Genomic DNA, 57,065 nt, shown 5'->3' on the forward strand with positions numbered 1-57,065 from the left:
CCTGGACGTCCCCGACCCCGCCGACCTGGAGGCCGACTTCCTGGCGATGACGCGGGCCGCGATGGGCAAGGAGGTCGCCGACGTCGCGCTGCGGGCCGGGTCCTTGACGAGCCCGCGCAGCGCCTTCGGCAGCGGTGGCTCCCCCAGGAGCAGCTCGAGCCGGTCGAAGCGGTCGCGCAGGGCGGGGTCCAGGGCGTCGAGCGCGGACGCCAGCGGGCGGTGCCCGGTGGCCGTCCAGAGCGCGACGAGGTCGGTGGCGCCGCCGTCGAGCGCGCGGCGGACCGCCCCGGCCAGCTGGGCTGCACCGAGGCGGCGCAGCCGGGCGGGCGCGGCCTCCGGCGCGGTCCCGGCCACGGCGGCGAGCGCGGCGGACGCCCCGGGCGGGACGGCGCGGAACGCCCGCCGGGCGAGCGGAGCGAGCGCCGGGCCGGCCTCCTCGACCAGGCGGGGCGCGGCGCGGCGGCGCGCGGCACGGACCGGCGGCGGCTCCTCCGGTGCCGGGTCGGGCTCGGCGCGGACGGTGCCGGGGATCGCGGCGACCCACTCCTCGAACGCCCGCTCCAGCTCCGCGGGAGGGTCGTCGTTGAACCGCGCCCTGATCTCGACGACCCGCCAGCCGCGCGGCGCGGGCTTCAGCGCCGCCAGTTCGGCGTTGGCGGCGAGCAGGCCGTCCCCGCCGTAGAGGCCGAGCAGCACGCTGCGGCCCGTCCTGGCCTCATCGGCGTATTCGGCGATGCAGTTGCCCATGTAGGCCGCCCACTCGGCGAGGTCGCGGGCGCTGCGCGCCACCCTGACGCGCACGCCCGCGCCGGGGACGGTGCTCCCGTCCAGCGCGGCGAGCGGCGGCGGGACGGCGAAGTCGCCGGTGAGGGCCGTGGCGATCGCGGTGGCCGACATGAGGCCCTCGGTGAACTCCGTCCAGCCGCGCGGCGCCCGGGGCGGGACGCCGCCGAGCGCGACCAGCTGCGCGGCGCCGGAGACGGCGAGGGCCACCGAGTCCAGGCCGGGCCGCAGCGGGTCGTCCTCCGGGGGCGGCGGATCGTGGTCGTACCAGGGCGCGCCGGTGCCCGGGGTGGGCCGCGCCCGCTCGTGCCCGTGCAGCTGGGCGAGCGCGTCGATCAGGTCGGCGTACCAGAGCAGGTCGCCGACCCTCTCCACGGCGGCCGGGTCGGCGGCGGCGCCGCCGGCGGGGTCCGCGGCGGAGCCGAGCCGCTCGCGCAGCGGGGCGGCGCCGTGCAGCAGCGGGGCCGTGAAGTTCAGCAGCGGGGCCGTCCAGGGCTGGATGCCGGACCATTCGGCGGGTGGGCGGGCCGCGCCGTACCCGGCGTCCTGGCGCCAGCGCGCCAGCCCGGAGCCCGCCCATACGCGCACCACACCCTCCGGAACCAGTGGCGCGTCGGGGTCGATGCCGCACACGTCGTCCAGCAGCGCCCGCGCGTCCTCGACGACCAGGAGCGCGTAGTCGCGGGCGTGGGACAGCCGGGGCCGGACGTAGGCGCTGAACTTCGCGTCCCGGGGCCCGTCCTTGCCGACCCTGCGCGCGAGGTCGCGCACGTGGGCGGCGGGGCGCGCCGGCAGGCCGGTGAGGCCCGGGACCCGCCGCGCCGAATGCGCCGCGACCGCGTCGTCGACCCGGCCGGCGGCGGCGCGCAGCAGCGGCAGCGAGCGGTCGAGCCCGGCGCCCAGACCGTGGTCGGCGACGGCGACCGCGGTCCGCAGCAGGGCGGTGGCGCCGAGCGCGTCCTGGAGCAGCCGGTCGAGGCGGTCGCGCCAGTACGGCTCGGTCGGCACCCACCGCGCCGCGTCGGCGAGGGACGGTTCGAAGGCGAGGTCGTCGTGCGCGACCCGCAGCCAGAACAGCACCCGCTGGTCCTCGTGGTGGCGGCGGCGCTCGCGCAGGTCGGCCAGGCGGTCGCGGCGGGCCTGCGTCGCCAGCCTCCGCTCGCGGACGCCGCGCGCGCCCCGGTGCTCCAGCACCCGCTCCCACAGGTCCAGGACGAGGGGGAGCCTGCGCGGGCCCGGCACGTCCGCGAACACCTGCCGGAAGTACCGCGCGAGCGCCGAGGGCGGGCCGTCGGGGGTGAGCCCGGCCTCCTCGGGCGCCTCCAGGGCGAGGACCCGTTCGAGCTGCTCGGGGCCGAGGACGTCGCTGGCCGCCGACGCCAGGTGCAGCGCCGCCCAGCGCCCCTCCTCCACGGCCCGCGCGGCGGCGGCGCCGACCGGCTTCGTCACCGCCGGGCCGAACATCGCCACCAGCAGCCCGGCGCGCGGCCCCAGGCGGTGCGCCTCGCCCATGCCGACGGCGCGCAGCGCCGCGATGACGGCGTCGCGCTGGTCGCCGTGCGCGCCGTCCAGCCGCGCGGAGCGGAACCCGGCGCCGAGGTCGACGCCCGCGCCCGCCGCGGCGATGCCGCCGTCCGCGACGAGGCGGGCCAGCTCGCGGACGGCGCCGGCGGCGGCCGCGTCCGGCGCGTCCTCGGGGCCGAGCGCGACGGCGGCGCCCGGCGGCGCGTCCGCCTGCGCCAGCAGCCGCACCGGGCCGGAGGGCCCGGCGACCCAGGCATGCCGGCCCGACGCCACCACACCGCCGGTGAGCCGGATCTTCACCCGACCCATGATCCCGGCCGGGGGCGCCCCGGTCGACCGGGTTTCAGCGCGGGCCCGCGGCGATCCCGTAGCCGTCGGCGACGAGCCGCTCGGCCATCCGCACGTAGGCGGCCGGGTCCTCCGGGGCGCTGGTGCCGAGGCCGTCCACGTACCGGTTGTACATGCAGAACGCGGCGGCGATGAGCACGGTGTCGTGGATCTCGACGTCGGTGGCGCCGGCGTCCCGCGCGGCCGCGACATGCTCCGCGCCGACCTCGTTGCCGCCGCGCTGGACGGCGGCGGCGATGCCGAGCAGGGCGCGCAGCTTGGCGGAGACCGGCGCCGCCTCGGGGTCGGCGTGGACCTGCTGGACGAGCGTCATCCCGCCGGGCAGCTGTACCGCGGCGCACGCGCCGTGCGACGACGCGCAGAACCGGCAGCCGTTCAGCTCGGACACGTAGGCGGCGATCAGCTCCCGCTCGCCGGGCGGGAGCGGGCTCGGGCCGCGCAGCAGGGCCTCCGCGAGCGCGGTCAGCGGTCCCGCGGTCTCCGGCCGGAACCGGAGCAGGGACGGCAGCCCCGGGACGTTCTCGTCCAGTTCGATATGCGCCAAGGACTGCCTCCGGGAAATGGTGTCGGACAATTCCCCTGATCTTCGTACGAAGTTCGTCAGGCGGCCAGTTTTCTCGCCACTCCACAAAAGGTCATGGTCTCCTGCGGCTCGCCCCACGGATTGGGCTCGGGGCGCCACCGGGAGCACGACACGACGCCCGGCTCCACCAGCTCCAGGCCGTCGAACAGCGCCTCGATCTCCGCGGCGGTCCGGGCCCTGAGCGGGTGCGGGGTGCCGCTCTCGTTCCACGCCTTGACGGCGGTGTGCGTGACGTCCACGTCCAGGCAGGCGTGCGACAGCGCCACGAAGCTGCCCGGGGCGAGCGCGCCGACGAGCCGGTCCAGGATGGCGCGGGCCTCCTCGTCGTCGGTGATGAGGTGCAGCAGGGCGAGCATCATCAGCCCGACCGGCCGGTCGAAGTCGAGCGTCGCGGCGGCCTGCGCGAGGATGCGGCCGGGGTCGCGGACGTCGGCGTCGATGTAGTCGGTCGCGCCCTCCGGCGAGCTGGTGAGCAGGGCCCGCGCGTGGGCGAGCACGAGCGGGTCGTTGTCGACGTAGACGATGCGCGACTCCGGCGCGACGCGCTGCGCGATCTCGTGCGTGTTGTCGGCGGTCGGGAGCCCGGTGCCGATGTCGAGGAACTGCCGGACGCCCTCCCCGCCCGCCAGGTGGCGGACGCAGCGGCCGAGGAACAGCCGGTCGGTGCGGGCGGCGGCGACGATGCCGGGGACCTGCCGGGCGACCATCTCGCCGGCCATCCGGTCCACCTCGTAGTGGTCCTTGCCGCCGAGCCAGTAGTCCCAGACCCGCGCCGACACCGGACGGTCCGCGCGGATCCCGTCGTCCGCGCCCTCCCTGCCAGCGGCGCCCATGCGCTCTCACCTCCGGTCGCCGGGACGCGTCCGCCCCGGGAGGACCGACGGTACACGGCGGCGGCGGTGGCGACGGGTGACGTCGGTCACTGCCGTCCGCAGGCGCGGCGCACGGCGGCGGCCACGGCGCCGGGGTCGCCGTCCGGCAGGACCGCGGCGAGGTGCCCGTCCGGGCGGACGACGTGGACCGTGTCCGGGCCCGCCCCCAGGGCCGCCCGGAGCACCCCTTCGGTGTCGATGTCGTCCAGTGCGTAGCTGTCGCAGGGGATGCCGCCGGGCGGCTCCACAACGGCAGGGCCCAGGATCACGAACCGCGTGCCGAAGAGGCGGCGCAGGCGGGTGCGCTCGCCGCCGACGGTGCACGGGCCGTCCGGGCAGAGCACCCCCGGCACCGGCGGGCGGACCGCGCCGGGCTCGCGCGGGAAGCCGTCCACCGGGCCGGACGGGGTGGTGAGCGGCGAGTCCAGGTACCAGTACGGCTCGGCGAGCCGGCCGGAGTCGATGATCGCGCGCGGGTCCGGATGGCTCCGGGCCCGCTCCAGCGACTCCAGGCGGTGCGCCCGCTGCGCCGGCGTCTGCGGGACGAGGAACTCCATCGTCCGCGTGGTGACGCGCAGGTTCTCCAGCGCGGCGGCGCGGCGTTCGAGGTCGTAGCTGCGCAGCAGCTCCGGCGGCGCCCAGCCGTGCCGGACGAACGCGAGCTTCCAGGCGAGGTTCTCCGCGTCCTGGACGCCGGAGTTCAGCCCGCGGGCCCCGAACGGCGCGTACAGGTGGGCGGCGTCGCCCGCCAGGAACGCGCGGCCGGACCCGAACGCCTCGGCGCACCGCTCGTGGAACCGGTACACGGTGGCCCACACGATCTCGTAGGGCACGTCCCCGGTGATCTTCCGGATCCGGGCGTCGAGCGCCCCCGACGCTCGCTCGGCGGCCAGGTCGTGGTCGGCGGGCACCTGCCAGTCGATGCGCCACGTCCCGTCCGGGCACTGGTGGACGAGGACCTGCCGCCCCGGGTTCCACTCGGGGTCGAAGAAGAACCGCCGCTCGTTCGGGAACGGCAGCTCGGCCCGGATGTCGCAGATGAGGAACTTGTCGGCGAAGGTGCGGCCGGGGAAGCCGATGCCGAGCAGCTCCCGGACCGCGCCGTGCCCGCCGTCCGCGCCGACCAGGTGCGTGCCGCGCACGGTGGCGGCGCCCGCGCCGGTCTCGGCGTCGGCCTCGACGCCGCCCCCGTCCTGGCGCACCGCGCGGACCCGGTGCCCGTACCGGACCTCGACCAGCGGCTCCGCGGCGGCGAGGTCGCGCAGGTACGCCTCCACCTCGGCCTGCGAGATGTTGATCCACGGCGGGACCTCGCCGCTCCCGGCGCCGGGGAAGGCGACGGCGAACAGCTCGTCGCCGCGGTGGTAGGTGCGGCCGGTCGTCCAGGTCACGCCGCGGGCGATCATCCGCTCGGCGCAGCCGGCCCGGTCGAGGACGTCCAGGACGTCCCGCTGGAAGCAGATGGCCCGCGACCCGGCCGGGTCGCGGTGCGCGGCGGCCTCCAGCACCACGCTCGGCACCCCGTGCCGGGCCAGCAGCAGCGCCGCGACCAGGCCGACCGGCCCGGCGCCGGCGACCACGACCGGTTCCGCGGTGGAGCCCACGCCCGCCATGGTGCGCCGCCCCCTCCCCCGCCGTAAAGGCCCGGTCAGGCCGTCGGGCTTCCGGTCGACCGCGCGCGCTCGGCGGCCTCGACGATCGTCCGGTCGGCGACCTGCCGGTCCTGCCAGCCGCGCACGTCGGCGCTCTTGCCCGGCTCCAGGCTCTTGTAGATGTCGAAGAAGTGCGCGATCTCATCGAGGATGTGCTCGTGCACGTCGCGCAGGTCGCGGATGGCCTCGTAGCGGACGTCCCGCGATGGGACGGTGAGGACCTTGGCGTCGGGCCCCTTCTCGTCGTGCATCCAGAACACGCCGACGCTGCGGACGGTGATCTGGCAGCCGGGGAACGTGGGCTCCTCCAGCAGCACCATCGCGTCCAGCGGGTCGCCGTCCTCCGCGCAGGTGTCCGGGATGTAGCCGTAGTCGTGCGGGTACCGGGTCGCGGTGAACAGCATCCGGTCGAGGCGGATGCGGCCCAGCCGGTGGTCCATCTCGTACTTGTTGCGCGATCCCCCGGGGATCTCGACGACCATTTCGATCTCCATGCGTACCTCCCCCGTCACATCCCTACCCCATCGGGGCGCCGGCGGGACAATCCGCGACCGTAGAGTCGGGCCATGGACGCGCTGCGATTCACCTACCGGCCGCTGCCCGTGCGGGTCGTCTTCGGCGCGGGCGCGCTCGCCGGCCTGCCCGCCGAGGCTGCCGCGCTCGGGCTGTCCCGGGTGCTGGTCCTCGCGACGCCGGGGCGGCGCGCGGACGCCGAGCGCGCCGCGGCGGCGCTCGGGGACCGGCTCGCCGGCGTGCACGCCGGGGCGGTGATGCACGTCCCGGCGGACGCGGCGGCGGAGGCGTGCCGGGCCGCCGCGGCGGCGGGCGCGGACGGGCTGGTCGCGTTCGGCGGCGGGTCGGCGGTCGGCCTGGCCAAGGCGGTCGCGAAGGAGACGGGGCTGCCGATCGTGGCCGTCCCGACGACGTACGCCGGGTCGGAGATGACGCCGGTGTGGGGCATGACGGAGGACGGCGTCAAACGCACCGGGCGCGACGAGCGCGTGCTGGCCCGGACGGTCCTCTACGACCCGTCCCTGACGCTGGGCCTGCCGCCGGCGGTGTCGGCGGCGTCGGGGATGAACGCGATGGCGCACGCCGTCGAGGCGCTGTACGCCCCTGACGCGTCGCCGGTGGTGTCGCTGATGGCGGAGGAGGCCGTCCGGGTGCTTGCGGAGGCGCTGCCGGAGGTCGTGCGGTCGCCCGGCGACCTGCCCGCGCGCACCCGCGCCCTGTACGGGGCGTGGCTGTGCGGCACCTGCCTCAGCGCGACGACGATGGGCCTGCACCACAAGCTGTGCCACATCCTCGGCGGGTCGCTGAACCTGCCGCACGCCGAGACCCACACCGTCCTGCTGCCGCACGCCCTCGCCTACAACGCCCCGGCGGCGCCGGACGCCGTCCGGGCGCTGCGCCGGGCGCTCGGAGGCGGCGATCCGGCCCGCGCGCTGTGGGAGCTGTCCGGTTCGCTGGGCCTGCCGCGTTCGCTCAAGGACCTCGGCGCCGACCCCGCCCACCTGGACGATGTGGTCGCGCGGGCCGCCGCCGGGGGCTTCGCGAACCCGCGTCCGGTGGAGGAGGAGGGCCTGCGGGTCCTGCTCGGTGACGCGTGGGAGGGCCGCCCGCCGAGCGCCTAGTGCGCGGCCGCGTTCCAGTCGGCGCCGGCGCCGATGGCGACCTCCAGCCCGACCGTGAGCGGGTAGGCGGTCGTCATGCGGTCGCGGACGAGCGCCTCGACCGCGTCCCGCTCCCCCGGCGCCACCTCCAGGACGATCTCGTCGTGCACCTGGAGCAGCAGCCGGCTGCGCAGCCCGGCCGCGGTGAGCGCCTCGTCCACCCGCAGCATCGCGATCTTGACGATGTCGGCGGCCGAGCCCTGGACCGGCGCGTTCAGCGCCATCCGCTCGGCGGTCTCGCGGCGCTGCCGGTTGTCGCTGGTCAGGTGCGGCAGGTAGCGGCGACGGCCGAGGACGGTCCGGGTGTAGCCGGTGGCGCGGGCCTCGGCGACGACGTGGTCGAGGTAGTCGCGGACGCCGCCGAGCCGCGCGAAGTAGGCGTCCATCAGGGGGCGCGCCTCCGCCTGCGGGATGCCGAGCTGCTTGGCCAGCCCGAACGCCGACAGGCCGTACGCCAGCCCGTACGACATCGCCTTGATCTTGCGGCGCATGTCGGGGGTGACGTCCGCGGCGGCGACCTGGAAGACCTGCGCCGCCATCGTGGCGTGGAGGTCCTCGCCGGACGCGAACGCGGCCAGCAGCGTCGGGTCCTTCGACAGGTGCGCCATGACGCGCAGTTCGAGCTGGCCGTAGTCGGCGGTCAGCAGCGACTCGTAGCCGGGCCCGGGGAGGAACGCGCGCCGGATGCGCCGCCCCTCCTCGGTGCGGACGGGGATGACCTGGAGGTTCGGCTCGGTCGAGGTGAGCCGGCCGGTGGCGGCGACGGTCTGCTGGAAGGTGGTGTGGATCCGGCCGTCCGCGCCGATCTCCCGGATCAGCCCGGCGACGGTCGTGCGCAGCCGCGCCTGGTCGCGGTGGCGCAGCAGCACCTCCGGCAGCCCGTTGCCGGTCTGCGTCGCGAGCCAGGTCAGCGCGTCCACGTCGGTGGAGTAGCCGGATTTGATCTTCTTGGTGCGGGGCAGGTCCAGCTCGCCGAACAGCACCTCCTGGAGCTGCTTGGTCGAGCCGGGGTTGAAGCGCCGCCCGGCGATCTCGGCCGCGTCGTCGGCGGCGCGCTCCATGCCTTCGGCGAAGTGGTGCTCCAGCTCGTCCAAGAGGGCGGCGTCAACGTGGATCCCGGCGCGTTCGGCGCGGGCGAGCAGGTCCGACAGCGGCAGCTCGACGTCGCGGAGGACCGCGTCCATGCCGGTGGAGGCGAGGTCGGCGGCGAACTTGTCGGCCAGGTCGAGGACGGCGCGCGCGCTGAGCATCAGCCCGGCGGCCCCTTCGGCGGGCGGGCGGCGGCCGAGGTGGCGGCCCGCGAGGTCGGCGATCCCGTAGGCGGCCAGGCCGGGGAGCAGCAGGTAGGCGGCCATCGCCGTGTCGATGGCGACCCCGTCCAGGCGCCAGCCGCGCTCGCCGAACACGCGCAGCAGCGCCTTTACGTCGTGCAGCGCCTTGGGACGGGACGGGTCGTCGAGCCAGTCCGCGAACGCGCGCTCGTCGGCCTCGGTGAGCGCGGACGGCTCGAACGAGGCCGCGTGGTCGTCGCCGGACGCCAGCGCGATCCGCGCGATGTCGCCGGCGCCGCGCGCCCACGTCCAGTCGGCGGCCAGCCCCATCAGGCCGGTGCCATGGGCGTGCAGCCAGCCGGCCAGCTCGTCCGGGCCCAGCTCGCGGCCCTTCACCGGCTCGGGACGCGCCGCCTCCGTGGGACGTCCCCCGCCCGGGTCGGCGGCGAACAGGCGCTGCCGGAGGCTGGCGTTGCGGAACTCCAGCTCGTCCAGCAGCGCGGTGAACGCGGCCAGGTCGTAGGGGCGGCGCCGCAGGTCGGCGGGCCCGACCGGCAGGTCCACGTCGCGGACGAGCTCGGTGAGCCGCCGGTTCAGCCGCACCGTGTCGAGCGCGCCGCGCAGCCTCTCCCCCGCCTTGCCCTTCACCTCGCCGGCCCGCTCCAGCAGCGCGTCGAGGGTGCCGAACTCGCGGACCCACTTCGCGGCCGTCTTCTCCCCGATGCCGGGGATGCTCGGCAGGTTGTCGGACGGGTCGCCGCGCAGCGCCGCGAAGTCGGGGTACTGCGCCGGGGTCAGCCCGTACTTCTCCCGCACCGCCTCCGGCGTGTACCGGACCATCTCGGCGGCCGTCCGGTAGAAGTACAGGACGGTGACGTCGTCGCCGACGAGCTGGAGCGCGTCGCGGTCGCCGGTGACGATCAGCACGGCCATGCCGTCGGCCACCGCCGCCGCGGTGAGCGTCGCGATCACGTCGTCGGCCTCGTAGCCGGGCGCCCGCAGCACCGGAACGCTCATCGCGCCGAGCAGCCGGTCCAGGACGGGCAGCTGGGCGCCGAACTCCTCCGGCGACCGGGTCCGGGTCGCCTTGTACTCCGGGAACGCCTCGGCGCGGAACGTCCGCCGCCCCACGTCGAACGCGACGGCCGCGTGCGTCGGGCGCTCGTCCCGCAGCACGTTCGCCAGCATGTTCGCGAACCCGTACACGACGTTGGTGGGCTGCCCGGACGTGGTGGTGAAGTTCTCCACCGGCAGCGCGTAGAACGCCCGGTAGGCCAGCGAGTGGCCGTCCAGGAGCAGCAGGAGCGGCCGGTCGGTCATGTTCACATCCTGGCACCGGGGAAGGGGGCATGAAACGGCCGCGGCGAGTGTTGGGGGCGACATGGACAAGATCGAACTGGGCCGGCTCGGGATCTGGCGGCCGTGGAGCATGCTGGATCCGGAGCTGGCCAAGGACGTCGAGGACCTCGGCTACGGCGCCATCTGGATCGGCGGGTCGCCGCGCGGCGACCTGAAGATCGCCGAGCGGCTGCTGGCCGGCACCGACCGGATCGTGATCGCGACCGGCATCGTGAACATGTGGGCCACGCCGGCCGCGGAGGTCGCCGCGTCCTACCACCGGCTGAACGAGGCGCACGGCGGCCGGTTCCTCCTCGGCGTCGGCATCGGCCACCCGGAGGCGACGCAGGAGTACCGCAGCCCGTACGAGACGATCGTCCGCTACCTGGACGACCTGGACGCCGCGGGCGTCCCGGCCGGCGGGCGGGTGCTGGCCGCGCTGGGGCCGAAGGTGCTGCGGCTGGCGGCGGAGCGCACGGCGGGCGCGCACCCGTACTTCACGACGCCCGAGCACACCCAGCAGGCCCGCGAGACGCTCGGCGCCGGGCCGCTGCTCGTCCCCGAGCAGAAGGTCGTGCTCGACACCGACGCCGCGCGCGCCCGCGCGACGGCGCGGGAGGCCGCGAGGATGTATCTGGGGCTGCGCAACTACGTCGGCAACTTCAAGCGGCTCGGCTTCAGCGACGCCGACGTGGCCGGCGGCGGCAGCGACGCGCTCATCGACGCGCTGGTCGCGCAGGGCGACGCGGCGGCGCTGGCCGCGCGGGTGCGGGGGCACCTGGACGCGGGCGCCGACCAGGTGGCGGTGCAGGTCCTGGGCGACGACGACCCGCGCCCGGCGCTGCGCGAGATCGCCGAGGCGCTCGGCTGAGGGAGTGGACGGAAGAGGGGCGCGCCCGCTGCCGGGCGCGCCCCTCACCGAGACTCGGCTACCGGGTCACCGGGTCGCGTAGGTGCCGATCTCGTCCGGCACGGTGCGCTTGGCGGCCTGGGCAGGAGCGCGCCTGGCCAGCTCGTTGCCGTTGACCGTCAGCGTGCTGTGCGCGAACAGCTGCGTCACCGCGGCCGTGGCGTCGATCATCTGGTCGAAGCCCTTGAGGTTCACGTTGTCGTAGCGGTCGCAGGCCGCGTGGTAGCAGGGGTCGTAGGCCACCCCGGCGGTACCGCCGTAGACCGCCGCCTGCGCGGGCGTCTTGATGCCCTCGGCGCCGGTGAAGACGCCGCCGGCGGGGATGCCCGCGGTGATGAACGCGTTGTAGTCCGACCGCCCGTTGAACGGCGTCGGGTCGGTGGCGAGGCCCCGGCTCGCGAAGTAGTCGGTGAACGCCTTCTCGATCGCGCCGGACCCCGCAGGCGGCTCGACGTTGTTCTCGCCCGCGCTGTCGTCGCCGTCGTACACGAAGTTCACGTAGTTGGGCGAGGCGAGCATGTCGAAGTCGAGCATCAGCGCGATCTTGTCGCGCTCGGCCTGCGGGAGGGTGTCAACGTAGTACTGCGAGCCGAGCAGGCCCTCCTCCTCGGCGCCCCAGAACGCGAACCGCACCTTGTTGCGGACCTTGGAGCCGAGCTTGTTGATCTGCTTGGCCATCTCCAGCAGCGTCGCGGTGCCGGAGCCGTCGTCGTTGATGCCGGGGCCGTCGGTGACGCTGTCGTTGTGGGCGCCGACGACCACGATGTTGCCGGGCCTGCCGCGCTCGGTGTCGGCGATGACGTTGGCGGTCTCGCGCTTCTCGTTGAGCGTCTGCGTCTTCACCCGCAGCGTCACGCCGCCGTTGTTCGCCTGCTCCACGAGCGCCTTGCCGACCGCGTTGGTCGGGCCGACCACCGGGATGCCGTACGGCTTGGTCAGCGTGCCCCCGACGGGTCCGGGCTGGTCGGGGAGCTGGTAGATGACCACGGCGGACGCGCCCGCCGCGATGGCGTTGTCGGCCTTGACGGAGAAGAAGCAGCCGCCGCGCTGGATCAGCGCGATGGCGCCCGCCGGGAAGCCCGCGAAGTCGTCGGCCTCGCAGCCGCTGCCGAGCCCGGTGGCCCCGCTGTCGACGGGTGCGGCGGGGGCGGTGACGTCGCCGGACCCGGAGTACTGGAGGGTCGCGTAGTCGGTGTCCGGCGCGAACGTCTTCTGCTCGGGGGCGGTCTCGGCGAAGACCGGCTCGGCCGTCTGCTGCCAGAAATCGAAGGTGAACTTCTGCACGACCGGGCTGTAGCCGGCCCGCTTGAGCTGGTCGGCGAGGTACTTGATGGTGACCGTGTTGCCGGGCAGCCCGGCGGCCCGGTTGCCGCCGTTGGCGTCCGCGATCTTCTGCAGGTTCAGCTGGTGGTGGCGGACGTTCTTCAGCGTGACCAGCCGGGCCAGTTTCGCGTCGGCCGGTCCGGCCGCCGCGGCGGTCGGCACCGCGGCCAGGGTGGCGGCTGCGAGCGACAGCCCGGTGAGGGTTGCGAGCGCGGCTCTGCGCATACCAGGTCTCCGTTTGTGGGGGGACGAAGCAACCCGAAGCCTGACACGCGTCAATTCCCGCAACAAGACACGACTCTGCATCAAAACGGCCAATATTGGCCTCATTCTCCCCTCGTTTTACAAGATCGACTTTCGGTGCGCCATCACGGTCCGTCCCGACCGCCTGCACGGCTCGTGTCGATCATCACCGGGAGAACCGGAACGCATTCCGCGAGGTCAGCCCGAAATGGCGCCAATCAGAACGCGCTGACCTGCGAAGACACCGGAAAGCCCGGCGCCGTGGGGGCATCGGCGCGCACCACCCGCCGATTCGCTCCGGCGACCCGAACCGCATTCCACTGGACGCGAGTTCCAGCAGGTGAGGGCACTGGCCCCGGACAAATCGGCGTGAGTATGCTTCGTCACCCTTGAAGGTGGCCGCCGACGATCAGGAGTGGGCCGTTGTCGAGTCCCGAACAGGAGCCCAGATCCCACGGGCGCCCGCGCACGCGCCCGATCGGGCGGCGGATCGTCCTGCTCCTCGCCATCCCGCTGGTCTCGCTCGTGGCCCTGTGGACGTACTCGGCGATCCCGGCGCTGAACGACGCGCTCCTGCGCAACCAGTACGCCGACAACCACGACCGGGTCGGCCAGCCCGCGAACCTCGCCATGCAGGCGGTGCAGGAGGAGCGCGGCGCGGCCGTCGCCGCGCTGGTGGCGCCGTCCGCGGCGAACGAGCGGAAGTTCCACGACGCCGTCGCCAAGACCCAGCGCGCGGTGGCCCTGTTCCGCAGGCTCGGGCTCTCGCCCCAGGCCACCGAGCACATGGCCGAGGGCGGGATCCAGCGCACCCGGGACGTGGGCAACCAGTTCGACCAGCTCGCCAGCATCCGGTCGCAGATCACCGCGCGGAACGTCACGGCGCTGGAGGCCATCAACGCCTACAGCGACGCCTTCGACAAGACCGTCCGGCTGCTCACCACGCTGGTCACCATCGACGACGTCGACGTCTACCAGCAGACCAACGGCGTCCTCTACATGTACTGGGCGCGCGACTTCATGCTGCGCGAGGACCTGCTGCTGACGGGGCTCGGCGGCGGCCGGCTGAAGGCCGGCGGCCGGGCCGCCTTCTCCGAGTGGGCGGGCGCCCGCGCCGAGCTGATCGAGCTCGGGCATGCCGGGCTCAGCGGCTCGGTCGCCAAGACCATGAGCGGCCTCGTGAACTCCCCCGCCTACGCCGACTTCGTCGCGCTGGAGACCGCGATCGTGCGGCAGGGCCGGGCCCCGGCCCCGCAGCGGTGGCAGGCCGCCGTCCAGGCCGCCGGGCAGCTGTGGCTCGGCACCACCTACAAGGCCGGCCAGCAGCTCCAGCACGACGAGGTCGAGCCCGCCGGCGACCGGATCATGCTGCGGGTCTACCTCGCGGGCGGCGTCGGGCTGCTCGCCGTGATCGCGTCCATCGTGCTGTCGCTGCTGTTCGCCCGCCGGCACGCCGGCGAGCTGCGGCGGCTGCAGCGGTCGGCGCAGGAGCTGGCCAACGAGCGGCTGCCCCGCGTCGTGGCGCGGCTGCGGCGCGGCGAGCGGGTGGACCTGGACGCCGAGACGCCCCGCCCCGCCTCCGGGAAGACCCGCGAGGTCGCGCTGGTCAGCGAGGCGTTCGAGACCGTCCAGCGGCAGGCGATCAGCACCGCGATCGGCGAGGCGGAGCTGCGCGCCAGCATCAACCGGGTCTTCGTGAACCTGTCGTGGCGCAGCCAGTCGCTGCTGCACCGGCAGCTGCGGCTGCTGGACCAGATGGAGCGGCGCGCGTCCAGCCCCGAGGAGCTGGACGACCTGTTCCGCCTCGACCACCTCACCACCCGCATGCGGCGGCACGCCGAGGGCCTGGTCATCCTGTCCGGGTCGCCCACCGTGCGCGCCTGGGACCACCCCGTCGCCGCCGAGGACGTGGTGCGCGCCGCGATCGCCGAGGTCGAGGACTACACCCGCATCGAGGTGACCGGCGCGACGTCGGCCGCGGTCAGCGGGGACGTGGTCGCCGACGTCATCCACCTGCTCGCCGAGCTGATCGAGAACGCCACCGCCTACTCCCCGCCGACCACCGAGGTCACCGTCAAGGTCGAGACCGTCGCCAACGGGCTCGCGGTGGAGGTGGTCGACCGCGGCATCGGCCTCGCCCCGGAGGAGCTGGACTCGCTCAACCGGCGCCTCGCCAGCGCCGTCGAGTTCGACCTGGTCGACACCGAGCGGCTCGGCCTGTTCGTCGTCGCGCGGCTCGCCGCCCGGCACGACATCAAGGTCTCGCTGCAGCCCTCGGCGTACGGGGGCACGACCGCGATCGTCCTCGTCCCGCACGCCCTGGTGGTCCTGGACGAGCAGTGGCAGCCGATCGGCGAGGGCACCGCCGCGGCGCAGCCGGTCGGCGCGGGCGCGCCGCGGCTCGGCCGCCCGGTCCGCCGCGCGCTGCCCGGCCCGGCGAGCCCGCCGGCGCGCACCGGGCCGCCGGACGGCCCGCCCGCCCCGGTCGCCTTCAACACACCGGTCTCCTTCGAGACGCCGCCGGCCTTCGCACCGCCCGCCGCCGACGCGCGGGTCTCCTACGACGCGCAGGTCTCCTCCGACGGGGCCGCCGATTCGCCGGTGTCCTTCGACCCGCCCGGGCGGGCCAATGGCCGGACCCGGCCGCTGGACGAGGATCCGGAACCGGCCGCGGTCGAGGACAGCGAGGTCACCGGGCGGCTCCCGCGCCGCGTCCGGCAGCGCAACCTCGCTCCTCAGCTGCGCAAACGCCCGCTGAACGGGCGGCCGAAGGAGGCCGCCCCGGCGGACGAGGACTTCGAGGAGCCGAGTCCGGAGCTCAGCCGCGATCTGATGGCCTCGCTACAGTCGGGATGGCTGCGCGGCAGGATCGCCGACGACGAACCGGGCGATCTCGAACCACGCGATGAATGGGGGGAAGCATGACTCGGCAGGGCCACGCCACCGGCGAGCTCGACTGGCTGCTGGAGGATCTGGTGCAACGGGTCGGCGAGGTCCGCCAGGCCGTGCTGCTGTCCCGCGACGGGCTGGTCATGGGCGCCTCGGGCGACGTCACCCGCAAGGACGCCGAGTTCCTCGCGGCGCTGTCGTCGGGCTTCCACAGCCTCGCCAACGGCGCCCGCGAGCACTTCCAGGCCAAGCAGGTGCGGCAGACGGTGGTAGAGCTCGACGACCGGCTGTTCTTCGTCATGCCGGCCGGGAACGGCAGCTGCCTCGCGGTGCTCAGCGACGCGGGCGGCAACGCCGGGCTCGTCGCCTACGAGACCACCATGCTGATCAAGCGGGTGCGGCGGGCGCTGTCGGCGTCGCCGCGCGCCGAGGCCGAGGACGCGTCGGTACGGCCGGGTGCGTCGGGCTGAGCGACCGTGGAGACGCCGAGAGAGCGCTGGATCGGCCGGGACGCCGGCCCGGTCGTCCGGCCGTACGCGGTGACCCGCGGGCGCACCCGCCCGCGCGGGCTCGTCGTCGACCTGGTGACGATCCTGGTCGCGACCGGCCGCACCCCGGGCGACCGGGTGTGGCTGTCCCGCGAGCAGCGGCGGCTGCTGGAGCTGTGCCGGCGGCCGTCGACGCCGGCCGACCTGGCCTCGGAGACCGACCTTCCGTTCCGGGTCGTGCAGATCCTGCTGGAGGACCTGCACCAGTACGGCCTGATCGAGGAGGTCCCGCAGGCGGCGGAACCGTCCGAACGCCCCGACCCCCGCATCCTGATGAGAGTCCTCGATGAACTTCGCCGCCTCTGACCCGTCCGCGACGCCGTACGCGCCGGCCGACGACGTCCCCATGCACACGCTGAAGGTGCTGGTGGCCGGGGGCTTCGGCGTCGGCAAGACGACGCTGGTCGGCGCGGTGAGCGAGATCCGCCCGCTGCGCACCGAGGAGACCCTCACCGACGCCTCGATCGGGGTGGACGACCTCGGCGGCGTCGAGGGCAAGACCACCACGACCGTCGCGATGGACTTCGGCCGGCTGACGTTCTCCGGCGGCGTCCGGCTGTACCTGTTCGGGACGCCCGGCCAGGAGCGGTTCTGGTTCATGTGGGACCAGATCGCCTACGGCGCCGTCGGCGCGATCGTCCTGGTCGACACCCGCCGGCTGTCGTCGAGCTTCGCCTCGATCGACTTCTTCGAGCAGCGGGAGATCCCGTTCGTGGTCGCCGCGAACCAGTTCGACGGCGCCCGCCGCTACGCCGTCGAGGAGATCCGCGACGCCCTCGACGTCGACCCGGACGTGCCCGTCCTGATGTGCGACGTGCGGAGCCGGGAGGTGGCGCGGGGCGTGCTGGTCGCCCTCGTGGAGCACGCGCTCCAGACGGCGCGGCGCTAGCCGGCGGCGCTACTCGGGGCCGGTGCCGGACGGCCGCATCCGGGCGACGATCAGCGAGGCCAGCGCGGCGTAGGCGGCGGAGTCGTCCAGGCCGGTCTGCGCCTTGATCTCGCCGCGGTGGATGGACTCCATCACCTGCCCCGCGACGGCGCCGACGAAGTCCGCGTCGGCGCCGGGCATCCGCCCGTCGGCCTCCCGGACGAGCCCCCGCACCCGGCGGACCGCGAACCCGGTGTTCTGCTTGTAGATCTCCCGCGCGGGCGCGAACGCGTCCAGGTCGGCGAAGAACGCGGGCGACGCCGGGGCCAGCTCCCGCGAGATCGCCCGCAGGTAGGCGCCGACCCGCTCGCGCGGATCGGCGGCCGGGTCGAGCGCGGCCTCCACCCGCTCGGTCGCCCGCCGGAAGAACGCGCGCACCACGGCGACGATGATCTGCTCCCGGCTCGCCGCGACCGCGTACAGCGTGCTCTTGGAGCAGCGCAGCAGCGCGGCGAGGTCGGCGACGCTCAGCTCGGCGAACCCGCGGTCGAGGAAGACGTCCATGAGCCGCCCGATCAGCGCCTCCCGCCGCCGCGCCGCCCGGGTGACCCGCTCGTCCATGCGGGAGACGCTACCAAAGGGCAGTACCGAAACAGGTTCGCCGGTACCGGTCTTGGTACTCTGGAGCGGCCGAAAGGAGTCGCCCATGCCCGCCACCCGGCACCTGCCGAACCCCGAGTCCGCGGACCTGATCGCGCTGACCCGCGAGATCGCGGCCAAGGAGCTGGCCCCGAACGCCGCCGACGCGGAGCGGACCGAGACGTTCCCGCGCGAGGTGTTCGCGACGCTCGGCCGGGCCGGGCTGCTCACCCTCCCCTACCCGGAGGAGTTCGGCGGCGGCGCCCAGCCGTACGAGGTCTACCTCCAGGTGCTGGAGGAGATCGGCGCGGTGTGGGCGAGCGTCGGCGTCGGCGTCAGCGTCCACGCCCTCTCCTGCTTCCCCCTGTTCGCCTACGGCACCGACGAGCAGCGCGCGGAGTGGCTGCCCGGCATGCTGTCGGGCGAGCAGCTCGGCGCGTACTGCCTCTCCGAGGCGCACGCCGGCTCCGACCCCGCCGCGATGCGCGCGAAGGCCGTCCGGGACGGCGACTCCTACGTCCTCAACGGCGCCAAGGCGTGGACGACCCACGGCGGCGAGGCCGACTTCTACACGGTCATGGCCCGCACCGCCGACACCGGCTCCCGCGGCATCTCCTGCTTCCACGTCCCCGCCGGCACCCCCGGCCTGGAGTTCGACGAGCCCGAGGAAAAGATGGGCCTGATGGGCTCCACCACGGCGACCGTCCGCCTGGTGGACGCCCGCGTCCCGGCCGCGAACCTCATCGGCCACGAGGGCCAGGGCCTGTCCATCGCCCTCGCCGGCCTCGACGCGGGCCGCCTCGGCATCGCCGCCGTCGCCACGGGCCTGTCCCAGGGCGCGCTGGACACCGCCGTCGCCTACGCCAAGGAGCGCGAGGCGTTCGGCAAGGCCATCATCGACCACCAGGGCCTGGCGTTCGTCCTCGCCGACATGGCCGCCGCCGTCGAGTCGGCCCGCGCCACCTACCTGTCCGCCGCCCGCCTCAAGGACGCCGGCCTCCCCTACGGCCGCGAGGCGTCCATCGCCAAGCTGGTCGCCACCGACAACGCGATGAAGGTGACGACCGACGCCGTCCAGGTCCTCGGCGGCGCCGGCTACACCCGCGACTTCCCGGTGGAGCGCTACATGCGCGAGGCCAAGGTCATGCAGATCTTCGAGGGCACGAACCAGATCCAGCGCCTGGTCATCTCCCGCCACCTCGCCCGCTGACATCGGACGGGCCGGCCCAGGACGGGCGCGCGGCGGCGTCGCGTTCGTGAACGGCGCGTCCTAGAGGCGGACGTACTCGTAGTCGAAGGGTTTGCCGTTGATGCCGTTGCGGGGCGGGGCGATCCAGGCGGCGATCTTGCCGCGCTCGTGGACGGGGCGCATCAGCGACCGGACGTGGGTCTTGTCGACCTCCGTCGGCAGCCAGGCGCCCTTGCGCCGCTCCCACTCCTCGGCGGGGATGACCTCGCCGTCCGGGGTGGCCTCGATGCCGGCGAACGCGCCGACCTTGCGGTTGAACGCGACGCTCGGCAGGTAGAGGCGCTGCGGCAGGCCCGCGTCGGCCAGGATGCGGTTCCACCGGTTGACGCCGCTCTGGCAGTCGGAGATGTACTCGCGGCGCAGGTCGGTGTTCAGGCCGGTGAGGGCGGCGACCTCGGTCTGCCCGACGGCGCCGTCCACCAGGGCGTCCACCAGGGCGGCGTCGTCGGTGAGGCGGTGGTCGTCCTTGCGGCGGCCCTCCATCCAGCGGCCCTTGAGCCCGGCCGTGTAGTAGTTGGCGACGTTGCTGGACGTCTCGGACCCGAACAGGTCGAGCGACACCGAGTAGTGGAAGTTCAGGTACTTCTGGACGACGTCGAGCGAGATCGCGCCGTGCGCCGTGACGTCGTCGGTGTCGTGCTCCTTCATCAGCTGGACGGTCCGCTCCACGACGCGGTCGATGCCCGTGGTGCCGACCATCATGTGGTGGGCCTCCTCCTTGAGCATGAACTCGCAGGTCCGCGACAGCGGGTCGAAGCCCGACTCCTTCAGCGTGCCGAGCTGGAACTTGCCGTCCCGGTCGGTGAAGTAGGTGAACATGAAGAACGACAGCCAGTCGGGGGTCTCCTCGTTGAAGGCGCCGAGGATGCGCGGCGACTCCTCGCTGCCGGAGTTGCGGTGCAGCAGCTCCTCGGCCTCCTCGCGGCCCTCGCGTCCGAAGTAGGCGTGCAGGAGGTAGACCATCGCCCACAGGTGGCGGCCCTCCTCCACGTTCACCTGGAAGAGGTTGCGCAGGTCGTACAGGCTCGGCGCGGTCGCCCCGAGGTTGCGCTGCTGCTCCACGGACGCGGGCTCGGTGTCGCCCTGGATGACGATGAGGCGCTGCAGGTCCGCGCGGTACTCGCCGGGGACCTTCTGCCAGGCGGGCTCGCCCTTGTGCGCGCCGAAGCCGATGCGCCGGTCGCCGTCCCGCTCGGCGAGGAAGATGCCCCAGCGGTAGTCCTTCATGGCGACGTGCCCGAAGTGCGCCCAGCCTTCGCGGCCGACGTTCACGGCGGTCCGCAGGTAGACGTCCTGGGTGGGCAGGGTCGGGCCCATCGACTCCCACCAGTTCAGGAAGTCGGGCTGCCACGACTCCAGCGCCCGCTGGAGGCGCCGGTCCTCGTGCAGGCCGACGTTGTTGGGGATCTTCTCGCCGTAGTCGGCCGTGGTCGGCATGGGGTCAGACTCGCTTTCGGTCGAAGTCGGCGCGGCGGCCGGTGCCGTAGCGGCGCAGCGCGCCGTCGGGTCCGGACGCGTTCGGGCGGGTGAAGATCCAGTTCTGCCAGGCGGTGAGCCGCCCGAAGATCTTGGTCTCCAGGGTCTCCGGGCCGGGGAAGCGGTAGTTGGCCTCCAGCCCGGTCAGCGCGTCGGGGCTGAAGCCGGCCCGCTCCTCGATCGCGATGCGGACCTCCTCGTCCCAGTCGATGTCGTCGGGCGCGAAGGTGGCCAGGCCGAGGCGCTCGGCGTCGGCGGCCTCCAGGGGCTTGCCCGCGGCGTCGCGGACGGCGGCGAGGGTCTCCTCGTCGCCGAGCAGCCGGGTCTCCAGCCGGGTGAGGCCGTTGGCCATCGGCAGCGGGCCGAGGTTCATCGCGGCCACGGTGACCGCGGCCGGGTCGGCGTCCGGGTCGACCTCCTCGAAGACGCCGCCGAGGTGGTAGGTGCGGTCGGCGGCGAGCGCGACCTCCAGCAGCGAGCCCGCGAAGCACGACCCCGGCTCGACCAGGGCGATGAGGCTGCGGCTGGTGACGTCGAGGCGCTTCAGGGTCCGCTTGAGGTAGAGGACGATCTCGTTGGCGAGCCAGTCGCCGGAGTTGTCGAGCAGCAGCCGGTCGTGCGCCAGCACATGCTCGGCGTCGCCGCGCGTGCGGAGCACCCAGGTGCCGAGTTCGAGCTCGTTGGTGCGCAGGTCGAGGATCAGGTCGTCCAGCTCGCGGGTCATGGCGAGCGTCCAGAAGTCCTCCCGGTGGAAGCCGCCGTCCGGGGGCGCCTCGGGCCCGGCGATGGTGATCTCGACGGTGCCGGCGTCGCGGTCGAGCGCCGCCGTCACGTGCCGGTAGGAGATCGAGGTGTCGGTGCGCTCCTTGGCGAGCGGCGCCAGCGCGAGGCCCTCGGCATCGGCGGGACGGGACGAGCGCGCCGCGAGCTCCCGCGCGCGCTCGGCGACCGTCGCGTCCCAGGCCGTGCGCGGTACGGCCTCGTCCACCAGCCGCCACGCCACCGCCTTCTTGCCGCCGAGCCCCTCGGCCTTGGTGGAGAAGTAGTCGGCGCGGTCGCGGCGGACGTGCCGCTTGTCCGACACCCGGGTCAGGCCGCCGGTGCCGGGCAGGACGCCGAGCAGCGGCAGCTCCGGCAGCGACACCGCCGAGGACCGGTCGTCCACCAGCATGATGTGCTCGCAGGCGAGGGCGAGCTCGTAGCCGCCGCCGGACGCGGTGCCGTTGAGCGCCGCGAGGTAGGTCTGCCCCGAGTGCTCCGTCGCGTCCTCGATCCCGTTGCGGGTCTCGTTGGTGAACTTGCAGAAGTTCACCTTCCAGGAGTGCGGCGACGCGGCCAGCATCCGGATGTTGGCGCCCGCGCAGAAGACCTTCTCCCTTCCGCTGGTGATCACCACGGTGCGGACGCCGGGGTGCTCGAACCGGAGCCGCTGGACGGCGTCGTACAGCTCGATGTCCACGCCGAGGTCGTAGGAGTTGAGCTTCAGCTCGTAGCCGGGGACCAGGCCGCCCCGCTCGTCCACCGCCATGGTGAGCGTGGCGACCGGCCCGTCGACGTCCAGGCGCCAGTGCCGGTAGCGGGCCGGGTCCGTCCGGAACTCGACGTGCATGCGCGCTCCTCCGCTCTGTCCGTACCCACATGCTCCACAGAACACGGTCAGTACGTCAAGAGTTTGTAGCACATGGACGGACCCGTCACCCCCGGGTCACCCCAGGGCCGAGTAGAACCAGAGACCGGCCGCGGCGCCGACCAGCCCGCTGACGACGGCGTACGTCCCGTTGAGGAAGCCGCGGCCCCGGAGGTCGTCGATGCGCACCCGCTCGGGATCGGCCGGATCGTGCAGGATCGCCACCGCCGTCCCCCGCCGCCGGGGGAACTGCTCCGACACCTGCGTCCGCGCCTGGATCTCACGGCCGTCGGACGTCGTGAACTCCAGCACCGGATAGATCCCGAACACCCCGCCCACCCGGACGGCGGGCGCCTCCACGTTGTGGCTCCACCCGTAGCCGCCCAGCGACGAGTTGTACGTCGGGAACTGCCAGCCGACGATCTCCGCACTGGCCCGCGTGCCGTTGCGGGCGAACCACCGCGCCTTCACCAGGCAGGCCGCCCCGCTGATCAGCATGTAGAGGACGGCGGCGGCGACCGCCGCCCACAACCACCAGGGCAGCCCGTCCCCGCCCATGTCGAAGCCCACGCTCGTCTCCCCCCGGGCCCCCAGGCCCTCGCGATCCCCGGCGCGCGGCGCCGGGCACTGACTCGGCGACGCGCCTCCCCTCGCGGAGCGGCGCGTCCAGGAGTTCGACGGGCGAACCGGCCGGCGCGGCGCGCGGGCGGCGTGTCCGCTTCCGGCCGCGAACCGACCGGACGGCTGGTCGGGGCAGGTCCCGGGCCGGGGCTAGTCGGCGGCGAGCAGGGCGGCGGCCAGGTCCCGGACGGCGAAGCGGCGGAGCTTGCCGGTGGGGGTGGTCGGCAGCTTGTCCACGACCAGCACCTCGCGGGGACGCTTGAACGAGGCGAGCCCGGCCCGGCAGAAGGCGATCAGCTCCGCCGGCTCGGCGACGGCCCCCTCCTTGAGGACGACCGCGGCGACCGGCTTGTCCAGGCCGTCGGCGTCCGGCAGCCCGACGACCGCGGCCATCGCCACCGCCGGGTGCTCCAGCAGCCGCGCCTCGACCTCGGCGGGCGACACCCAGATCCCGCCGGCCTTGAGCATGTCGCCGGTCCGGCCGAGGCAGGTGTAGTAGCCGTCCTCGTCCACCACGTAGGTGTCGCCGGTGCGCAGCCACTCCCCCTGGAACACCTTGCGGGTGGTGTCGGTGCGGCACCAGTAGCCCGTCGCGATCGACTCGCCCTTCACCAGCAGCGAACCGGGCGTGCCCGGCCGCACGTCGGCCCCGTCGTCGTCCACGACCCGCAGCTCGTACCCGGGGACGGCGGTGCCCGTCGTGCCCGGCCGCACCCGCCCCGGGCGGTTCGACAGGAAGATGTGCAGGCACTCCGTCGAGCCGATCCCGTCGATGATCTCCACGCCGTACCGGGCGGTGAAGCGGCGGCACAGCTCGGCGGGCAGCGGCTCGCCCGCCGACACCGCCAGCCGCACGGACGCGAACGCCTCCACCGGCACGTCCGCGTTCAGGATCGCGGCGTAGAAGGTCGGGACGGCGAAGAACAGCGTCGGGCGGTACTCGGCCAGCCGCTCCGCGACGGACGCGGGCGTCGGCCGGTCGGGATCCAGGATCGCGGTGGCGCCGACCGCGAGCGGGAAGAACAGCGAGTTGCCGATCCCGTAGGCGAAGAACAGCTTGGCGACCGAGTAGCAGCGGTCCTCGGGAGTGATGCCGAGGACCTGGCGTCCGTAGGTCTCCACGACGTGCCGGATGTTGGCGTGCCGGTGCATCGCGCCCTTCGGCTTGCCGGTCGTCCCGGACGTGTAGAGCCACAGCGCGCTGGAGTCGTCCGAGGTCACGTAGGGGGTCGCGTAGGGCTCGGGCGGTTCGCCGCCGCGCTCGCGGCCGTCCCGGACCAGCGCGTCGAAGGGGGTCACCCGCACGCCGGGCGGCGCCTGGAGCGCGGCACCGCCGTCCACCGCCACGTGCCGCACGCCCGGCGCCAGCGCGAGCGCCGCCTCCGCCGTCACCGCGAACGCGTCGCTGACCAGCAGCACCCTGGCCCGCGCGTCGTTGAGCAGCGCGGCCAGCTCGCCGCCCGTCAGCATCGTCGACACCGGGACCGGGACGGCGCCGAGCCGCATCGCGCCGAGGATCGCTGCGGCCATGAGCGGCCCGTCCGCCATGAACAGCACCACGCGCTCCTCGCCGCGCAGCCCCCGGCTCGCCAGCCCGGCCGCGACGTGCCCGGCGAGCTCCGCCAGTTCCGCGTAGGCGAGGTCGCCCCCGGGCCCGGTGAGCGCCGTCCGGCCGGCGGTGTCGGCCCGTCCGGCCGCCTGGAGGAGGTAGTCGGATGCGTTGAACGTGTCGGACGCGGCCGGTGCGGTCGCCGTTTCAGCGGTCATCGGGGTCTCCAGTCGCCGGGAACCGTGGCACTTATGCTCTACATGGATGAAACGCCAGTCAATAGACTTGTGGAATGAGGCTCGGGTCGCGCGGACCGCGCACGAGGCGCGCGGCGGTGGCGCGATACTGGACAGCGTTCCATGGACCGCCGCGCCCCTGAAGGGCTCAGAAGGAGAAGCACATGGCCCGATCCGGCGGGGACGCGGCGCCGCCCCGGCCCGAGTTCCGGCGCCGGCGCGAGCTGGGCGCGGCGAGCGCCCGGTCGCTGCTGCTGACCGTGCTCGGCGAGTTCGTCCTGCCCGGCGGCGAAGCGGTCTGGACGGCGACGTTCCTGCGCGCGCTCGGGCTGCTCGGCGTGGAGGAGAAGGCCGTCCGGCAGGCGCTCGCGCGCAGCGCCGCCGAGGGCTGGCTCGCCGGGGAGCGGCGCGGCCGCCGCACCGCCTGGCGGCTCACCCCGGCCGGCGAGCGGCTGCTGACCGACGGCACCGAGCGGATCTACGGGTTCGGCGGCCCGGTCGGCCCGTGGGACGGGCGGTGGCTGCTGGTCCTCGCGACCGTCCCGGAGACCAGCCGGCGGCTCCGGCACCTGCTGCGCACCCGGCTCGCCTGGAGCGGGCTCGGCAACCTGTCCCCCGGCGTGTGGGTGAGCCCGCACCCCGGCCGCGAGCCCGAGGTGCGCGGCGTCCTCGCCGAGATCGGCGTCGCCGACACCTCCACGCTGTTCACCGGCGGCCTCGGCGACCTGGCCGAGGCGCGCCGCGTGGCCCGCCAGGCGTGGGACCTCGACGAGATCGAGCTCGCCTACGAGGACTTCCTCGACGCCGTCCGCGCGCTGCGCCCCGCCGACGAGCCGGGCACGTTCGCCGCGCACACGAGGCTCGTCCAGGAGTGGCGCCGGTTCCCGTTCCTCGACCCGGCCCTTCCGGCGGAGCTGCTGCCGGACGACTGGAGCGGCTCGCAGGCGTTCGCGCTGTTCCACGAGCGCCACGACGCCTGGCGTCCCGCCGCCGACGGGCAGTGGAAGGCGATGTCCGGCGAGTGAGCGGGCGCCCGCCGGCCGGCCGGGCTACGCGGGCTGAGCGGGCGGGACGGGCTGAGCGGACTGGGCTGGCTGGGCGGGCTGGGCGGGCGGGGAGAGCCGCAGCAGGTTCACGGTGCCCTCGGCGACGACGCGGTCGCGCTCGTCGCTGATCGTCGACTGCCAGGTGACGTGGTCGCCGACCCGGTCGACCGGGCGGGCGCGGGCCGTCAGCCGCCCGGCGCGCACGGCGCGGATGAACCGCGTGTGGTTGCTGACCCCGACCACCTGCTGGTCGAGCCCGACGGTGAGGGCCGCGCCGATGCTGCACACCGTCTCGGTGATCGCGCAGTACACGCCGCCGTGCACGATCCCGTACGCCTGCATGAGCTTGTCGGTGACCTCCAGCTCGGCCACGACCCCCTGCTCGGACGCCTCGGTCACCAGCAGCCCGAGCGTCTGGTCCAGCGGGCCGGCGTAACCGGTGAACTCAGCGGTCATCCCCTGACGCTATCGATGCGCCGAAATCCGCGTCAACGGGCGGGGAGAGGTGTGTAGGAGCCGCCTCGCCGGGAAGTCGGAGAAGGGTCGGCGCACGGATGGGAGGGCCTGGGATGAGCGGCTTGGTGGGACGGAACCTGCTCGCCGGAGCCGAGCCGCACGTCGCGGCCGACGCGGGCTACACCGACCCGCCGCCCCGGATGGGCTTCTTCACCGACACGTCCGTGTGCATCGGCTGCAAGGCGTGCGAGGTGGCCTGCAAGGAGTGGAACTCCGTGCCCGAGGACGGGCTGGAGTTCACCGGCATGTCCTACGACAACACCCAGCAGCTCGGCGCCGACACCTGGCGGCACGTCGCGTTCATCGAGCAGAGCAAGCCGATGGGGCGGGCCGAGCCGGGCACCGACCACGGCGGCTCCCCGGGCGCCGCGTCGGACGGGACCGGCACGGACATGCGCTGGCTGATGGCGTCCGACGTGTGCAAGCACTGCACGCACGCCGCGTGCCTGGACGTCTGCCCGACCGGTTCGCTGTTCCGCACGGAGTTCGGCACGGTCGTCGTCCAGGAGGACATCTGCAACGGCTGCGGCTACTGCGTCCCCGCCTGCCCGTACGGCGTCATCGACCAGCGCAAGGAGGACGGGCGGGTCTGGAAGTGCACGCTGTGCTACGACCGGATCGGCGGCGGGCTGGAGCCGGCCTGCGCGAAGGCGTGCCCGACCGACTCGATCCAGTACGGGCCGCTGGACGAGCTGCGCGAGCGGGCCGCGCTGCGGGTCGAGCAGCTGCACGACATCGGCGTGGAGGACGCCCGCCTCTACGGCCACGACCCGGACGACGGCGTCGGCGGCGACGGCGCGTTCTTCCTGCTGCTGGACGAACCGGAGGTGTACGGGCTGCCGCCCGACCCGGTCGTCACCACGCGCGACATGCCCTCCATGTGGCGGCACGCCGGGGTGGCCGCCGCCGCCATGCTCGGCGGCCTCGCCGCCGTCTTCGCCGCGCACGGCCGCGAGGGAGGAGCACGATGAGCGAGTCGGAGGTGCGCAAGGACGGCGTGCACGGCGCGCGGCCGGACCGGGAGGCGCTGGTCGGCAAGGGCCTGCCGGGCGGGGGCGGCGGCGGGCGCCGGCGGCGCGGCCGGCGCGGCGAGACGGCGATGGTGCCGGAGGCCGAGTTCTCCTCCTACTACGGCAGGCCGATACTGAAGCCGCCGACCTGGAAGGCGTACGACGTGGCCGCCTACCTGTTCCTCGGCGGGCTCGCCGGCGCCGGGTCGGTACTGGCCGCGGGCGCGCAGCTCACCGGGCGCCCGGCCGCGGCACGGGCCCTGAAGATCTCCTCGCTGGCCGCCATCACCGGGTCCACGGCGGCGCTCATCCACGACCTCGGGCGGCCCGAGCGGTTCGCCAACATGCTGCGGGTCATGAAGCCGACGTCGCCGATGAGCATGGGCTCCTGGATCCTGGCCGGCTACGGGCCCGCCGCGGGCGCCGCCGCCGTCCTCGACGCGACCGGCCTGTTCCCGCGCCTCGGCGCCGCCGCCACCGCCGCGGCCGCCGCGCTCGGGCCTGCCGTCACCACCTACACCGCCGTGCTGATCGCCGACACCGCGGTGCCGGCCTGGCACGAGGGGCGGCGGGAGCTGCCGTTCGTGTTCGCCGGGTCGGCGACCTCCGCCGCGGCCGGCATGGCGCTGGCCGCGGCGCCCGTCCGCGAGACCGGGCCGATGCGCACCGCGGCGCTGATCGGCGGCGCCCTGGAACTGGCCGCGGCGAAGACGATCGAGCGCCGCGCCGGGCTGGCCGCCGAACCGTACAAGGCGGGCAAGGCCGGCCGGTTCATGCGCGCGGGCGAGATCCTGTCGGCCGCGGGCACCGCCGGAGCCGTCCTGCTCGGCGGGCGCAGCCGCGCGGCGGCGGCGCTCAGCGGGACGGCGCTGCTGGCGGGTTCGGCCTGCACGCGCTTCGGCATCTTCCACGCGGGCATGCAGTCGGCGCGTGACCCCAAGTACACCGTGATCCCCCAACGCGAACGCGTGAACGCGCGCGAGGCGGAGTCGCAGCACACCTGACACCTGCCGTGCTCATACCTGCCGAGCTCATACCTGCCGTGCTGACACCTGCCGTGCCGGCAGTCGCCATGCGGGCATCTGCCTGCGCGACCCTGCCATCTTTCTGCAAGTCAATTGAAATCTTGCGCAAGCTCTTGACCTGACTGCAAGAAGAGAGCATTCTCGGCTTGCTCGCGGACGGCCGTCCCCCACCCCCTCAGGCGCCCGCCGAGGCGCCTCGTGTCAGGAGTTCGCCGCCATGCAACGCGCACTCGCCCCACGCCCGCCCACACGACACCCGCGCCTACCTCGCGGCCGGTCCCTGCTCGCCGCCGGTGCGCTCGTCCTCGGCGGGCTGGCGCCCGCCGCCGCCCTGCTCCCCGACTCCGTGCTCCCCCACTCCGAGGCCCGCGCCGCCGCCGCGCTCAACGCGAGCGACGTCACCGCCAACCTCTGGGAATGGAACTGGCCGTCGGTCGCGGCGGCCTGCACCGGCCACCTCGGTCCCGCCGGGTACGGGGCCGTCCAGGTCGCGCCGCCCGCCGAATCGGTCAGCCTCGCCAGTACGAGCGACGGCGCGCACCCGTGGTGGGAGGTGTACCAGCCCGTCTCCTACGGCCTGACCAGCCGGCTCGGGAACCGCGCCCAGTTCGCCGCGATGGTCGCGGCCTGCCACGGCGCGGGCGTCCGCGTCTACGTGGACGCTGTCATCAACCACATGGCGGGCCACAACAACACGGTCAGCACCACCTACGGCGGATCGTCGTTCGATCCCGCCGGCTTCTCCTACCCGGCCGTCCCGTACGGGTACGGCGACTTCCACCACGCGAACGACGGCTACTGCAACGACGACGACGCCGGCATCGACGACTGGAACGACACATCCGAGGTGCAGAACTGCGAACTGGTGTCGCTGTCGGACCTCAAGACGCAGTCGGCCTACGTCCGCGACAAGATCACCGGATACCTCAACGACCTGATCGGGCTCGGCGTGGACGGGTTCCGGATCGACGCCGCCAAGCACATCGCGCAGAGCGACTTCGCCGCCATCAAGGGCGCGCTCAGGGCAACGACCGCCGAGGGCAGGGCGCCCTACATCGCACAGGAGGTCGTCCCAGGGGCGACCACCGACGCGCTGAAGCCGTCCGCGTTCACCCAGAACGGCGACGTGCTCGGCTTCTCCTACGCGCGGGGGCTGAAGACCCAGTTCCAGAACGGCACGCTGGCGAACCTGGCGGGCATCCCGTCGTGGTCGCTGGACGCGAGCGGCGACCGCACGTTCACCATGATCACCAACCATGACACCGAGCGGGACGGGTCGACGCTCAGTTACAAGAACGGTGCCGACTACGTGCTGGCCAACTACTTCCTGCTGGCCTACCCGTACGGGAGGCCCTCGGTGTACGACGGGTTCGCGTGGTCGTCGGCCGGGCAGTCGCCGCCGGCCGACTCCCGCGGCTTCGTCGCGGACGCCTCCTGCTCGGGCGGCTGGCAGTGCCTCACGCAGTCGACCGGGATGAAGGGCATGGTCGCCTGGCACAACGCGACCGCGTCCGCCATCGCGGTCTCCGACTTCACCGCCACCGCCGGCGGCGTCATCGGGTTCCGGCGCGGCGACCGGGGCTGGGTCGGGCTCAACGACACCGCGAGCCCGTCCACCGCGTCCTACCGGACCGGGCTCGCGGACGGCGTCTACTGCGACGTCATCACCGGCGGCGCCTCACCGGTCACCGGGGACGGCTGCGCGGGGACGGCGGTGCCGGTGTCGGGCGGCACCGCGACGGTGACCGTCCCCGCGCACGGCGCGGTCGCGATCCACGCGGACGCCAAGACGGGCGCCACCCCCACCGCCACGCCCACAGCCACACCCACCACGACGCCCGCGACCGTGTCGGACGCGTTCAATGTCTACGCCACCACCACATGGGGGACGAGCGTCTACATCGTCGGCGACATCCCGGCGCTCGGCTCGTGGGACACCTCCAAGGCCGTCAAGCTCTCCCCCGACCGGTACCCGACCTGGAGCGGGACGGTGTCGCTGCCGACCGGTACGAGGATCGAGTACAAGTACATCAAGAAGACCGACGCGGGTGCCGTCACCTGGGAGAACGGCGCGAACCGCAGCTACACGACGGGAACGTCCCCGCACACCGCGAACGACACCTGGAGATAGCCGCCGCGCGGCGCGCGGCCGGCCTCCTCGTGTGCGGAGGCCGGCCGCGCTCAACTCACCGCCGGCTCACCGCCCGCTCACTCCGCGGCGCCCTCGCCCGCAGGCTCCCCGGCCGGCTCCTTGGCCGGGCGCCAGAAGACCGCCAGCAGCAGCGCGGCGCCGATGCCGCCGGCGAGCGCGGTGACCGCCAGGCCCGTCCAGCCGGACAGGTCGCCGTCGACGCCGAGCGCGCGGTCCAGGGACACGGCGCCGCCGCCGAGCGCGCCGGCCGCGCACGCCACCATGATGATCATCAGGACGTACTCGTAGCCCTGCCCGGGCCGGAAGATGAAGAAGCCGTTGCGCAGGTGCGCGGTGATGAGCGCGACCGCCATCGTGCCGACCGCCCCGGCCGCGGCCAGCGGCGTGAGCAGGCCGAGGATCAGCAGGATCCCGGCGCCCAGTTCGGTGCCGGTCGCCATCAGCGCGTGCAGGCGGCCCGGCCGCAGCCCCATCGACTCGAACCAGCCCGCCGTGCCCTCGATCTTCCCGCCGCCGAACGCGTGGTTCCAGCCGTGCGCGAGCAGGGTGCCGCCCACGGAGACCCGCAGCACCAGCGCCGCGATATCGCCACCAACCGCCTCAACAGCCATTTATGGCCCTTCCCTCCGCCGTTCCCGCACCGTACGGACGATCTGCGCTTTGCGCGTACCGGTGCCAACCCTCCGGACGGCCTTCCTCATCCCGTCCGCATCTCGCCGCAGGTCAGCCGGTCCACCATGTCGGCACCCATCAGTACAGGCCCCGAACTGCCGAAGGGAAGCCCCAGGAGATTCGGAAACGCCGGGAGCCCGGCTCCGGCGGCCCTCCGCTCACCGCCGTCCGCACCGCATAGATCGGCCGGCGTGGGGCACGTCACAAGGGTCAGACTCCAGATCACGTCACGTTCGGAGGCGTCCCGCGCGTCTATCTGTGCGACGGCCGGCTGTGGGACGGCCGTCCGCGACGGCACCGGTGCGGAGGTCGAGGAGGCGGCATGGAAGGCGTGGCCAGGAAGTACGACCTGACGATGCTGTACGCCGTGGACGACGCGTTCCGCCGTGACGCGGCCCGCCTGGAGGCCGCGCCGGGGCCGAACGGGGCGGCCGTCGCGAACAGCTGGTCGCTGTTCGCCCACCACTGGCAGCTCCAGGACAACGCGGAAAAGCGCGCCCTCTGGACGGTGATGTACGCCAAGGACGCGGGCGTCCGCTCTCCCGGCCGGCTCGGGCGCGTCAGCGCCGTCCTCGACGACCTGGCGCTGCGGACGCTGCGGGTCGTCCCGCTGATCGACGGCCTGGACGCCGCGCTGGAGCACCACGACCTCCGCACGTTCACGCAGTGCGCGCGCGACCTCCGCACGCGGCTCGGCGCCCTGCTGGACTTCAAGGAGTCCGACGTCCTGCCCCTGATCCAGGAGACCCTGACGCCTTACGAGTGGGGCACCTACGACGTCGAACTGCGCCGCGAGCTGGGCGTCCGGGGGCTCGGCACGTTCCTGCCCTGGCTGCTGGACGGCGCCCCCGACGCCACCCGCCGCGCGGTGCTGCGGCTGCTGCCGCCGCCGATCCGGCTCGCCTACCGGACCACCTGGCGGCCCCGCTACCAGCGGCGCACCCACCTGGCCGTGCCCGCCTGCTGACCTCCGCGCGGAGCGCCCCGGTCGACACCGGCGCGCTGTGACGCGGTGCACATCCCGGGATGTCACATCCGCCACCAAATCCCCGTCTTATTCGCAGATGCGGAACATCCGCGAATGTGCGACGGAGGGATGCTCACGATGGCGGGGACGACGACGCCCCAGGCCCGGGGCAGGGCAGTGGACCGCTCGGCGCGGGCCCTGGACGATCGGCTCGGCACCACCGGCTTCGCGCGCAGGGCGCTGCGCAAGGCGTTTCCGGACCACTGGAGCTTCCTGCTCGGCGAGATCGCGATGTACTCGTTCGTGATCATCCTGCTCACCGGGGTCTACCTGACGCTGTTCTACAAGCCGAGCATGCAGGAGGTCGTCTACAACGGCTCCTACACGAAGCTGCGCGGCGTCGAGATGAGCGAGGCGTACGCGTCGACGCTCAACATCAGCTTCGACGTGCGGGGCGGGCTGCTCGTCCGGCAGCTGCACCACTGGTCGACGCTGCTGTTCATGGCCGCGATCCTCGTGCACATGCTGCGGAACTTCTTCACGGGGGCGTTCCGCAAGCCGCGCGAGCTGAACTGGCTGATCGGCGTCCTCATGCTCGTGCTCGTCATGTTCAACGGGCTGTTCGGCTACACGCTGCCGGACGACCTGCTGTCGGGCACCGGCCTGCGCATCCTGGAGGGCGTCACCGCCTCCATCCCGCTCGTCGGGTCGTACACGGTGATGTTCCTGTTCGGCGGGGAGTTCCCCGGGACCGACATCATCCCCCGCCTGTACGTCATCCACATCCTGCTGATCCCGGGCCTGCTCGCGGCGCTCATCCCGCTGCACGCCATCGTGCTGACCTGGCGGCAGACGCACACGCAGTTCCCCGGCAAGGGCAGCTCCAACGGCACCGTCCACGGCTACCCGTTCTTCCCGGTGTTCATCGCCAAGACCACCGCGTTCTTCCTGTGGCTGCTGGGCGTGACGACGCTGCTGGCGGCGTTCGTCCAGATCAACCCGATCTGGCTGTTCGGCCCGTACGATCCGGGCGCGATCAGCTCCGGCTCGCAGCCCGACTGGTACATGGGCTGGCTGGAGGGCGCGCTGCGGATCATGCCGTCGTGGGAGATCACCCTCTGGGGCCACACGGTGGCGCTCAGCGTGCTCGTTCCCGCGCTCGTGGTGCCGGGGGTGCTGTTCACGGGCCTCGCCGCCTACCCGTTCCTGGAACGCTGGGTGACCGGCGACGACCGGATCCACCACCTGCTGGACCGGCCGCGGGACGTCCCGCCGCGGACCGGCATCGGCGTCGCCGGGGTCGTCTTCTACGGGACGCTGTGGCTCGCGGGCGGCAACGACGTCCTCGCCGACCGGTTCCACGTCTCGCTGTTCTGGACGACCTGGTTCTTCCGCGGCCTGATCATCCTGGGCCCGGTGCTGGCCTACATCATCACCTACCGGATCTGCGTCGGCCTGCAGCGCCGCGACCTCGGCCTGGCCCGGCACGGGCTGGAGACCGGCATCATCCGGCGGTCGGTGGAGGGCGGGTACAGCGAGGTGGAGCGGCCGATGCCGGACGAGGCGATCGCCGCGATCACCGATCCGCGCCCGGCGGTGGCCGTCGACCTGGACGTCCCGCCGCCGGTGGACGGGATCGACAGCCCGCGCGGCCGCACCGCGCGGGGCCGGCTGCGCGCCGCGCTCAACCGCCGGTTCAGGGCCGACCTGGCCGTCGTCCCCGAACGCCGTCCCGAGCTGAACGCCGGCAACGGCGACGGCAATGGCGACGGCGATGGCGACGGCGATGGCGAACGGCGGGCCGTAGACGAAGCCGCCTCGCGGCACTGAAACCGGCGCGGCGGGCCGCGCTCAGGGACGGAAGAGGTGCGCTATCACGGGCGCGGCGGCGGCCACCGGGTCGTCGCCGAGCTCGGGCGGCAGCGCGCCGCTCAGCCACAGGTGCGCGAAGCCGTGCACGATGGACCAGGCCGCGATGCCCCGCGTCCGGTCGTCCCCGTCCCCGTCCCCGGGCGCGGCGCCCTGTGCCCCGTCCTGTTCGCCGCCCTGTTCTCCGCCCTGTGCGGTGTCCCGGACGCTCGCCGCGAGCACCCGGCCCGCCCGGTCGCGGGCGGCGGTCACCTCCGGGTCGCCGGCGCGGTAGAGGCCGGGGCTGAACATCACCTCGAAGTGCGCCCGGTGCTCGACGGCGAAGCGGACGTAGGCCAGCCCGACCGCGTGCAGGTCGTCGCCGGCTGCTTCGAGGGCGTCCGCGAACAGCGCGTACCCCTCGGCGGCGACGGCGGTCAGCAGGCCCGTCTTGTCGCCGAAGTGGTGCGCGGGCGCGGCGTGCGACACCCCCGCGCGGCGGGCCAGCTCGCGCAGGCTCCACCCGGCCGGGCCCGACTCGGCGATCGCCGCGACGGCGGCGGCCATGACCGTCCGCCGCAGATCCCCGTGGTGGTACCCGTCGCCGCTCACGCCGGAGATCCTAGAGCGCACACCCCCACCGGCCCCGCACACCCCGTGTCAGTCATCCACCGTGTCAGCCGTCCACCGCGTCAGTCTTCTTCTTTGGCGAACTCGCGGAGCCCGGGCAGGTCGACCACGGTGATCTTGCGCCAGCCGGTGCGGATCAGGCCCTGGCGGCGCAGGCCGTTGAGGGCGCGCGCGACGGTCTCCCGGGACGCGTCCATCCAGCTGCCGAGCTCCTCCTGCGACAGCGGCGGGCCGATCTCGATCGACCCGTCCGGCGCGGGCGGGGCGTGGTGGGCCGACAGCTCCGCGAGATGCGTCAGCAGCGCGGCGAGGCGCTGCGGACCGCGGCTCGCGACGTGCGCGGTGAGGCGCCGGTCGGAGTCGTCCATCCGCTGCACGAAGGTGCCGGTGACCAGCATCCACACGTCCGGGTGCTCGTCGAGGAAGCCGGTGAAGCGGGCGGCGGGCACCACCAGCGCGCGGATCGGCGACAGCGCGGTGACGGTCGCGGCGCGCGGCCGGCCGCCCAGCACCGCGCTCTCGGCGATGAGGTCGCCGGGGCCGCGGACGGCCAGCACCACGTCGTGGCCGTCGGCCGTGGACGAGGTGACCTTCGCCCAGCCGCGCTCGATGACGATCACATGGTCGGACTCGTCGCCCTGGTAGACCAGCGGCGCCTTCACCGGGTACTGCCGGGGACGCGCGGCGTCGCGCAGGGCCGTCCGCTGCGCGGGGTTGAGCGCGGCCCAGAAACCCGGCCGCGGGGAGGACGCCCCGTACCCTGCCAACAGCCCGTCTCCTTGCCTGCCGCGCACTCGCTCGCCGCCGTGCCCGTCTTCCGCGGCGCCTGCCCCGGTCACTGCCCACGGTCAATGGCACTGTAAACCGGACGGCGGCGCCTTGGGCACCGCGAGAACCCGGAAGCGCGCTCCGTGCGCGGCCGCGGGGCCGTCAGGCGCCCGGCGGCGGCTGGGACTCGATCGTCAGGGCCTCGTGGTCGAAGCTCAGATAACCCGCGATCTTGACGGCGTCCTCCAGCGGCTCGTCGTAGGACCAGGCGGCGTCCTCGACGCCCTCCAGCGACCAGTACGTCGTCTCTCCCTTGTACGGGCAGACGGTCCGCTTCCGGCTCCTGGTCAGCAGGTCGCGGCGGACGTCGTCGGCCGGGATGTAGTACCGGTTCGGCAGCCCGGTCTCCGACAGCACGATCGGGTGCTCGGTCTCCGCGACGACCTCGCCGTCCCGCAGCACCCGCACGTGGCGGCGCGCGCGCCGCGCGTCGACCCGGTGGAAGGGGTCGCGCAGATGCCCGTGGACCTCCTCGTCCTCGTCGTACCAGGCGTCCATCGGCTCCCAGTAGAAGGCCATCAGCCCGCGCAGCCACGGCGCCTCGTCGTTCGGCTCCGGATAGGCCCACACCGCGTTCTCGGCCTCGCGCTCGCCCACCCGGATCGTCCAGTACGCGGCGTCGCCCTTGAACGGGCAGTGCGTGGTGTGGTCGGTCCTCACCAGGAGGTCGGTCCGCACGTCCTCCTCGGGGACGTACAGCACCGGCAGCAGGCCGGTCTCGTGCAGGAACTCGCCGCGCTCGGTGTCGAGGACGATCTCCCCCGCGAACCAGGCGTGGACGCGGCGCGGGAACCGGTGCATGAACAGCCGGTGCTTCGGCCCGTCGATGGTGAAGTTGACCTCGTCGCCGGGCGAACCCGCGAGCGGTCCCGGCCGCATCGTCAAGGACATGGACGACTCCTCGTGCTCGGTCGGCTCGGACTGGCGCCGGCTCAGACCCCCGTCGGCATCGTCTCCAGTTCACCACAGTGCGCCGCCTCCGCGTGCAGCGGCTGGAGGGCGGAGGTGATCCGGAACCAGCAGAGCGTGTCGTAGCGGTCGGCGAGCCGGGTCGGGACGTACTGGCGCGGGTCGCGGTCCGGGTCGTACACGACGCCGATCGCGCGGTGCCCGAGCGTCCGGGTGAGGAACGGCGGCTTGTCCGGTTCGGGCGGCACGATGAACATGCCGCGGTGCAGTTCCGAGCCGGCCAGGGCGTCCTCCAGCGACCCGTGCGCCGGCGGCGGGACGTGCATGACCTCCATCGGGCCGCCCCAGCGCGGCGAGGCGACGACCTCACCGGGCCCGCCCGCGAAGCCGACCACCACGACATCGTCCCGGCCGTGCCGCTCCCGGGCCAGCTGGCCGAGGTTGACCATCCCGGCGCCCGCCATGTCCGTCGCCCGCGCGTCGCCGACATGGCTGTTGTGCGCCCACACGACGGCCTTGCCCTCGCCGCGGCGCGCCTCGTGGAACTCCAGGAGCCGGTCGAGGGTGTCGGCCATGTGGACGTCCCGGACGTTCCACGACTCCGGCCCGCCGCCGATCATGGCGCGGTAGTACCGCTCGGCGCCCGCCGCCACCTCGGCGTTCTGCAGGGCGTCGAACTCCGCCGCCGGGTCGCCGCCCCCCGCCGTCCCGGCGAGCGTGCGCAGCCGCGTCAGCAGCGCCAGTACCTCGTCGGCGCACCCTTCCGGGACGAGCGCGGTGTTCCAGCCGTAGGCCTGCGGGTCCTCGCCGTGCGGTTCGAAGCAGCGGTACGCCTCCAGGGCCGTGCCGAGGTACTCGGGGCGGTGCTCGGCCAGGTGGTCGACGACGGCCCGCAGCGACTCCCACAGGCTGTAGACGTCCAGGCCGTAGAAGCCGGCGCGGTCGTCCGGCGGCAGGTCCGCGTTGTGGTCGCGCAGCCACCGGCAGAACTTGGCGGTCTCCTCGTTCGCCCACATCCACGTCGGCCAGCGCTCGTAGGCGTCCAGGACGTCGCGCGGGTCGGCGGGCGCGCCCGGGGCCAGCGTCACGCTGCGGCCGACCCGGCGGCAGTCCGGGTAGTCGCCCTCGACCGCGACGAAGGAGAACCCGCGCTCGGAGACCAGCCGCCTGGTCAGCGCGGCCCGCCACGCGTAGTACTCGTGCGTGCCGTGGCTGGCCTCGCCGATCAGCACGCAGCGCGCGTCCCCGATCCGGTCCATGAGCGGATCGAGGTCCTCCTCGTACTCCAGCGGCAGCACGGCCCCGAGCACGTCTGCGGCGTCGGCCGCGTCGTGGTTCATCGCGGGGCTCACCGCGCTCCCCTCCGCTCCCCCTTCGGACCCGCGCCGCGCTCGCTGGCGCGGCGGGGCCGGTGGTGCTCGTCCAACTGCAGCTCCCGGTTGGCGCGCTCGCCCGCCTCGCGGTCGCTGGCGATCCCCTGGTCCTCCATCTCCTTGCGGAGCCTGCGGCGCTCGGCGTCGTACTTGTGGCTTCCGGGTCGTGGCATGGCGGCGGTCCCCCTGTCCCCCCATTTCTCGTCGTCACTCCCCGCGTTCCCCCGATCCCAGAATCAATGCAGACAAACGGGGCATTTTGCCGAGCAGGACCGCTCTCCGCAGCGCTAGTCGTCGCGCTGCAGGCCGGTGGCACGCGCCCGGTAGGCGCTCGGGGTCTCGCCGTAGGCGGCGCGGAACGCGCGGCTGAACGCGGCGGCGTCCGGGAGGCCCCAGCGGTTCGCGATCGCGCCGATCCGCTGCGTGCCGAGGAACGGGTCGCCCAGCTCGCGGCGGCAGTTCTCCAGCCGCCGGGCGCGGACGTAGCGGGCGACGGTCGTCCCGGCCGGCCGGAACACCCGGTACAGCTGCCGGACCGAGACGTGGTGCGCCGCGGCGATCACGGCCGGGGACAGCGCCGGGTCGTGCAGCCGCGTCTCGATCCACTCCTGGATCGCGCGCAGCATCTCCGCGCTCTCCGGGGACGCGGCGGGCGGCGCCCCCAGCCACTCGCCGGCCGCGCCGGTGACCAGCTCGACGATCGCGCCGCCGAGGTGGTGGGCGTAGGGCTCCTCCCCGGCGCCGGCGGCGACGGCGGCCTCCTCGGCGCTCTCCTCGGCGAGGGCGCCGAGGAAGGACGAGGCCAGCCGCCCGGTCCGGCCGGCGCCGCCGAGCAGCGTGCCGCCGAACGCGGCCAGCCGCTCCGGCGGCAGCGGGACGGCGCTGTGCGGGATCACGACGGTGAAGATCCGGTGGGCGCCGAACACGATCTCCACCGGGCGGGTCAGGTCGTAGAACACCACGTCCCCGACCCCCACCTCGGCGCAGCGGCCGTTCTGCCGCAGCACGCACGAGCCGCACAGGACGAGGCCGAGCTTGTAGCACTCGCGGGTGTCGCGGGCGATCTGCCGGGCGCCGCGGCGCACCGCGTGCGCGGGCGCGTCCACGTCGCCGGCCTCGACCGGGCCGAGCGAGCGGGCGGACAGCCGGGCGGCGAAGCCGCCGGGCCGCGCGGGCCGGACGTGGAACGGCCCGAAGGCGGAGCTGACCAGGTGCCGCCAGTAGTCGGCCTGGTCGCGGGCAGGGAGGTCCGAGGTGTCAACGAGCGTGGGCATGACGCTCCTCCGGTCGGCGGGCGGGGGTCTCGGACGCCACCCGCCAGGCTTCTACGACCCGTCAGGAAGGTCAATGAGCGAGTCAGCACGACGCTCGCGGCGGGCTTTGGCACTCGCCGCCAACGGCCGGGCACGCACCGACAAGACCGGCCGCCCCCGACCGGCTTATACATATCGCGGACGCACCGTGCTCACCCGCCGCGTCCGCACTCCCTGGGAGCCCCGCCAGCCGGAAGATCCCGGACCGACCCCCGAGAGGAACCCCCATGCCAGAGGACGAGCAGGACCGCAGCACCAGCCCCGAGGCCGCCCACGCGGAGACCCCGCAGGACGGCATCAGCCGCAAGAACTTCATCGTCGCCGCGGGCCTCGGCGCCATGGCGCTGCCGGCCGCCGCGTCGCTCGCGGCGGCGGCGCCCGCGCAGGCCAGGACCGAGCCTCCGCGGCTCACCCCGACGCCGAAGTGCGACGGCGGCGACGACGACCCGACCCCGCCGCAGATGGAGGGCCCGTACTTCAAGCCCGGTTCGCCGGAGCGCTCGTCGCTCGTGACGCCCGGGATGCCCGGCACGCCGCTCACCGTGACCGGGATCGTCTACTCCCTGTCGTGCCGGCCCGTGAGCCGCGCGCTGCTCGACTTCTGGCAGGCCGACTACTATGGGAATTACGACAACTACGGCTATAAGCTACGTGGACATCAATACACGGACACAATGGGACGATTCACCCTGACAACGATCGTGCCCGGCCTCTACCCCGGCCGCACCCGGCACATCCACGTCAAGGTCCAGGCCCCGTACCAGCGGATCCTGACCACGCAGCTCTACTTCCCGAACGAGCCCCGGAACTCCACCGACATGCTCTTCGACCCCGAGCTGCTGATGAACGTCCAGACCGGCCCGACCGGACGCACCGCGACGTTCGACTTCGTCCTTCAGGTGCCGTAGCCGGCCCGCGAGTCACGTCTCCGCCGGGGCACCGGCGCGTCCCGGCGGAGACGCCCGCCCGCCGCGCCCGTTCACCGCACCCGTTCACCGCACCGGCCCGCCGCACCGGCCGACCCTGCCCGTTCACCCCGCTCGTTTGGCGCTCTGTGCCCAGAACCTCCCGGAATGCGACCGAGCCGTAACGTGAATCGGCCACGAAACGCCAAAGGAATGGATAGTCTCCCAGGCGATCACTCTTGGTCGGGTAAAAAACTCTGGGAGCACACGCCGCATGAGCGCTGCCAACCGGGCACAGGTCATCACACGGTGGGGGGCCATCGCCTTCATGGCGGCCGCGGTCCTGACCGCCACCGCCGGTGGCTTCGCCCAATCGTATGCCGGTCTCTACCACTGGGCTCTGGAACACGGCCTGCGGGGCTGGAAGGCCGAATCGTTCCCCCTGCTGGTCGACCTGTTCATCATCGTCGGGGAGCTCGGTCTCTTCCTGCTGGCCATCGACGCCTTCGTGATAAAGCGCCGCGCCATCATGAGCTGGCTCGACTTCTGCCTGCCGCTCACCATCGCCCTCGCCGGCTGGACGGCCAGCCTGATCTTCAACGTGGGCCACGTCGGCAACAAGACGTTCTCCTACCAGGCGACGGCCGCCGTTCCGCCGATAGTGTCCATGCTCGGCCTGTTCGTCCTGCTGCGGACCCTGCACCGGTACGTGTCACAGAAGATCGACGACGAGCCGAAGCCGCCGGAGCCGCAGCCGCGCGCCATCGCCGGCCCCGTCACGCTGAACCAGATCACGCTGATGCCGCTGCGGACCACCGGCCCGTTCCCGCAGATCCAGGTGCCCGGCCACTCCGGCAAGGCGCTGGAGTCCGGCACGTCCGCCGAACCGGCCGCCGAGGCGCAGGCCGACCGGACCAAGGCCGACGCCCCCAAGGCCGCGCCGAGCGAGCCCGCCCGCGCGGCCGCCCCGGCCCCGGCGCCCGCACCCGTCGCCGAGACTCCGGCTCCCGCGCCGGAGCCGGAGCCGGAACTGGCCGTCGTCAGCGCCGCCGCCGCGGCCGCGAGCCCGAACGGGCGCAGCTCCTACGGCACGGCGACCGAGGCGCCCGCGCCGCACGCGCCCTCCCCCGAGAACCTGCGCTCGCTCGTCATCGACATCCTCGAACGGCGGCAGGGCGACGTCGCCGCGACGCTCGCCGAGGTCAGGGCCGAGGGCTACGTCTGCGACGAGACCGAGATCCAGCGGATCAGCGACAACCACTGGTTCCCGTACGCGGTGTACCGGCTGCTGGCCAAGCACCACGGCGACGGCGAGCTCGTCGCCGGGGAGCTGACCTCGCAGGGGATCGTCTACGACCAGGCGACGCTGGACGCGCTCGTCCAGTCCTGGCGGGTCTGACACGCCCCGCCCGTCCCTCATCGCCGTTCCGGACCGGCCGCCCCGCTGATTGCGGGCGGCCAGTCCCGGCGTATCCGGGCGATCACGCTCCGTCCGTGCGACGCTGGGGAGACCTGCGACGCCGGGAGAGCCGATGAAGCCGATCTGGACGCAGCTCGCCGCCGTGGCGCTCGCCGCCGCGCTCGGCGGTGCCGTCACCGGATACCTGATCGCCCCCGCGCCGGGCGGCGCCGCCGCCCGTCCGGCCGCCGCCCCCGCCCCGCCCCCGCGGGGCGGCACGCTGCACCTCGCGCTGAACATGCCGGCCGGCGACCGCGCCCGGGCGGCGGCCCTCGGCTACACCCTGTTCGACGTCGACCCGGACGAGGACGACATCGCCTCCCTCCCCGCCGGCGGCCGGGCCCTGCTGTGGGTCGGCAACACCACCTGCGGCGGCTTCCAGCAGGAGAGCACGTCCGCGTTCACCGACACGGTGAAGCGGTTCGCGGGGAACGAGCGCGTCTACGGGTGGTACCTGTCCGACGAGCCGAACCCGGACGAGTGCCCCGACATCGCCGGCAAGATCCGGCAGCGGGCCGACATCGTCCACCGGTACGCGCCCGGCCAGCGGGCGTTCGCGTCGCTGACCGACTGGCCGATGCGCCCGCTCAAGCCGTCCGAGACCCACCTCGACCTCATCGGCCTCGACCCGTACCCGTGCCGGGCGGACGCCCCGCACTGCGACCTCGGCGCGATCGACGCCATGGTCGCCCAGGCCGCCGGCGCCGGGTTCCCGCGCCGCATGATCGTCCCGGTGTTCCAGACGTTCGGGCAGTCCTGCAACGACGGGGAGCGGAACTGGCGGCTGCCGAGCGAACGGCAGCTCCGGGCCATCCTCGGCCGGTGGGAGCGGCTCGTCCCGCGGCCCGCGTTCGACATCAGCTACTCGTGGGGCCGCCAGGACGCCTGGGCGTGCCCGGCGCTGTCCGACGCGGACGGCGGCCGCGGGCTCCCCGACCTGCAGTCCGTCATGAAGGCCCACAACACCCGCCGGACCGGCCCCGGCCTGCCCACGCACCGGCCGGAGCGGGCGCCGGCGGTCTCCGAGTCACCGCCGGCGCCCTGCCGCACCACCCCGGCGCCGCGCTAGAACCCCGCGCCAGAACCCGCGCCAGAACCCCGCGCCGGGAGCCACGCTAGGAGTCGCGCTGCTGCTCCTGGGACGGGTCGGTGCGCAGGCGGGCGTGCAGGCCGCCGTCCACGCGCAGGACGTGCCCGTTGAGCTGCGCCGCCGCCGGGGACGCCAGGTACAGCGCGGCGTCCGCGACCTCCTCCGGCGCGGTGGTGCGGCCCGCCGGGATGTCGGTGGCGGGCCGGACCTCCCCGACGACGCTCGCCGGGGCGATGCAGTTCGCGCGGATGCCGAGCCCGCCGAGCTCCACGGCGATCGCCCGGCTCAGCGCCTCGATGCCCGCCTTCGTCACGTCGTAGGCGCTCTGGTCGTCGTGCGCGCGGGACCCGCCCGGCGACGACATGCTGACGATCACGCCGCCGCGGCCCGCGTCGCGCCAGTTCCGGACGGCCCGCACCGACAGCAGGTACGCCGAGCGCAGGTTCGCGGCGACGACCGCGTCCCACACGTCCGCGTCGATGTCGATGAAGGGGGTGCGCAGCTCGGTCATCGCGGCGTTGTTGACGAGGACGTCCAGCCCGCCGTCCCGGGCGAGCCGCGCGAAGACGGCGTCAGCGACGTCCTCGCGGGCGAGGTCGCCGGTCAGCGTCGCCACCCGCGGGACGGCGTCGAAGACCTTGAGGCCGTCGGCGTCGACGTCGACCGCGAGCACCTCGGCGCCCGCGTCCGCGAAGCGGTGCACCAGCGCGCGGCCGATGAGCCCCGCGGCGCCGGTCACCAGCACCCGCTCCCCCGTGAAGTCGAACGTGACAGTGCTCATATGACAGCGCTCATTCGGCCGGAGCCTCCCTCACCTGGGCGACGATCTGTGTCGGGTTGACGAACATCAGCGCGACGATCAGCAGCACCGCCGACAGCGCCATGTAGATCACGGCCATCGCGTCGATGGCCTGCGCCGCGCGGATGCCGGGCGTGAACGCCGCGCTGTAGAGCGCGACGATCAGGGTCTGGCTGTCGGCGTCCGCCACCAGGAACGTCAGCTCGAACATGGCGACGGTGCGGACCAGCACCAGGATCCCGGCGGCGAGGATGCCGGGCAGCAGCAGCGGCACCAGCACCCGGGTGAACACCTGCCGGGTCCGGGCCCCGCACATCCGCGCCGCCGACTCCACGTTCGCGTCGATCTGCTCCACGAACGGCGTCATCACGAGCACGACGAACGGCAGCGCCGGGACGAGGTTCGCCGCGACGACGCCCGTCATCGTCCCCGCCAGGTGCACCTTGTAGAGGACGGTCGCGAGCGGGATCCCGTAGGTGATCGGCGGCAGCAGCACCGGGAGCAGCAGCAGGAACATCACGATCCGCTTGCCGGGGAAGTCGCGGCGCGCGAGCGCGTACCCGGCCGGGACGCCGAGGAGCAGCGCCAGCGCCACCACGATCAGTGTGATCTCCAGCGTGACCGTGAGGACATCGCCGAGCGCGAACTCCGCCCACGCGTCCGAGTACCACGCGCCGGTGAAGCCCTGCGGCAGCCAGCCGGCGAACCACTTGGTCCCGAACGAGTTGACGACCACCGACAGGATCAGCGCGAACAGGTTGACCAGGAAGAACGCGACGCCGATCCAGACGAGCCAGCCGCTCAGCCGGCCCTTGCGCAGGCGCACCCGGGGCAGCCCGGCAGGGCGCGTGACCGCGGTCATGATCCCTTACCTCCCGTCGCGGGGCCGGTGTAGAGGCGTCCGCGCAGCAGCAGCGTGACCGAGATGACGAGCAGCTCGAACACGCCCATCAGCACGGCGATGGTCGAGGCCATCGAGTAGTCGTACTTCTCGAACGCCGCCTGGTACGCCGCGATCGCCATCACCCGCGTCTCCCCGGCGGGTTCGCCGACGAGGTTCGCGGACGGGAAGACCGAGAACGCCAGCACGAACGCCAGCACGAACGTCGTCGCGAGGCCCGGCGCCAGCAGCGGCAGGACGATCCGCCGCATCCGCTGCCAGGGCCCGGCGCCGAGCGTGGCCGCGGCCCGCTCCAGCGTCGGGTCGATCCCCGACATGTACGACAGCACCAGCAGGAACGCGAACGGGAAACCGGTGATGATCAGCGAGAACAGCACGCCCCAGTAGTTGTAGATGAGCCGGACCGGCTCGTCCACGAGACCGAGGTCGAGCAGGACCCGGTTGAACCAGCCCTTGGGGCCGAGGTAGCGGAGCAGGCCGTCCGCGACCAGGACCGTGCCGAGCGTCACCGGCAGGACGAGCAGCGCCGTCAGCACCCGCCGCCCCCGGAACCGGCCGCGCAGCCGGTACGCGATCGGCACGGACGCGCCGACGTTGATCAGCGCGGCGGGCAGCGCCAGCTTCAGCGTCTTCCACACGGTGCTGCGCTGGTAGGAGTCCTGGAAGAAGTCGGCGTAGTTGCGCAGCGGGCCGCCGCCGTTCTTCGGCTGCAGCGACAGCCCCACCCCGTACAGCATCGGGTAGAGGAACAGCAGCCCGATGATGAGCACGGCGGGCACCAGCAGGAGCAGCACCCGGTCGACGCCGCGTTCGGCGAGCCGGTGCCGCAGTCCGCCGCGCCCGCGCCCGGACGCCGGCGCCTCGGGCCGGGCGGGAGCCTCAACCACCATCGGCGGCCCCCGTCTCCACGGGCTCGTCGAGCGCCTCCGCGGCCTCCCGCACGCTCTCCCCGAACACCAGCACCCGCTCCGGCGGGACGGTCAGCGCCACCCGCTCCCCCGGCGCGATCCGCTCCGGGGACTTGAAGTGGACGACCCGTCCGTCATCGGTGACGCCCTCGGCGGCGACCTCGCGCCCGTGGAACTCCGACACCTCCACCCGGACGACGATGCGGTTCCCCGCAACGTCCCCTGGAGGGGCGTCCCCGAGGGCGGCGTCCCCAAGGAGCTTGAAGTCCTCGGGCCGGACGGCCGCGACGGCCCGCTCCCCGGTGATGGGCTGCTGCCCGATCCCGGTGAGGGTGAGCCCGCCCTCCTCCCCCAGGGTCACCTTCCGGTCGTCCGACGACACGACGGGCAGCTCCAGGAGGTTCCGGTAGCCCATGAACCCGGCGATGTAGGTGCTGGCCGGGTACGTGTAGACCTCTTCCGGCGTGCCGATCTGCTCGACCTTCCCGTGCCGCAGCACCACGACCCGGTCGGCGAGCGCGAGCGCCTCCTCCTGGTCGTGCGTGACGTACACGGTGGTCAGGCCGAGCGTCTGGTGGATGCGGCGGATCTCGGTACGCATCTGCACGCGCAGCTTGGCGTCCAGGTTGGACAGCGGCTCGTCCATCAGCACCAGCTTCGGCCGCAGCACGATCGCGCGGGCGATCGCCACCCGCTGCTGCTGGCCGCCGGACAGCTGGCCGGGCAGCTTGTCGGCGTGCTCGGTCAGCTCGACCGTGCGCAGCGCCTCGTCCACCCGGCGGGCCGTCTCCGCCTTCCCGACCCGCCGGACCGACAGCCCGAACGCGACGTTCTTGCGGACCGACAGGTGCGGGAACAGCGCGTAGTTCTGGAACACCATCCCGAACCCGCGCTTCTCCGGCGGGAGCGTGTCGATGCGCTCCTCGTCCAGCCAGATCGCGCCGTCCGACAGCGGCAGCAGCCCGGCGAGGCAGTTCAGCGCGGTCGACTTCCCGCACCCGGACGGGCCGAGCAGCGCGATGAACTCGCCGCCCTCGATCCGCAGGTCGAAGCCGCTGAGCGCGGTCGCCTTCCCGAACCGCCGCGTGACCCCGTCCAGCCGAAGCCGCCCGAACGCGGCCCGCGCGTCCCCCTCCACCGAACTCTCCTCCGCACTCCCCACCGCGCCGCCTGCCGCGCTCTCCACCGCGCCCCCGGCCGTCATGACTTCTTGACCTTCTGCCCGCCGATCTCGCGGTCCCAGCGGTCGAACGCGGCGACGAGGGCCTTGGCGTCCAGCGGCGGCGCCTTGGGGTTGTCGGCGATGAGCTTGTCGTACTCCGTACGGCCGTACTCCTTGATCGCCTGCTGGCTCTCGGCCGGCGCCATGTCCAGGGTCACGCCCTTCACGGCGGGGCCGGGGTAGAAGTAGCCCTTGTCGAAGGTGACCGCCTGCTGCTGCGGCTGGAGGGCGAACTTCATCATGTCCAGTAGGACGGCGAGCTTCTCGCCGGAGACGCCCTTCGGGACGACCATGTAGTGCGCGTCGGTGACCCAGGTGAATCCTTCGAGAGCCTGGATCTTGACGTCCTTCGGCACCTGGCCGAGGACGCGCGGGTTGATGTCCCAGCCGGTGGTGCTGATGACGATGTCGCGGGTGCCCTCGCCCAGCTCCTTCATCGTCTGCGTCGTGCCCGTCGGGTAGTACTCGACGTACTGGTCGAGGTCCTTCAGGTACTTCCAGGTCTTGGCCCAGCCGTTCGCCGGGTCCTTGGGGTCGGAGTCCTTGAGGATGTAGGGCAGGCCCATCAGCCAGGTGCGCCCGGGTCCGGAGTTGGACGGGCGGGCGTACTCCAGCTTGTTCGGGTGCGCCTTGGCCCAGGCGAGCAGCTCGTCGGCCGTCTTGGGCGGGTTCGGCACCGTCTTCGGGTTGTACTCCAGCAGCGGGCCGGACGGGTAGTACGTCACGGTGACGCCCTTGCCCTGGGCGAGCTCCTGCATCTTGGCCGCGGGCTCCAGGTACTGCGACGCCAGGTCCGGCAGCTTGTCGGAGTACTTGCCGAGGAGGTCGACCCACAGGTTCTGCTCCAGCCCGGCGGACAGCCCGTCGGTGCCGGTCAGGACGAGGTCGATGTCGAGCTGCCCGGCGTCCTGCTGGGCCTTCACCTTGCCGGCCAGCTCGGGCGCGGTCGCCTTGGTGTAGGTGACCTTGCCGACGAGCTTCGGATGCTCCTTCTTGTAGTTCTCGAAGATCTGCTGGGTGAGCTGGAGGTTCCCGGCGACGTCGATGATGTTCAGGGTGACGGGCTTGGACGGCAGTTTGACGTCGCCGGCCGCCGGCTCGGACGCGGAACCGCCGTCCGAGCCGGGCGCGCCGCAGGCGGTCAGCAGCAGTCCGGTGGCGGTGGCGAGGGTGAGGAGGGCTGATCGAGGAGTTCGCATGGGGTGGGTCCTCCTGGCGGTTGGGCCGGGTTCACACCGGCCCGGTGGTGCCTCGGATGAGGAGTCGGGTCGCCAGCTCGGCGGCCGGCGGGAGGGGAGGCGCCTTCGGCGCCCGCGGGTCGAGCGTGGTGTGCACGGTGGCGGCCGCCGCCCGCGACAGCGCGCTGACGGGCATGGCCACCGTGGTCAGGGGCGGATTGGTCATCGACGCCATCGGGATGTCGTCGAACCCGACGATGCTCAGATCACCGGGCACCCTCACGCCGCGCTCGGTGAGCCGTGACAGCACCCCGAGCGCGACCAGGTCGTTGTAGCCGAACGCGGCGGTGACGCCCGCCGCGACCACCTCGTCCGCGGCCCGGTACCCGCCGGTGAACCGCGGCTCGTACGGGCCGAGGTCCACCAGCTCGATGCCGCGTTCCGCGCAGGCCGCGCCGAGGAACCTGCGGCGCTGCCGGTTCGACCACGAGTTGGCCGGGCCGGACAGGTACGCGCACCGGCGGTGGCCGAGGGCGTGGACGTGCGCGACGGCCTGCTCCAGGCCGGGCTGGAAGTCCGGCAGGACGGCCGGGGTCCCGCGGCTGGTCCGGTAGGCGAGCACCACGCTGGTCTTGGCCGCGACGGCGCGCAGCCGCGTCCCGGACATGCGGGGGGCGCACAGGATCAGCCCGTCCACCCGCTCGACCATGGCCTCGGCCAGCCGGACCTCCGTCGCCGTGTCCTCGTCGGTGTCGGCCAGGAACACCGCGAAGTCGGTGTCGCGGAAGTACGCCTCGACGCCCTTGATGAACGGGGCGAAGAACGGGTTGGCGATGTCGGGGACGATCAGCCCGACATTGCGGGTCCGCCCGAGGACCAGCGACTGCGCCGCGCGGTTCGGCTGGTAGCCGAGGCGCTCGGCGCACTCCAGCACGCGGCGCCGGGTCTCGGCGTTCACGAGCTCCGGGGAGTTCAGCGCGCGCGAGACCGTCGAGGGCGACACCCCCGCCAGGCTCGCCACCGCCCGGATCGAGGCCCGGGTTCCGTCTGCGCTCATGGCGGAGATTATGAAAACGTTTGCGGAACAGTGTCAATGGCGGGCGGCGAAAAGCCCCCGACCGCAACGGCCTCGTGACCTGAGACCGGACCGGCCGGGGGCGGGGCCCGCGCGGCTAGGCGGCGTTCCGCCCGGCCCGCTGCAGCGCGGGCTCGCCGTGCGCGTCCTCATGCACGTACCGGCGCCCGCGCAGCAGCGACACCACCGCCGCGACCAGCGACATCGCGATCGCCAGGCTGAAGACGATGACGAGGCCGTGGTGGAACGGCTCGGAGATCAGATGCGGGAAGTACGACCGTCCGGTCAGGGTGGCGACGTCGTCCGGCGCCAGGCCGGCGAGCACGTGGAACGGCGCGAGCAGGTTCTGGATCGGGTTGTAGCCGAGGAACGCGGCGAACAGCGTGCCGACCGGCGGCAGCTCACCGACCTGTGCAGCGGGCCCGGCCGGGACACCGTGCTGGGTGAGCCCCTGCGTCAGCGTCTTCGGCAGCGTGTCGGACAGCCCCGCGATCATCAGCGAGAAGAACACGCCGATCGACAGCACCATGCCGGCGTTCATGAAGGTGGCGCGCATGCCGGAGGCGACCCCGCGCTGGTCCGCCGGGACCGAGTTCATGATCGCCGTGGTGTTGGGCGCGGCGAACAGCCCCGACCCGACCCCGTTCAGGAAGATCAGCAGCGCGAACGTGGCGTACCCGAAGTCGGTCGGGATCATCAGCAGCCCGGCGAACGCCGCCGCCGACAGCACCAGCCCGCCGGACGCGAACGCGCGCGCCCCGTGCCGGTCGGACAGGTGCCCGGAGAGCGGCCCGGCCACCAGGAACCCGGCGGTGAGCGGCAGCAGGTAGATGCCCGCCCACAGCGGCGTGTCCGCGTAGTCGTAGCCGTGCAGCGGCAGCCAGATGCCCTGCAGCCAGATGATCAGCATGAACTGCATCCCGCCGCGCGAGATCGCCGCGAGCAGCCCGGCCGCGTTCCCGGCCGTGAACGCCCGGATGCGGAACAGGCCGAGCTGGAACATCGGCTGCTCGACCTTGGTCTCGATCCAGCAGAACAGCGCCAGCACGGCGATCCCGCCGATGATCCCGGCGAGCACCCACGGGTTCGTCCAGCCCATGTCGTGCCCGCCGTAGGGCTGGATGCCGTAGGTGATCGCGGCGAGCAGCCCGGTCAGCCCGACCGCGAACGTGACGTTGCCGAGCCAGTCGATCCTCGCGGTGACCGCCTTCTTCGCGGTCTCGACCAGGCTCCGGTAGGCCCAGACCGTCCCGATGATCCCGATGGGCGCGGACGCGAAGAACACCAGCCGCCAGTTGATCTCGCTGAGCAGCCCGCCCGCCACGAGCCCGATGAACGTCCCGGCGATCCCGGCGACCTGGTTGACGCCCATCGCCATCCCGCGCCGGTGCGCCGGGAAAGCGTCGGTGAGGATCGCCGCCGAGTTCGCCATCAGCATGGCGCCGCCGATCCCCTGGAACACCCGCCAGCCGATCAGCCACAGCGCCCCGGCGCTCCCGTGCAGCGGATCGAGCGCCAGCACGATCGTCCCGACCGTGAACACCGCGAACCCGGCGTTGTACATTCGCACGCGCCCGAACATGTCGCCGAGCCGGCCGAGCGTGACCACCAGCACCGCGGACACGAGCATGTAGCCCATGAGGATCCACAGCAGATAGCTGACGTTGCCCGGCTCCAGCGGATTCAGCCGGATGCCCCGGAAGATCGCCGGCAGGGAAATGATCACGATCGACGAGTTGACCGTGGCCAGCAGCATGCCGAGCGTCGTGTTGCTCAGCGCGATCCACGGATAGTGCTTGGACGGCACGCCGGCCCACCCCCCGTCAAGTAGTTTCCTCCGCTAACTAATCATAAGGCCCGCATTCCTCGCCAGTCCGAAAAAGGGGTCGCGTCCCTCACCTCCGCGCCCGTACGTTCTCCCCCATGACAGGACGAATCGGCGTGCTGACCGGCGCGGGCATCTCCACGGACTCCGGCATCCCGGACTACCGGGGCCCGTCCGGCGTGTGGACCCGCGACCCGGAACTGGCCGCGCTGTTCACGCGCAAGCACTTCGCCAACGACGCCGAGGTCCGGCGCCGCTTCTGGCGCACCCTCGACCTGCACCGGGACGCCCGCCCGAACGCCGCCCACCGGGCACTGGCCGACCTGGAGAAGACGAAGGCCGTCCGGATCCTGACCCAGAACGTCGACGGCCTCCACCAGAAGGCCGGCTCGACGCCCCGCAAAGTCCTGGAACTCCACGGCACGCTCGCCACCACGTCCTGCACCCGATGCCGCGCCACGTCGGCGACCGCCGACGTCCTGGCCCGCGGCGAGGACGACCCGGCCTGCCCGTCCTGCGGCGGCGTCCTGCAGCCCTCCATCGTGCTGTTCGGCCAGTACCTGGACTCCGACACCCTCTCCCTCGCGGGCAACATCGCCCGCGCCTCCGAGGTCTTCATCGCGATCGGCAGCTCCCTGACCGTGGACCCCGCCGCCCGCCTCTGCGCCATCGCCGCCGAGTGCGGCGCCCGCCTGATCATCGTCAACCGCGACCCGACCCCCTACGACGACCTGGCGGACGAGGTGATCCGCACCCCGATCGCCGAGGCCGTCCCCGCCCTCTGCGCGGAACTGGCCGCCGTCTAGGATCCGGCCGGTGACCGGCAAACACCACCTGACCCTGGACGACGAGCGCCTGATCGCGTTCTTCCGCGACCGCCGCATCTGCACGCTCGTCACCGTCCGCCGGGACGGCACCCCGCACGCCGTCCCGGTGGGCGCCACCCTGGACGGCACCACCGTCCGCGTGATCACCTCGTCCACCTCGGCGAAGGCCCGCCACGTCGCCCGCGCCGGCGAGGAGGGCCTCCCGGTGGCCGTCTCCCAAGTGGACGGCCGCCGCTGGGCCACCATCGAGGGCCGCGCCGTCCTGAGAACCGACCCGTCCTCCGTGGCCGACGCCGAACACCGCTATGCGGCCCGCTACAAGCCCCCGCGCCCCAACCCGAACCGAGTGGTCATAGAGATCACCGCCACAAGAGCCATGGGCAACCTCTAACAGACCACGCACCCCGATGAAACCACCGGGAATGCGTCCGTAATCGCGGATGCAACCCGTCAATGTCACACCAACGAGAAGACCGCACCACAGCCAACGACAGCACATACCTGACGTCCCGAAAATGAAATCCTCAGAGGCATACACCCAAGACAATCGAATAAACACCACTACACGGCACCTGCCCTAGCCAGCACTCGACGCCAGGCCACAAGGAAGCGCCGAGCACACCCCCACCCGATCCGCCAAAGCGATCCCACGTACTGACCACGATCACGATTCGTGGCCGCCACCCCACCGCGAAGGGGCCGAAAGGATCCGACCAGGCAATCCACTCGAAGCCGTCTACGGTGGGCGAATGAGGATGGAGATCGATGAGGTCGAGGGGTGGCTGCGGGAGCGGCTGCCGGGGCTGGCGGAGGGCTACGGGGTACCCGGGGTGGCGGTCGCCGTCGACGCCGGAGGCCAGGTGGTCGAGGCCGCAGCGGGGGTACTGAGCACCGCGACCGGGGTGGAGGCGACGGTCGACTCGGTGTTCCAGATCGGGTCGGTCACCAAGACGCTGACGGCGACACTGGTGATGGGGCTCGTCACCGAAGGGCTGGTGGAACTCGACGCCCCGGTGGACAGCTACCTTCCCGGGTTCCGGAAGGCGACCGTCCGGCAGCTGCTGTGCCACACGGCCGGGTTCGAGGGAGACGTGTTCACCGACACGGGCAAGGGAGACGACTGCCTGGAAAGGTACGTCGAACTGCTGGCCGACGTGCCGCAGATCTTCGAGCCCGGGGAGATGTTCTCCTACAACAACGCGGGCTACAGCGTGCTCGGGCGGATCGTCGAGGTAGTGCGGGGCGAGCCGTTCGACCAGTGCATGCGGGACCACCTGTTCACGCCCCTGGGCATGACGCACGCGGCGACCGATCCGTACGAGGCGATCCTGCACCGCGCGGCAGTGGGGCACCTCGACGGACGTCCCGCCCCGGTCTGGGCGATGGCCCGCTCGAACGCACCCGCCGGGTCGATGCTCGCCATGACCCCGCGCGACCTGCTGGCCTTCGCCCGGTCGCATCTCACCGACGACAGCCTGCGGGCCATGCGGGAGCCGCAGGTCGCCCTACCGGACATCGACTGGGGGACGGCCTGGGGCCTGGGCTGGACGCTCTACGACCTGCCGGGCGGCCTGGTATTCGGCCACGACGGCAACACCATCGGGCAGTCGGCCGTCCTGCGGATCGACCCCGACCGCGACGTGTGCGTGGCGGTCTTCACCAACGGCGGCGACCGCAAGCCGCTGATGAAGGAGATCCTGGGCAGAATCGTCGAGGTGCCCGCCGAGCCCGTCCCGAACCCCACAGCACGCCTGGACGCCCGGCGCTACACGGGCGTCTACCGGTCGAGCACAAGCGAAACCACGGTGAGCACGGACGACCAGGGACGGCTGTGGCTTGAGCAGATCCCCCTCGGCCTCGCGGTAGAACTCGGCGACAAGCCCTACCGGACGGAACTGCTCAGCTGGCGAGGAGACTCCCTACTGCCTGCAGAGCCCGGCCACGGCCCCGTCGCCTTCCTGGGCGACGACGACGAAGGCCGCGCCCGCTACCTGCACACGGGCAGAGCCGACGTCCGCACCCGCTGACGAACACCACCATCCCCGACACCGGCCTGACTGCATCAGCCCCACCACCTAATGCGGTGACCACATGCGTTCGCAGGGTTGGTGACACCCGGTCGCGGGGTTTGCCGGCCTCAGTCTCGATAGCGACCACATCGCTGTTGAGAGTGAGGCCATCGGGCGGCAGAGCCGGTTCGGGCACGGCAACTGACTGACCAAGAAGGTCAGCGGTTGACCCAGATCATGCGGCGAGGCAAAGGCGAGTCGATCCGGATTCGCCGGGCGATGATGATCACGGCGTCTGCGTCCGGGACACCGGTGTCGGCGATTGCCCGGCTGGTCGCCGCGGAAGAAGACACCGTCCGGGATGTGATCCACGCGTTCAACGAGCGCGGGCTAGCCTGCCTGGCCCCTAAGTGGGCGGCCGGCCGTCCCCGCCTGATCAGCAACGATGACATCGCCTTCATCGTCGAGACGGCCACCACGCATCCGGTCGAGCTGGAACGTCCGTTCACGCACTGAAGCGTCCGCAAGCTCGCCGATTATCTGGCGGCCGGGGCCCCTCGCACCATCGATATCGGCCTGGAACGGCTCCGGCAGATCCTGCGGCTCACGCGCAATCTCCTTCGAGCGCACCCGGGCCTGGAAGGAATCGTCCGATCCGGACTCCGATGCCAAGCTGGATCGCATCAAGCACGTCACCAGCCGTTTCCCCGATCGGACTTTCGTTTTCGACCAGTTCGGGCCGCTATCGATCCGCCCATGCCACGTGTCGGCGTGGGCGCGCCGTCCCGGCCGGACCGGCTGCCGGCGACCTACCGGCGCACCCACGGCGTCCGTTACCTCCACGGTTTTTACTCCCTGGGCGATGACCAGTTGGGGGTGTGATCCGCAGACGCAAGGGCGGCGATCACTCACTCGCCGCGCTCAAGTCGATCCGGGCCGCGCGCCCCGACGGCGCACCCATCTACGTGATCATGGACAACCTGTCGGCGAACAAGACCCCGGCGATCCGCACTTGGGCGAACAAGAACAAGGTCGAGTTGTGCCTGACACCGACCTACGCCTCGTGGGCGAACCCGACCGAAGCACAGTTCGGGCCCTTGCGGACCTTCGTGTGATGGGCGATACGAGCCATCCCGACCACACCGTGCTCGCCCGCAGGCTGCACGCGTCCCTGCGGTGGCGCAACGCCAACGCCCGCCACCCCGACGCCCTGGCCGCCAACGCCGCGAACGCGCCCGCATCCGCAGCGAACGACAACAACGCTTGGCCCGCCCACGCACCAAGGCAACGTGACCAAACCGGCAAACGTTCATGGACACCGCATTAGCTGCCCGCATCGTGGAACGCGTCGATGCCCTTGTGCCAGGTGGTGTCGAGATCCGCGTCGGGTGGAAAGCGTTGGTTCAGTTCGAGGATGACCATGCCGTGCGTGAAGGCCCAGATGGCCCGTGCGCGTTCGTGGTCACCGCCGGTGGCGTCGAGAAGCGGCATTGCGGCCGCCTCCTCGACGCCGGGGGTGAGCAGGTCGCGGCGCAGGGGCCGCTCGGTCATCAGCCGGTAGAGGTTCGGCTGGCGGCGCGCGAAGTCGCGGTACGCGGCGGTGAGGGCGGCGATCGGCGCGTCGGATCGATGGACGGCCTGCGCGAACAGTTCGGCCTGCTCCTCGAAGCCGACCGAGATCAGCGCCGCCTCCAGTGCCTGCTTGTCGCGGAGGTGCTCGTAGATCGAGGAGGCGCGGATCCCGAGCTGGGCGGCGAGCCGACGCATCGATAGCGCATCGGGGCCCTCCTGCTCGAGGAGCTGCCGCGCGGTCTGCACGATCTCCCGGGCTCGGGGGGTGAGCCGACTCAGTGCGTGGGAAGCCATCCGTCCCGCCTTTCCAGTTCACCCTAACGCTGTTAGGGTAGCGTCCTAACACCGTTAGGGAGAAAGGTGACATCGATGCCCGCTCGTGCCCAATCCATTCACGTCGAGACCGACACCGGCTCCGCGCGGATCCGTGACCGCGTCGCGCGGGCCCTGCTCGTCCTCGCTGCCGCCGGGGCCGCCGCCGCGGTGGCCGGCGCAGTGGGCGACGTCGCGGACGCCGGACCCGCCACACGCATGGTCGAGACCTGGCGCATGCTCGGTTTCGGTGTCTTCGCGGGCGTGTTCCTGCTGCTGGGCTACCGCCCCCGGCTCTACGCCGGGATCTGGGAGCTCGCCATCCTCAACAAACTCGGCCTGACCCTGGCCGCCCTGTCCTTCGGCAGCGAGACCGACGGCGCCGGCGCAGCGCTGATCGCCGACGGAGTGGTCACGCTCATGCTGCTGGCCGCGTATGTGCTCAGCCGGGGCTGGACGGCCTGGTCGGCCTCAAGAGCTCAACAGGCACGGTGAGCACCTCGGCCGCGAGGACGGCGGCCTGCCCTCGGCTCCTCACCCGGTGGCCTTGAGGAATCGCGTCCGCGATGGAGGCAGCGGCTTCGGCGCTTGTCCCTCCGCCCTCAACGCTCACGGCGAACGCCAGGTCGGCGCGGTAGTCGATGAATCATGCGCGGGTGGGCGGGTCGCCACCTTCCCCGAATTCCGCCGTTCCGGTCTTGCCCGTCGTCCCGGACGGGAAGGCGACGTCCTCCGCGGTCCCACGGACCCCGACCGGCGTGTCACCAACCCGGCGAACGTATGTGATCAGCGCACTAGGCCACTCTCGTGAAGCTTCGCGAGAGCATCCGTCGCGCCGCCAGCCTTCACCTGGCGACATACCGACATGCCGATCGGCAAGCGACCACCTTGCACCGGACAGACCGATGGTCGCCCGACGGAAGCCTGCGAAGCCCCTGGTCGGCGAGGGGCATGGCGCCGTGACGTGAAACGCCACCAGGACCGAAGGATAAGAGCACACGCCATGGACAGCATGGTGCGGAGTCCTACTTCCCGGAATCGCTTCCGAAGCGGCGTCGCCGGGTCGATCAGGCCCTGGTCAGAGGGTTATCCACCTCATAGCTGCTTGGGTGATCGCCGCAGCGGCTGGCATCTCCAGGTCAGCGAAATGCACTAGATGCTCGACACCCCGCCCCGGAAGGTGCGTGAGGGTGGCCAGCCCATGCCGAACGGGTCGAGGTGATCAGGCCACCGCTGCCGAGCGCACATTAGCTGCGGCTGACCAGGATGACCCAAGTGCTGCCAGCCGTGGGTGGCCACGCTGGTACGCACCATCTTCGACCAGACCCCTCATCGAGACCGGCAGTCTGGGAGGCGAGCTGGTCCGAGGAACCCCAGTGGCCCGAGGGGTCCTGGTGGTCGGAGCAGCCGGACTGGTTCGAGCGCGGCGCAGGACGGCCCCCGCCGCGAACCCGGCCAGCGCGAGGCGAACCGGCGCGAGGGCGGGTCCCGCGCGCGGCGCGAGGCGGAGGAGCGGCCAGCCCCCCACGAGGTGACCCGAGCCGCCCGCCGGACAGTGTGACGGGGCGGGCTGACCCGTCCACCAGGAGGCGCAAGCCGCCCGGCGCGACGGGCGGTCCGACCCGTTCGCCGTGCGCAGTAAGGCTCCGGCCGCGCCCCCCTCTTCGAGGCCCGCCGCCGAGGAAGCCCGTGCTGAAGGACAAGCCTCCTGACGCGACAGAGCACCTGGACCAGGCTCTGAACCCGGTCTGCTGAGCCTCCACCGCGTTGCCGTCGCAGCCATGGCGGCGGAGCAGGGCCAACAATTCGAAGGCAGCCGGATGAGGAGATTCGCCAGCGGACCGAGGTGGGTCGGGATCTTCCCTGCTCGAGCCGCGCTCCTCCGCCTCGTTGACGTCGTGCTGATGGAGCAGACAGCCGAGTGGACCGGGGTTGGCCACCACATGGGCCTGCAGTTTCCGGCCAGAACTCGGGCTGCACGAGGAGGACGGCAGGCACCACACCATCGACAACCGCGAGCTCGCTGCTTAACCTGCGACAACAGGCTCACACGAAGATCAACTATTACACCACTCCCCGCCGGACGTGACCGCCGTGCCGCGCCCCCCACCCGAACTGAGGACCGGGGGACGGAAGTGGCGCAAGATCGGCGTGGTGCGGCAGGCCCGCGCCCACCACGATCAGCGGCCCGCCGACCTGCGACAAACCCAGCTGTCCGGTCGGCCAGAAGCAGCACCTGTTCATTGCCCTCGTCCTCATCGGCCCGTCAAGGCGGTGTGCGCGCGGCTCCCGCGCCACGGCCGCCGCGACCTCGCGCTCGTCCGGCGGGCGCGGGAGCAGGGTCCCCGAGGCGCTCACCGTCTGGCGGGGCGGGGACCTCGCAGGCGACGCGTCCCGCGAGAACGGGCAGCGCGAGGTCGGCGCACTGCGGACCGTCCAGTGTCGGCCTGCTGGGCGGTGTAGCCGCCGACG

47 protein-coding genes and 2 pseudogenes are annotated in these 57,065 nt (G+C 72.9%); 21 read left to right on the forward strand and 28 right to left on the reverse strand.

The window, feature by feature from the left end; genetic code table 11:
• The 5 genes and pseudogenes from AB0K34_RS22105 to AB0K34_RS22125 all read right to left on the reverse strand — a co-directional run.
• Positions 1-2,607, reverse strand: a pseudogene (locus tag AB0K34_RS22105) (hypothetical protein); the annotation flags it as partial.
• A gap of 43 nt (positions 2,608-2,650) precedes the next feature.
• The gene (locus AB0K34_RS22110; RefSeq protein WP_138635369.1) at positions 2,651-3,199 is read right to left on the reverse strand and encodes a carboxymuconolactone decarboxylase family protein; all 549 of its coding nucleotides are present in this window, start codon (positions 3,197-3,199) and stop codon (positions 2,651-2,653) included.
• A gap of 56 nt (positions 3,200-3,255) precedes the next feature.
• A complete protein-coding gene (locus AB0K34_RS22115) occupies positions 3,256-4,071 on the reverse strand; it encodes an SAM-dependent methyltransferase (RefSeq protein ID WP_138635370.1) in 816 nt (271 codons plus the stop codon).
• Between the two features lie 86 nt (positions 4,072-4,157).
• A complete protein-coding gene (locus AB0K34_RS22120; RefSeq protein WP_240807314.1) occupies positions 4,158-5,714 on the reverse strand; it encodes an FAD-dependent monooxygenase in 1,557 nt (518 codons plus the stop codon).
• Between the two features lie 44 nt (positions 5,715-5,758).
• The gene (locus tag AB0K34_RS22125; protein WP_138635372.1) at positions 5,759-6,256 is read right to left on the reverse strand and encodes an inorganic diphosphatase; all 498 of its coding nucleotides are present in this window, start codon (positions 6,254-6,256) and stop codon (positions 5,759-5,761) included.
• Between the two features lie 72 nt (positions 6,257-6,328).
• Here AB0K34_RS22125 and AB0K34_RS22130 point away from each other — a divergent pair, with 72 nt between their 5' ends.
• The gene (locus AB0K34_RS22130) at positions 6,329-7,396 is read left to right on the forward strand and encodes a maleylacetate reductase (protein WP_138635373.1); all 1,068 of its coding nucleotides are present in this window, start codon (positions 6,329-6,331) and stop codon (positions 7,394-7,396) included.
• Here the strand turns inward: AB0K34_RS22130 and polA are convergent.
• A complete protein-coding gene (gene polA / locus AB0K34_RS22135; protein WP_138635374.1) occupies positions 7,393-10,026 on the reverse strand; it encodes a DNA polymerase I in 2,634 nt (877 codons plus the stop codon). The genes AB0K34_RS22130 and polA overlap by 4 nt on opposite strands.
• Before the next feature lie 61 nt (positions 10,027-10,087).
• Here polA and AB0K34_RS22140 point away from each other — a divergent pair, with 61 nt between their 5' ends.
• Positions 10,088-10,915, forward strand: coding sequence for an LLM class F420-dependent oxidoreductase (locus tag AB0K34_RS22140; protein WP_301178079.1), 828 nt, complete (start codon positions 10,088-10,090; stop codon positions 10,913-10,915).
• Between the two features lie 66 nt (positions 10,916-10,981).
• Here AB0K34_RS22140 and AB0K34_RS22145 read toward each other — a convergent pair whose 3' ends face one another.
• The gene (locus tag AB0K34_RS22145; protein WP_171068892.1) at positions 10,982-12,502 is read right to left on the reverse strand and encodes a M20/M25/M40 family metallo-hydrolase; all 1,521 of its coding nucleotides are present in this window, start codon (positions 12,500-12,502) and stop codon (positions 10,982-10,984) included.
• 441 nt (positions 12,503-12,943) lie between these two features.
• Between AB0K34_RS22145 and AB0K34_RS22150 the strand changes: the two genes are divergently transcribed.
• From AB0K34_RS22150 to AB0K34_RS22165, 4 genes are read left to right on the forward strand one after another with little or no spacing between them, the layout of a single operon-like run.
• Entirely contained in the window at positions 12,944-15,445 is a 2,502-nt protein-coding gene (locus AB0K34_RS22150) for a nitrate- and nitrite sensing domain-containing protein (protein WP_138635377.1), read from the forward strand.
• Positions 15,442-15,879, forward strand: coding sequence for a roadblock/LC7 domain-containing protein (locus tag AB0K34_RS22155; protein WP_138635378.1), 438 nt, complete (start codon positions 15,442-15,444; stop codon positions 15,877-15,879). The genes AB0K34_RS22150 and AB0K34_RS22155 overlap by 4 nt, the downstream gene beginning before the upstream one ends.
• 6 nt (positions 15,880-15,885) lie before the next feature.
• Positions 15,886-16,263: a DUF742 domain-containing protein gene (locus AB0K34_RS22160; protein ID WP_138635379.1), complete on the forward strand. Its 378-nt coding sequence runs from the start codon at positions 15,886-15,888 to the stop codon at positions 16,261-16,263.
• 40 nt (positions 16,264-16,303) lie between these two features.
• The gene (locus tag AB0K34_RS22165; RefSeq protein ID WP_240807316.1) at positions 16,304-16,846 is read left to right on the forward strand and encodes an ATP/GTP-binding protein; all 543 of its coding nucleotides are present in this window, start codon (positions 16,304-16,306) and stop codon (positions 16,844-16,846) included.
• Positions 16,847-16,855: 9 nt separating this feature from the next.
• Here the strand turns inward: AB0K34_RS22165 and AB0K34_RS22170 are convergent, their stop codons facing one another.
• Entirely contained in the window at positions 16,856-17,446 is a 591-nt protein-coding gene (locus AB0K34_RS22170; protein ID WP_138635381.1) for a TetR/AcrR family transcriptional regulator, read from the reverse strand.
• Between the two features lie 85 nt (positions 17,447-17,531).
• Between AB0K34_RS22170 and AB0K34_RS22175 the strand changes: the two genes are divergently transcribed.
• Positions 17,532-18,674 (forward strand): acyl-CoA dehydrogenase family protein, encoded by a 1,143-nt coding sequence (locus AB0K34_RS22175; RefSeq protein WP_138635382.1) that lies wholly within the window; start codon positions 17,532-17,534, stop codon positions 18,672-18,674.
• Positions 18,675-18,734: 60 nt separating this feature from the next.
• On the opposite strand, the gene boxB is transcribed toward AB0K34_RS22175, so the two are convergent.
• From boxB to AB0K34_RS22195, 4 genes are all read right to left on the reverse strand, one after another.
• Entirely contained in the window at positions 18,735-20,150 is a 1,416-nt protein-coding gene (gene boxB, locus AB0K34_RS22180; protein WP_301176809.1) for a benzoyl-CoA 2,3-epoxidase subunit BoxB, read from the reverse strand.
• Between the two features lie 4 nt (positions 20,151-20,154).
• Entirely contained in the window at positions 20,155-21,798 is a 1,644-nt protein-coding gene (gene boxC, locus AB0K34_RS22185; protein ID WP_364550570.1) for a 2,3-epoxybenzoyl-CoA dihydrolase, read from the reverse strand.
• 96 nt (positions 21,799-21,894) lie between these two features.
• Positions 21,895-22,386: a DUF3592 domain-containing protein gene (locus tag AB0K34_RS22190; RefSeq protein WP_364550572.1), complete on the reverse strand. Its 492-nt coding sequence runs from the start codon at positions 22,384-22,386 to the stop codon at positions 21,895-21,897.
• A gap of 201 nt (positions 22,387-22,587) precedes the next feature.
• Entirely contained in the window at positions 22,588-24,204 is a 1,617-nt protein-coding gene (locus tag AB0K34_RS22195) for a benzoate-CoA ligase family protein (protein WP_364550574.1), read from the reverse strand.
• 182 nt (positions 24,205-24,386) lie between these two features.
• On the opposite strand from AB0K34_RS22195, the gene AB0K34_RS22200 reads away from it, so the two are divergent.
• Positions 24,387-25,247, forward strand: a complete 861-nt coding sequence (locus tag AB0K34_RS22200) for a PaaX family transcriptional regulator C-terminal domain-containing protein (protein WP_364550576.1) — start codon at positions 24,387-24,389, stop codon at positions 25,245-25,247.
• 24 nt (positions 25,248-25,271) lie between these two features.
• Here AB0K34_RS22200 and AB0K34_RS22205 read toward each other — a convergent pair whose 3' ends face one another.
• Positions 25,272-25,724, reverse strand: coding sequence for a PaaI family thioesterase (locus AB0K34_RS22205; protein WP_364550578.1), 453 nt, complete (start codon positions 25,722-25,724; stop codon positions 25,272-25,274).
• A gap of 200 nt (positions 25,725-25,924) precedes the next feature.
• On the opposite strand from AB0K34_RS22205, the gene AB0K34_RS22210 reads away from it, so the two are divergent.
• The 3 genes from AB0K34_RS22210 (at position 25,925) to AB0K34_RS22220 (ending at position 29,950) form a co-directional block, all read left to right on the forward strand.
• Positions 25,925-26,755, forward strand: a complete 831-nt coding sequence (locus AB0K34_RS22210; RefSeq protein WP_301176828.1) for a 4Fe-4S dicluster domain-containing protein — start codon at positions 25,925-25,927, stop codon at positions 26,753-26,755.
• Positions 26,752-27,798, forward strand: coding sequence for an NrfD/PsrC family molybdoenzyme membrane anchor subunit (gene nrfD, locus AB0K34_RS22215; RefSeq protein ID WP_301176814.1), 1,047 nt, complete (start codon positions 26,752-26,754; stop codon positions 27,796-27,798). Before AB0K34_RS22210 ends, nrfD begins: the two co-directional genes overlap by 4 nt.
• A gap of 238 nt (positions 27,799-28,036) precedes the next feature.
• Positions 28,037-29,950, forward strand: coding sequence for a carbohydrate-binding module family 20 domain-containing protein (locus AB0K34_RS22220; RefSeq protein WP_301176815.1), 1,914 nt, complete (start codon positions 28,037-28,039; stop codon positions 29,948-29,950).
• A 77-nt stretch (positions 29,951-30,027) separates the two neighbouring features.
• On the opposite strand, the gene AB0K34_RS22225 is transcribed toward AB0K34_RS22220, so the two are convergent.
• The gene (locus AB0K34_RS22225; protein ID WP_301176816.1) at positions 30,028-30,582 is read right to left on the reverse strand and encodes a DoxX family protein; all 555 of its coding nucleotides are present in this window, start codon (positions 30,580-30,582) and stop codon (positions 30,028-30,030) included.
• 383 nt (positions 30,583-30,965) lie between these two features.
• Between AB0K34_RS22225 and AB0K34_RS22230 the strand changes: the two genes are divergently transcribed.
• Complete coding sequence (locus AB0K34_RS22230; RefSeq protein WP_138640001.1) at positions 30,966-31,610, forward strand: hypothetical protein; 645 nt, start codon at positions 30,966-30,968, stop codon at positions 31,608-31,610.
• A gap of 114 nt (positions 31,611-31,724) precedes the next feature.
• Positions 31,725-33,440 carry a ubiquinol-cytochrome c reductase cytochrome b subunit gene (locus tag AB0K34_RS22235; RefSeq protein WP_364550581.1) on the forward strand — a complete coding sequence of 572 codons (1,716 nt, stop codon included), beginning with the start codon at positions 31,725-31,727 and terminating at the stop codon, positions 33,438-33,440.
• A 21-nt stretch (positions 33,441-33,461) separates the two neighbouring features.
• On the opposite strand, the gene AB0K34_RS22240 is transcribed toward AB0K34_RS22235, so the two are convergent.
• The 6 genes from AB0K34_RS22240 to AB0K34_RS22265 form a co-directional block, all read right to left on the reverse strand.
• Positions 33,462-34,070 (reverse strand): TetR/AcrR family transcriptional regulator, encoded by a 609-nt coding sequence (locus AB0K34_RS22240; RefSeq protein ID WP_301176817.1) that lies wholly within the window; start codon positions 34,068-34,070, stop codon positions 33,462-33,464.
• A gap of 80 nt (positions 34,071-34,150) precedes the next feature.
• Positions 34,151-34,855 (reverse strand): Crp/Fnr family transcriptional regulator, encoded by a 705-nt coding sequence (locus tag AB0K34_RS22245; protein WP_240808346.1) that lies wholly within the window; start codon positions 34,853-34,855, stop codon positions 34,151-34,153.
• Between the two features lie 163 nt (positions 34,856-35,018).
• Positions 35,019-35,807, reverse strand: a complete 789-nt coding sequence (locus tag AB0K34_RS22250; protein WP_301176818.1) for a DUF427 domain-containing protein — start codon at positions 35,805-35,807, stop codon at positions 35,019-35,021.
• A gap of 41 nt (positions 35,808-35,848) precedes the next feature.
• Complete coding sequence (locus AB0K34_RS22255; RefSeq protein WP_301176819.1) at positions 35,849-37,177, reverse strand: erythromycin esterase family protein; 1,329 nt, start codon at positions 37,175-37,177, stop codon at positions 35,849-35,851.
• The gene (locus tag AB0K34_RS22260) at positions 37,174-37,371 is read right to left on the reverse strand and encodes a hypothetical protein (protein ID WP_138640003.1); all 198 of its coding nucleotides are present in this window, start codon (positions 37,369-37,371) and stop codon (positions 37,174-37,176) included. The genes AB0K34_RS22255 and AB0K34_RS22260 overlap by 4 nt, the downstream gene beginning before the upstream one ends.
• A 114-nt stretch (positions 37,372-37,485) precedes the next feature.
• Positions 37,486-38,472, reverse strand: coding sequence for a helix-turn-helix domain-containing protein (locus AB0K34_RS22265; RefSeq protein WP_138640004.1), 987 nt, complete (start codon positions 38,470-38,472; stop codon positions 37,486-37,488).
• A gap of 266 nt (positions 38,473-38,738) precedes the next feature.
• Between AB0K34_RS22265 and AB0K34_RS22270 the strand changes: the two genes are divergently transcribed.
• The 3 genes from AB0K34_RS22270 to AB0K34_RS22280 all read left to right on the forward strand — a co-directional run bounded on the left by AB0K34_RS22270 (position 38,739) and on the right by AB0K34_RS22280 (position 41,944).
• Positions 38,739-39,419, forward strand: coding sequence for a dioxygenase (locus AB0K34_RS22270; RefSeq protein WP_138640005.1), 681 nt, complete (start codon positions 38,739-38,741; stop codon positions 39,417-39,419).
• Between the two features lie 271 nt (positions 39,420-39,690).
• Entirely contained in the window at positions 39,691-40,815 is a 1,125-nt protein-coding gene (locus AB0K34_RS22275) for a DUF2637 domain-containing protein (RefSeq protein ID WP_301176820.1), read from the forward strand.
• Between the two features lie 133 nt (positions 40,816-40,948).
• Complete coding sequence (locus AB0K34_RS22280) at positions 40,949-41,944, forward strand: hypothetical protein (RefSeq protein WP_301176821.1); 996 nt, start codon at positions 40,949-40,951, stop codon at positions 41,942-41,944.
• Between the two features lie 46 nt (positions 41,945-41,990).
• Here the strand turns inward: AB0K34_RS22280 and AB0K34_RS22285 are convergent, their stop codons facing one another.
• From AB0K34_RS22285 to AB0K34_RS22315, 7 genes are all read right to left on the reverse strand, one after another.
• Positions 41,991-42,746, reverse strand: coding sequence for an SDR family oxidoreductase (locus AB0K34_RS22285; protein ID WP_301176822.1), 756 nt, complete (start codon positions 42,744-42,746; stop codon positions 41,991-41,993).
• Between the two features lie 10 nt (positions 42,747-42,756).
• Positions 42,757-43,626: an ABC transporter permease subunit gene (locus AB0K34_RS22290; RefSeq protein ID WP_301176823.1), complete on the reverse strand. Its 870-nt coding sequence runs from the start codon at positions 43,624-43,626 to the stop codon at positions 42,757-42,759.
• Complete coding sequence (locus tag AB0K34_RS22295; RefSeq protein ID WP_301176824.1) at positions 43,623-44,555, reverse strand: ABC transporter permease subunit; 933 nt, start codon at positions 44,553-44,555, stop codon at positions 43,623-43,625. The genes AB0K34_RS22290 and AB0K34_RS22295 overlap by 4 nt, the downstream gene beginning before the upstream one ends.
• On the reverse strand, positions 44,545-45,777 hold the full coding sequence (locus AB0K34_RS22300) for an ABC transporter ATP-binding protein (protein WP_301176825.1): 1,233 nt from the start codon (positions 45,775-45,777) through the stop codon (positions 44,545-44,547). The genes AB0K34_RS22295 and AB0K34_RS22300 overlap by 11 nt, the downstream gene beginning before the upstream one ends.
• Complete coding sequence (locus tag AB0K34_RS22305; protein ID WP_301176826.1) at positions 45,774-46,994, reverse strand: extracellular solute-binding protein; 1,221 nt, start codon at positions 46,992-46,994, stop codon at positions 45,774-45,776. Before AB0K34_RS22305 ends, AB0K34_RS22300 begins: the two co-directional genes overlap by 4 nt.
• A gap of 31 nt (positions 46,995-47,025) precedes the next feature.
• The gene (locus AB0K34_RS22310) at positions 47,026-48,030 is read right to left on the reverse strand and encodes a LacI family DNA-binding transcriptional regulator (RefSeq protein ID WP_301176827.1); all 1,005 of its coding nucleotides are present in this window, start codon (positions 48,028-48,030) and stop codon (positions 47,026-47,028) included.
• Positions 48,031-48,145: 115 nt separating this feature from the next.
• Positions 48,146-49,855 (reverse strand): MFS transporter, encoded by a 1,710-nt coding sequence (locus AB0K34_RS22315; protein WP_364550584.1) that lies wholly within the window; start codon positions 49,853-49,855, stop codon positions 48,146-48,148.
• Between the two features lie 116 nt (positions 49,856-49,971).
• On the opposite strand from AB0K34_RS22315, the gene AB0K34_RS22320 reads away from it, so the two are divergent.
• The 4 genes and pseudogenes from AB0K34_RS22320 to AB0K34_RS22335 all read left to right on the forward strand — a co-directional run bounded on the left by AB0K34_RS22320 (position 49,972) and on the right by AB0K34_RS22335 (position 54,002).
• Positions 49,972-50,679: a Sir2 family NAD-dependent protein deacetylase gene (locus tag AB0K34_RS22320; protein WP_301177335.1), complete on the forward strand. Its 708-nt coding sequence runs from the start codon at positions 49,972-49,974 to the stop codon at positions 50,677-50,679.
• A gap of 10 nt (positions 50,680-50,689) precedes the next feature.
• Positions 50,690-51,091, forward strand: coding sequence for a TIGR03618 family F420-dependent PPOX class oxidoreductase (locus AB0K34_RS22325; RefSeq protein WP_301177336.1), 402 nt, complete (start codon positions 50,690-50,692; stop codon positions 51,089-51,091).
• Positions 51,092-51,449: 358 nt separating this feature from the next.
• Positions 51,450-52,727, forward strand: a complete 1,278-nt coding sequence (locus tag AB0K34_RS22330) for a serine hydrolase domain-containing protein (RefSeq protein WP_301177337.1) — start codon at positions 51,450-51,452, stop codon at positions 52,725-52,727.
• Between the two features lie 183 nt (positions 52,728-52,910).
• Positions 52,911-54,002: pseudogene (locus tag AB0K34_RS22335) on the forward strand (IS630 family transposase).
• Positions 54,003-54,032: 30 nt separating this feature from the next.
• On the opposite strand, the gene AB0K34_RS22340 reads toward AB0K34_RS22335, so the two are convergent.
• Positions 54,033-54,527 carry a TetR/AcrR family transcriptional regulator gene (locus tag AB0K34_RS22340; protein ID WP_240808560.1) on the reverse strand — a complete coding sequence of 165 codons (495 nt, stop codon included), beginning with the start codon at positions 54,525-54,527 and terminating at the stop codon, positions 54,033-54,035.
• A gap of 123 nt (positions 54,528-54,650) precedes the next feature.
• On the opposite strand from AB0K34_RS22340, the gene AB0K34_RS22345 reads away from it, so the two are divergent.
• Positions 54,651-55,088, forward strand: coding sequence for a hypothetical protein (locus tag AB0K34_RS22345; RefSeq protein ID WP_138641647.1), 438 nt, complete (start codon positions 54,651-54,653; stop codon positions 55,086-55,088).
• The last annotated feature ends 1,977 nt before the right edge of the window (positions 55,089-57,065 follow it).

The sequence above is a fragment of the Actinomadura sp. NPDC049382 genome, from assembly GCF_040677125.1.
Classification (GTDB): Bacteria; Actinomycetota; Actinomycetes; order Streptosporangiales; family Streptosporangiaceae; genus Spirillospora; species Spirillospora geliboluensis.

Coding starts and splice junctions, on each gene's coding strand:
- boxB (WP_301176809.1), bottom strand. CDS start 20,150: ATGCCGACCACGGCCGACTACGGCGAGAAGATCCCCAACAACGTCGGC.
- AB0K34_RS22155 (WP_138635378.1), top strand. CDS start 15,442: ATGACTCGGCAGGGCCACGCCACCGGCGAGCTCGACTGGCTGCTGGAG.
- boxC (WP_364550570.1), bottom strand. CDS start 21,798: ATGCACGTCGAGTTCCGGACGGACCCGGCCCGCTACCGGCACTGGCGC.
- AB0K34_RS22305 (WP_301176826.1), bottom strand. CDS start 46,994: ATGCGAACTCCTCGATCAGCCCTCCTCACCCTCGCCACCGCCACCGGA.
- AB0K34_RS22320 (WP_301177335.1), top strand. CDS start 49,972: ATGACAGGACGAATCGGCGTGCTGACCGGCGCGGGCATCTCCACGGAC.
- AB0K34_RS22115 (WP_138635370.1), bottom strand. CDS start 4,071: ATGGGCGCCGCTGGCAGGGAGGGCGCGGACGACGGGATCCGCGCGGAC.
- AB0K34_RS22230 (WP_138640001.1), top strand. CDS start 30,966: ATGGAAGGCGTGGCCAGGAAGTACGACCTGACGATGCTGTACGCCGTG.
- AB0K34_RS22210 (WP_301176828.1), top strand. CDS start 25,925: ATGGGCTTCTTCACCGACACGTCCGTGTGCATCGGCTGCAAGGCGTGC.
- AB0K34_RS22270 (WP_138640005.1), top strand. CDS start 38,739: ATGCCAGAGGACGAGCAGGACCGCAGCACCAGCCCCGAGGCCGCCCAC.
- AB0K34_RS22265 (WP_138640004.1), bottom strand. CDS start 38,472: ATGCCCACGCTCGTTGACACCTCGGACCTCCCTGCCCGCGACCAGGCC.
- AB0K34_RS22235 (WP_364550581.1), top strand. CDS start 31,725: ATGTGCGACGGAGGGATGCTCACGATGGCGGGGACGACGACGCCCCAG.
- AB0K34_RS22300 (WP_301176825.1), bottom strand. CDS start 45,777: ATGACGGCCGGGGGCGCGGTGGAGAGCGCGGCAGGCGGCGCGGTGGGG.
- AB0K34_RS22125 (WP_138635372.1), bottom strand. CDS start 6,256: ATGGAGATCGAAATGGTCGTCGAGATCCCCGGGGGATCGCGCAACAAG.
- AB0K34_RS22225 (WP_301176816.1), bottom strand. CDS start 30,582: ATGGCTGTTGAGGCGGTTGGTGGCGATATCGCGGCGCTGGTGCTGCGG.
- polA (WP_138635374.1), bottom strand. CDS start 10,026: ATGACCGACCGGCCGCTCCTGCTGCTCCTGGACGGCCACTCGCTGGCC.
- AB0K34_RS22275 (WP_301176820.1), top strand. CDS start 39,691: ATGAGCGCTGCCAACCGGGCACAGGTCATCACACGGTGGGGGGCCATC.
- AB0K34_RS22250 (WP_301176818.1), bottom strand. CDS start 35,807: ATGTCCTTGACGATGCGGCCGGGACCGCTCGCGGGTTCGCCCGGCGAC.
- AB0K34_RS22290 (WP_301176823.1), bottom strand. CDS start 43,626: ATGACCGCGGTCACGCGCCCTGCCGGGCTGCCCCGGGTGCGCCTGCGC.
- AB0K34_RS22285 (WP_301176822.1), bottom strand. CDS start 42,746: ATGAGCACTGTCACGTTCGACTTCACGGGGGAGCGGGTGCTGGTGACC.
- AB0K34_RS22170 (WP_138635381.1), bottom strand. CDS start 17,446: ATGGACGAGCGGGTCACCCGGGCGGCGCGGCGGCGGGAGGCGCTGATC.
- AB0K34_RS22345 (WP_138641647.1), top strand. CDS start 54,651: ATGCCCGCTCGTGCCCAATCCATTCACGTCGAGACCGACACCGGCTCC.
- AB0K34_RS22130 (WP_138635373.1), top strand. CDS start 6,329: ATGGACGCGCTGCGATTCACCTACCGGCCGCTGCCCGTGCGGGTCGTC.
- AB0K34_RS22295 (WP_301176824.1), bottom strand. CDS start 44,555: ATGGTGGTTGAGGCTCCCGCCCGGCCCGAGGCGCCGGCGTCCGGGCGC.
- AB0K34_RS22330 (WP_301177337.1), top strand. CDS start 51,450: ATGAGGATGGAGATCGATGAGGTCGAGGGGTGGCTGCGGGAGCGGCTG.
- AB0K34_RS22195 (WP_364550574.1), bottom strand. CDS start 24,204: ATGACCGCTGAAACGGCGACCGCACCGGCCGCGTCCGACACGTTCAAC.
- AB0K34_RS22145 (WP_171068892.1), bottom strand. CDS start 12,502: ATGCGCAGAGCCGCGCTCGCAACCCTCACCGGGCTGTCGCTCGCAGCC.
- AB0K34_RS22260 (WP_138640003.1), bottom strand. CDS start 37,371: ATGCCACGACCCGGAAGCCACAAGTACGACGCCGAGCGCCGCAGGCTC.
- AB0K34_RS22175 (WP_138635382.1), top strand. CDS start 17,532: ATGCCCGCCACCCGGCACCTGCCGAACCCCGAGTCCGCGGACCTGATC.
- AB0K34_RS22205 (WP_364550578.1), bottom strand. CDS start 25,724: ATGACCGCTGAGTTCACCGGTTACGCCGGCCCGCTGGACCAGACGCTC.
- nrfD (WP_301176814.1), top strand. CDS start 26,752: ATGAGCGAGTCGGAGGTGCGCAAGGACGGCGTGCACGGCGCGCGGCCG.
- AB0K34_RS22140 (WP_301178079.1), top strand. CDS start 10,088: ATGGACAAGATCGAACTGGGCCGGCTCGGGATCTGGCGGCCGTGGAGC.
- AB0K34_RS22220 (WP_301176815.1), top strand. CDS start 28,037: ATGCAACGCGCACTCGCCCCACGCCCGCCCACACGACACCCGCGCCTA.
- AB0K34_RS22280 (WP_301176821.1), top strand. CDS start 40,949: ATGAAGCCGATCTGGACGCAGCTCGCCGCCGTGGCGCTCGCCGCCGCG.
- AB0K34_RS22200 (WP_364550576.1), top strand. CDS start 24,387: ATGGCCCGATCCGGCGGGGACGCGGCGCCGCCCCGGCCCGAGTTCCGG.
- AB0K34_RS22165 (WP_240807316.1), top strand. CDS start 16,304: ATGCACACGCTGAAGGTGCTGGTGGCCGGGGGCTTCGGCGTCGGCAAG.
- AB0K34_RS22310 (WP_301176827.1), bottom strand. CDS start 48,030: ATGAGCGCAGACGGAACCCGGGCCTCGATCCGGGCGGTGGCGAGCCTG.